The organism is Streptomyces sp. NPDC015532 (genome assembly GCF_043078065.1).
Lineage (GTDB): Bacteria > Actinomycetota > Actinomycetes > Streptomycetales > Streptomycetaceae > Streptomyces.
This window is the reverse complement of sequence record NZ_JBIBSY010000002.1, coordinates 57,672-115,342: the sequence shown is the minus strand read 5'-3', so window position 1 is coordinate 115,342 and position 57,671 is coordinate 57,672. Positions and strand designations below refer to the sequence as shown.

The 57,671-nt window shown below is 67.0% G+C and carries 46 protein-coding genes, 1 tRNA gene and 6 pseudogenes (2 of these 53 cut by a window edge); 29 read left to right on the top strand and 24 right to left on the bottom strand.

Going from position 1 to position 57,671, the window contains the following annotated elements; translation table 11 throughout:
* The 7 genes from ACF07B_RS07010 to ACF07B_RS06980 form a co-directional block, all read left to right on the top strand.
* Window positions 1–596: the 3' portion of a HAMP domain-containing sensor histidine kinase gene (locus tag ACF07B_RS07010; protein WP_392178053.1), read on the top strand. It extends 376 nt beyond the left edge of the window; the window shows 596 of its 972 coding nt (coding positions 377–972); its start codon lies beyond the left edge, outside the window; the stop codon is at window positions 594–596.
* Window positions 593–1,246, top strand: coding sequence for a response regulator (locus tag ACF07B_RS07005; protein WP_392178052.1), 654 nt, complete (start codon window positions 593–595; stop codon window positions 1,244–1,246). The genes ACF07B_RS07010 and ACF07B_RS07005 overlap by 4 nt, the downstream gene beginning before the upstream one ends.
* A gap of 49 nt (window positions 1,247–1,295) precedes the next feature.
* Window positions 1,296–1,604, top strand: a complete 309-nt coding sequence (locus ACF07B_RS07000) for a hypothetical protein (protein WP_392178051.1) — start codon at window positions 1,296–1,298, stop codon at window positions 1,602–1,604.
* A 627-nt stretch (window positions 1,605–2,231) separates the two neighbouring features.
* Window positions 2,232–2,657: a hypothetical protein gene (locus tag ACF07B_RS06995; RefSeq protein WP_392178050.1), complete on the top strand. Its 426-nt coding sequence runs from the start codon at window positions 2,232–2,234 to the stop codon at window positions 2,655–2,657.
* Window positions 2,658–3,327: 670 nt separating this feature from the next.
* On the top strand, window positions 3,328–3,630 hold the full coding sequence (locus ACF07B_RS06990) for a hypothetical protein (protein ID WP_392178049.1): 303 nt from the start codon (window positions 3,328–3,330) through the stop codon (window positions 3,628–3,630).
* 222 nt (window positions 3,631–3,852) lie between these two features.
* Window positions 3,853–4,521, top strand: a complete 669-nt coding sequence (locus ACF07B_RS06985; protein WP_392178725.1) for an ABC transporter ATP-binding protein — start codon at window positions 3,853–3,855, stop codon at window positions 4,519–4,521.
* Window positions 4,518–6,725 (top strand): hypothetical protein, encoded by a 2,208-nt coding sequence (locus ACF07B_RS06980; protein WP_392178048.1) that lies wholly within the window; start codon window positions 4,518–4,520, stop codon window positions 6,723–6,725. Before ACF07B_RS06985 ends, ACF07B_RS06980 begins: the two co-directional genes overlap by 4 nt.
* 24 nt (window positions 6,726–6,749) lie before the next feature.
* On the opposite strand, the gene ACF07B_RS06975 is transcribed toward ACF07B_RS06980, so the two are convergent.
* Entirely contained in the window at window positions 6,750–6,968 is a 219-nt protein-coding gene (locus ACF07B_RS06975) for a hypothetical protein (protein WP_392178047.1), read from the bottom strand.
* 475 nt (window positions 6,969–7,443) lie between these two features.
* Between ACF07B_RS06975 and ACF07B_RS06970 the strand changes: the two genes are divergently transcribed.
* From ACF07B_RS06970 to ACF07B_RS06960, 3 genes are read left to right on the top strand one after another with little or no spacing between them, the layout of a single operon-like run.
* The gene (locus ACF07B_RS06970) at window positions 7,444–8,040 is read left to right on the top strand and encodes a helix-turn-helix domain-containing protein (protein ID WP_392178046.1); all 597 of its coding nucleotides are present in this window, start codon (window positions 7,444–7,446) and stop codon (window positions 8,038–8,040) included.
* A gap of 25 nt (window positions 8,041–8,065) precedes the next feature.
* Window positions 8,066–10,156, top strand: coding sequence for a hypothetical protein (locus tag ACF07B_RS06965; protein WP_392178045.1), 2,091 nt, complete (start codon window positions 8,066–8,068; stop codon window positions 10,154–10,156).
* Window positions 10,156–10,881: a helix-turn-helix domain containing protein gene (locus ACF07B_RS06960; RefSeq protein WP_392178044.1), complete on the top strand. Its 726-nt coding sequence runs from the start codon at window positions 10,156–10,158 to the stop codon at window positions 10,879–10,881. Before ACF07B_RS06965 ends, ACF07B_RS06960 begins: the two co-directional genes overlap by 1 nt.
* Window positions 10,882–11,160: 279 nt before the next feature.
* Here ACF07B_RS06960 and ACF07B_RS06955 read toward each other — a convergent pair whose 3' ends face one another.
* From ACF07B_RS06955 to ACF07B_RS06940, 4 genes are all read right to left on the bottom strand, one after another.
* The gene (locus tag ACF07B_RS06955) at window positions 11,161–12,882 is read right to left on the bottom strand and encodes a UvrD-helicase domain-containing protein (protein ID WP_392178043.1); all 1,722 of its coding nucleotides are present in this window, start codon (window positions 12,880–12,882) and stop codon (window positions 11,161–11,163) included.
* Window positions 12,872–14,713: an ATP-dependent endonuclease gene (locus tag ACF07B_RS06950; RefSeq protein ID WP_392178042.1), complete on the bottom strand. Its 1,842-nt coding sequence runs from the start codon at window positions 14,711–14,713 to the stop codon at window positions 12,872–12,874. Before ACF07B_RS06950 ends, ACF07B_RS06955 begins: the two co-directional genes overlap by 11 nt.
* A 416-nt stretch (window positions 14,714–15,129) precedes the next feature.
* Window positions 15,130–15,699 (bottom strand): hypothetical protein, encoded by a 570-nt coding sequence (locus ACF07B_RS06945; protein WP_392178041.1) that lies wholly within the window; start codon window positions 15,697–15,699, stop codon window positions 15,130–15,132.
* Between the two features lie 85 nt (window positions 15,700–15,784).
* Window positions 15,785–16,681 carry a hypothetical protein gene (locus ACF07B_RS06940; protein ID WP_392178040.1) on the bottom strand — a complete coding sequence of 299 codons (897 nt, stop codon included), beginning with the start codon at window positions 16,679–16,681 and terminating at the stop codon, window positions 15,785–15,787.
* 433 nt (window positions 16,682–17,114) lie between these two features.
* On the opposite strand from ACF07B_RS06940, the gene ACF07B_RS06935 reads away from it, so the two are divergent.
* From ACF07B_RS06935 to ACF07B_RS06885, 11 genes are all read left to right on the top strand, one after another.
* Window positions 17,115–17,378, top strand: coding sequence for a helix-turn-helix transcriptional regulator (locus ACF07B_RS06935; protein ID WP_392178039.1), 264 nt, complete (start codon window positions 17,115–17,117; stop codon window positions 17,376–17,378).
* Window positions 17,379–17,546: 168 nt separating this feature from the next.
* Window positions 17,547–18,416: a DUF6083 domain-containing protein gene (locus tag ACF07B_RS06930; RefSeq protein WP_392178038.1), complete on the top strand. Its 870-nt coding sequence runs from the start codon at window positions 17,547–17,549 to the stop codon at window positions 18,414–18,416.
* A complete protein-coding gene (locus tag ACF07B_RS06925; RefSeq protein ID WP_392178037.1) occupies window positions 18,413–18,895 on the top strand; it encodes a hypothetical protein in 483 nt (160 codons plus the stop codon). Before ACF07B_RS06930 ends, ACF07B_RS06925 begins: the two co-directional genes overlap by 4 nt.
* Window positions 18,892–20,385 (top strand): UvrD-helicase domain-containing protein, encoded by a 1,494-nt coding sequence (locus tag ACF07B_RS06920; RefSeq protein WP_392178724.1) that lies wholly within the window; start codon window positions 18,892–18,894, stop codon window positions 20,383–20,385. Before ACF07B_RS06925 ends, ACF07B_RS06920 begins: the two co-directional genes overlap by 4 nt.
* A 1,023-nt stretch (window positions 20,386–21,408) precedes the next feature.
* The gene (locus ACF07B_RS06915; protein WP_392178036.1) at window positions 21,409–21,879 is read left to right on the top strand and encodes a lamin tail domain-containing protein; all 471 of its coding nucleotides are present in this window, start codon (window positions 21,409–21,411) and stop codon (window positions 21,877–21,879) included.
* Between the two features lie 1,321 nt (window positions 21,880–23,200).
* Window positions 23,201–23,575, top strand: coding sequence for a hypothetical protein (locus tag ACF07B_RS06910; RefSeq protein ID WP_386602554.1), 375 nt, complete (start codon window positions 23,201–23,203; stop codon window positions 23,573–23,575).
* 650 nt (window positions 23,576–24,225) lie between these two features.
* A tRNA-Met gene (locus ACF07B_RS06905) sits at window positions 24,226–24,299 on the top strand.
* Between the two features lie 684 nt (window positions 24,300–24,983).
* Entirely contained in the window at window positions 24,984–25,163 is a 180-nt protein-coding gene (locus tag ACF07B_RS06900) for a hypothetical protein (protein WP_392178035.1), read from the top strand.
* A complete protein-coding gene (locus tag ACF07B_RS06895; protein WP_392178034.1) occupies window positions 25,160–25,507 on the top strand; it encodes an ArsR/SmtB family transcription factor in 348 nt (115 codons plus the stop codon). Before ACF07B_RS06900 ends, ACF07B_RS06895 begins: the two co-directional genes overlap by 4 nt.
* Before the next feature lie 95 nt (window positions 25,508–25,602).
* Complete coding sequence (locus tag ACF07B_RS06890) at window positions 25,603–25,977, top strand: ATP-binding protein (RefSeq protein WP_392178033.1); 375 nt, start codon at window positions 25,603–25,605, stop codon at window positions 25,975–25,977.
* The gene (locus ACF07B_RS06885; protein WP_392178032.1) at window positions 25,974–26,210 is read left to right on the top strand and encodes a DUF6126 family protein; all 237 of its coding nucleotides are present in this window, start codon (window positions 25,974–25,976) and stop codon (window positions 26,208–26,210) included. The genes ACF07B_RS06890 and ACF07B_RS06885 overlap by 4 nt, the downstream gene beginning before the upstream one ends.
* An 812-nt stretch (window positions 26,211–27,022) precedes the next feature.
* Here ACF07B_RS06885 and ACF07B_RS06880 read toward each other — a convergent pair.
* Window positions 27,023–27,782 (bottom strand): annotated as a pseudogene (locus ACF07B_RS06880) (IS5 family transposase); the annotation flags it as partial.
* Window positions 27,783–27,968: 186 nt separating this feature from the next.
* On the opposite strand from ACF07B_RS06880, the gene ACF07B_RS06875 reads away from it, so the two are divergent.
* Window positions 27,969–28,577 (top strand): SMI1/KNR4 family protein, encoded by a 609-nt coding sequence (locus tag ACF07B_RS06875; protein ID WP_392178031.1) that lies wholly within the window; start codon window positions 27,969–27,971, stop codon window positions 28,575–28,577.
* Between the two features lie 351 nt (window positions 28,578–28,928).
* Here ACF07B_RS06875 and ACF07B_RS06870 read toward each other — a convergent pair whose 3' ends face one another.
* Both ACF07B_RS06870 and ACF07B_RS06865 read right to left on the bottom strand, forming a co-directional pair.
* A complete protein-coding gene (locus ACF07B_RS06870) occupies window positions 28,929–29,603 on the bottom strand; it encodes a hypothetical protein (RefSeq protein WP_392178030.1) in 675 nt (224 codons plus the stop codon).
* 966 nt (window positions 29,604–30,569) lie between these two features.
* Window positions 30,570–30,920, bottom strand: coding sequence for an ArsR/SmtB family transcription factor (locus ACF07B_RS06865; protein ID WP_392178029.1), 351 nt, complete (start codon window positions 30,918–30,920; stop codon window positions 30,570–30,572).
* Window positions 30,921–31,353: 433 nt separating this feature from the next.
* On the opposite strand from ACF07B_RS06865, the gene ACF07B_RS06860 reads away from it, so the two are divergent.
* Window positions 31,354–32,154 (top strand): 2-phosphosulfolactate phosphatase, encoded by an 801-nt coding sequence (locus ACF07B_RS06860; RefSeq protein ID WP_392178028.1) that lies wholly within the window; start codon window positions 31,354–31,356, stop codon window positions 32,152–32,154.
* 528 nt (window positions 32,155–32,682) lie between these two features.
* Here ACF07B_RS06860 and ACF07B_RS06855 read toward each other — a convergent pair.
* The 8 genes and pseudogenes from ACF07B_RS06855 to ACF07B_RS06820 form a co-directional block, all read right to left on the bottom strand.
* Entirely contained in the window at window positions 32,683–33,075 is a 393-nt protein-coding gene (locus tag ACF07B_RS06855) for an STAS domain-containing protein (protein ID WP_392178027.1), read from the bottom strand.
* A 59-nt stretch (window positions 33,076–33,134) separates the two neighbouring features.
* A complete protein-coding gene (locus ACF07B_RS06850; RefSeq protein WP_392178026.1) occupies window positions 33,135–33,560 on the bottom strand; it encodes an ATP-binding protein in 426 nt (141 codons plus the stop codon).
* Window positions 33,560–33,970: a pyridoxamine 5'-phosphate oxidase family protein gene (locus ACF07B_RS06845; protein ID WP_392178025.1), complete on the bottom strand. Its 411-nt coding sequence runs from the start codon at window positions 33,968–33,970 to the stop codon at window positions 33,560–33,562. Before ACF07B_RS06845 ends, ACF07B_RS06850 begins: the two co-directional genes overlap by 1 nt.
* Window positions 33,967–35,697 (bottom strand): SulP family inorganic anion transporter, encoded by a 1,731-nt coding sequence (locus ACF07B_RS06840; protein ID WP_392178024.1) that lies wholly within the window; start codon window positions 35,695–35,697, stop codon window positions 33,967–33,969. The genes ACF07B_RS06845 and ACF07B_RS06840 overlap by 4 nt, the downstream gene beginning before the upstream one ends.
* The gene (locus tag ACF07B_RS06835; RefSeq protein WP_392178023.1) at window positions 35,694–36,035 is read right to left on the bottom strand and encodes an ArsR/SmtB family transcription factor; all 342 of its coding nucleotides are present in this window, start codon (window positions 36,033–36,035) and stop codon (window positions 35,694–35,696) included. The genes ACF07B_RS06840 and ACF07B_RS06835 overlap by 4 nt, the downstream gene beginning before the upstream one ends.
* A gap of 157 nt (window positions 36,036–36,192) precedes the next feature.
* Complete coding sequence (locus ACF07B_RS06830) at window positions 36,193–36,552, bottom strand: zinc ribbon domain-containing protein YjdM (protein WP_392178022.1); 360 nt, start codon at window positions 36,550–36,552, stop codon at window positions 36,193–36,195.
* A 308-nt stretch (window positions 36,553–36,860) separates the two neighbouring features.
* Complete coding sequence (locus tag ACF07B_RS06825) at window positions 36,861–37,478, bottom strand: hypothetical protein (RefSeq protein ID WP_392178021.1); 618 nt, start codon at window positions 37,476–37,478, stop codon at window positions 36,861–36,863.
* 534 nt (window positions 37,479–38,012) lie between these two features.
* A pseudogene (locus tag ACF07B_RS06820) lies at window positions 38,013–38,209 on the bottom strand (response regulator transcription factor); the annotation flags it as partial.
* Window positions 38,210–39,583: 1,374 nt separating this feature from the next.
* On the opposite strand from ACF07B_RS06820, the gene ACF07B_RS06815 reads away from it, so the two are divergent.
* Window positions 39,584–41,341, top strand: coding sequence for an oxidoreductase (locus ACF07B_RS06815; RefSeq protein WP_392178020.1), 1,758 nt, complete (start codon window positions 39,584–39,586; stop codon window positions 41,339–41,341).
* Window positions 41,342–41,471: 130 nt separating this feature from the next.
* Here ACF07B_RS06815 and ACF07B_RS06810 read toward each other — a convergent pair whose 3' ends face one another.
* Window positions 41,472–42,560 (bottom strand): pentapeptide repeat-containing protein, encoded by a 1,089-nt coding sequence (locus ACF07B_RS06810; RefSeq protein ID WP_392178723.1) that lies wholly within the window; start codon window positions 42,558–42,560, stop codon window positions 41,472–41,474.
* A gap of 99 nt (window positions 42,561–42,659) precedes the next feature.
* Window positions 42,660–42,899 (bottom strand): annotated as a pseudogene (locus ACF07B_RS06805) (transposase); the annotation flags it as partial.
* Between the two features lie 347 nt (window positions 42,900–43,246).
* Between ACF07B_RS06805 and ACF07B_RS06800 the strand changes: the two are divergent.
* Both ACF07B_RS06800 and ACF07B_RS06795 read left to right on the top strand, forming a co-directional pair.
* A pseudogene (locus ACF07B_RS06800) lies at window positions 43,247–44,212 on the top strand (IS110 family transposase); the annotation flags it as partial.
* Between the two features lie 255 nt (window positions 44,213–44,467).
* Window positions 44,468–45,106, top strand: coding sequence for an HAD family phosphatase (locus ACF07B_RS06795; RefSeq protein ID WP_222812190.1), 639 nt, complete (start codon window positions 44,468–44,470; stop codon window positions 45,104–45,106).
* Window positions 45,107–45,158: 52 nt separating this feature from the next.
* Here the strand turns inward: ACF07B_RS06795 and istB are convergent, their stop codons facing one another.
* Entirely contained in the window at window positions 45,159–45,953 is a 795-nt protein-coding gene (gene istB, locus ACF07B_RS06790) for an IS21-like element helper ATPase IstB (RefSeq protein ID WP_392178019.1), read from the bottom strand.
* Complete coding sequence (istA, locus tag ACF07B_RS06785; RefSeq protein WP_392178722.1) at window positions 45,950–47,587, bottom strand: IS21 family transposase; 1,638 nt, start codon at window positions 47,585–47,587, stop codon at window positions 45,950–45,952. The genes istB and istA overlap by 4 nt, the downstream gene beginning before the upstream one ends.
* A 153-nt stretch (window positions 47,588–47,740) precedes the next feature.
* Here istA and ACF07B_RS06780 point away from each other — a divergent pair.
* Window positions 47,741–48,028 (top strand): annotated as a pseudogene (locus ACF07B_RS06780) (IS110 family transposase); the annotation flags it as partial.
* A gap of 21 nt (window positions 48,029–48,049) precedes the next feature.
* Here ACF07B_RS06780 and ACF07B_RS06775 read toward each other — a convergent pair.
* Window positions 48,050–48,609: pseudogene (locus ACF07B_RS06775) on the bottom strand (IS5 family transposase); the annotation flags it as partial.
* 91 nt (window positions 48,610–48,700) lie between these two features.
* On the opposite strand from ACF07B_RS06775, the gene ACF07B_RS06770 reads away from it, so the two are divergent.
* A complete protein-coding gene (locus ACF07B_RS06770) occupies window positions 48,701–49,309 on the top strand; it encodes a hypothetical protein (RefSeq protein WP_392178018.1) in 609 nt (202 codons plus the stop codon).
* Window positions 49,310–50,127: 818 nt separating this feature from the next.
* Here ACF07B_RS06770 and ACF07B_RS06765 read toward each other — a convergent pair.
* The 3 genes from ACF07B_RS06765 to ACF07B_RS06755 all read right to left on the bottom strand — a co-directional run bounded on the left by ACF07B_RS06765 (window position 50,128) and on the right by ACF07B_RS06755 (window position 53,112).
* Window positions 50,128–50,715 (bottom strand): hypothetical protein, encoded by a 588-nt coding sequence (locus tag ACF07B_RS06765; RefSeq protein WP_392178017.1) that lies wholly within the window; start codon window positions 50,713–50,715, stop codon window positions 50,128–50,130.
* A gap of 144 nt (window positions 50,716–50,859) precedes the next feature.
* A complete protein-coding gene (locus ACF07B_RS06760) occupies window positions 50,860–51,150 on the bottom strand; it encodes a hypothetical protein (protein ID WP_392178016.1) in 291 nt (96 codons plus the stop codon).
* A gap of 249 nt (window positions 51,151–51,399) precedes the next feature.
* Window positions 51,400–53,112: a lytic transglycosylase domain-containing protein gene (locus ACF07B_RS06755; protein WP_392178015.1), complete on the bottom strand. Its 1,713-nt coding sequence runs from the start codon at window positions 53,110–53,112 to the stop codon at window positions 51,400–51,402.
* A 978-nt stretch (window positions 53,113–54,090) separates the two neighbouring features.
* Here ACF07B_RS06755 and ACF07B_RS06750 point away from each other — a divergent pair.
* Window positions 54,091–57,671, top strand: partial view of a DNRLRE domain-containing protein gene (locus ACF07B_RS06750; RefSeq protein ID WP_392178014.1) — the 5' portion only. 2,695 nt of this gene lie beyond the right edge of the window; 3,581 of the gene's 6,276 nt are visible here — the first part of the coding sequence; the start codon lies at window positions 54,091–54,093; its stop codon lies beyond the right edge, outside the window.

The following is a 57,671-nucleotide window of genomic DNA, read 5'->3' as shown; positions in this document are numbered from 1 at the left end:
CCCAGGAACTCCACGACGAGGTCGGACAGACCCTCACCGCCGTCCTGCTCCAGCTCAAGCACGCCGCCGACCACGCCCCGCAGAGCGTTCGCGCCGACCTCCAGCAGGCGCAGGAGACCACCCGCGCCGGACTGGACGAGATCCGCCGCATCGCCCGCCGCCTGCGCCCTGGTGTCCTGGAGGAACTCGGCCTCCACTCCGCCCTGCGGGCGCTGACGACCGAGTTCACGAGCTCCCGTCTGAGCGCGACCGCGTACATCACCCCTGGTCTGCCACCGCTCGACCCGGGAACCGAACTTGTCCTCTACCGCATCACCCAGGAAGGGCTCACGAACACCGCCCGCCACGCCCACGCCACCCGCGTCGAAGTCCACCTGCGCCTTCTGCCGGACGCCACGGTGGGACTCCTGGTCCGTGACAACGGCCAAGGCATCGGGGCAGCGCCCGAAGGCGCCGGCATCAGCGGCATGCGGGAACGCGCCCTGCTCATCGGCGCCCACCTCGATATAGGCCAAGGCCCTCACGGCGGAACCGAAGTACGCCTGCACGTAACCGGCAGCGCGTCTGACGACCGCCCCCAGGAGAAAGCGCGATGACTGCACCGGCCCGCATCCTGCTCGCCGACGACCACGCCCTGGTCCGCCGCGGAGTCCGCCTCATTCTCGATGCCGAGCACGATCTGACCGTCGTGGCCGAGGCTGCCGACGGCGCCGAAGCCATCGCCCAGGCCCAGGGTATGGACATCGACCTGGCCATCCTCGACATTGCCATGCCCCGTCAGACCGGCCTGCAGGCCGCCCGTGAACTCTCCCGGGTCCTCCCCGACCTGCGCATTCTTATGCTGACGATGTACGACAACGAGCAGTACTTCTTCGAAGCGCTCAAGGCGGGAGCCTCTGGCTACGTCCCGAAGTCTGTCGCCGACCGCGACCTGATCGAAGCCTGTCGTGCGGCTCTGCGGGACGAACCCTTCATCTACCCCGGTGCCGAGTCCACTCTCATCCGCACCTATCTCGACCGCGCCAGAACCGGCGAACGGCTACCCGTGCGCCCCATCACCGAACGCGAAGAGGAGATCCTCAAACTCGTTGCCGAGGGACATTCGTCCAAGGAGATCGCCCTCCTCCTCGTGATCAGCGTGAAGACGGTCGAACGCCACCGCGCCAATCTCCTTCAGAAACTCGGCCTGCGCGACCGCCTGGAACTCACCCGCTACGCGATTCGCGTCGGCCTCATCGAGCCCTAGACCCAACAGCGGCCACCCCAGGCCACGTCGTCCACCGGAGGGGACCCACGTGCTGACACCGTTCGCCCTGCTCGTCGTGCTCTTCGCCCTCGCCGTGCGACACACGCTCAAGGCCGCCCGCCTGCCGGACATCCCGCACTGGCGCCGGTTCTTGCCCGCGGCGCTTCTGCTGGTTGCAGCCGGAGCAAGCCTGCTGCGAGCCGTTGACGTCCCCGAACCCGCTCAACTGATCGCTTTCCCCTGCAACATCGCCGCCATCGCTCTGGCCGGGAGAGAGATCCGAGAGCACCATGCCGACAGGCTGAGAAGCTGTCACAACTCCATTCGTCAAGCCATGCTGCGTAAAGCGCCGCGGTGATCCTGCCTGCGGTCCGTTCAACGTCGGTGAAAGCAACCTGTAAGCCAGCGCATCGTCTATACGAAGGGATGACCTGACCTGATGCATAACCCTTGGGACGGCGCCTCGTGACATCCGCTCGCGGTTGCTTCGCGGATCGCTTTCTTCTGCCTCACGCCGTGGTGCTTGGTCACGGTGGCCGGAGGCGGGACGTACCCAGACCTCTTTCTGTTGCGGATTTCCCCTTCTGGCTGCTGCCGGAGAGATCCTGCTGCGCGTCTTTGGCATTCCTCGGGTGGCGAATTTGGTCGGTTTCCCGTTGACCCTTGCCGCTGTCCTACCGTGCTTCCGGGTGGTTCGGGCTCACCGCCACAGGCGTGAATCCGACCTGTCCCCGAAGGATCTGCCTGTATGGCCGTCTGGTCACTCAGTGGGCTTGAGATGCAGAACAGCACTGACAACTGTCCTGTCTGCCCCAGGCGTTATCGGCGAACAGATATTGATCACCCTGACTAGTGCGCGATTCGGCCAATGCGCGCGCGGTTGGCGGTCGAGTGGGACAATCCGTTTCCAGGGGGCCTGCCCGGACCGCGGGACGCCAGCGTGCTTCTCCATCGGGACCCGGAAGGACCGGAAGGAGCCGTCGACATGATCGAGTGGGAGTCTCTGAGTACCGGGGCGAGGCCCGTCCCTCGCGCGGTCGCCACCCCCTTGGTGTGGGCCGCGGCCTTCGGCGGAGCCTTGGTGCTTGTGGCGCTCCTCAACACCCTCGTGGGCACCGACCGGCCCGAACTCGCCCTGATCGCACTGTCGTTGCTTTCTGGCCTGTTGGGTCTGGCGGCCCGCTTCACTGCGGCCCCCGGTACGGCAGTGCTGTGCTGGCTGATGCTCAACGGCTTCGCGGTCCCGCCTGCGGGCGTCCTCACTTGGGCAGGAGGCCGTGACACATTCTGGCTCACCTGCCTGTGCTCGGCGGCTCTTGGCGGCACGGTGCTGGCGCGGCTCGTCCATGCCCGCGCCGCCTACCGCCGCATCACGATGGCAGAGCCGGGCAACACACCCCGCGGCTCCTGACCGCTATCGGAAGGCACGTCCGAGCAGCAGGCTCGACAGGTCAGACGCCGGCCTGATTCCCGCACCGGATGCCGTCTGACTTACATGCAACCTCGGACCTTTCAGGCCCGGATAGAGTCCGTCCATTTTCAGCCACCGCTTCGTGCTCCAGTAGCCCCATCCTCTCTGCTGCTGCCCCGAGAGAGAATCGGCTGGATACGTCGAACGCCTCCATGAGCACCTCGATTCTTCGCTGTACGGTTCGATGCCCCATGTGGATTCTTCGCGCAATGGCTTCATCGGTGAGCCCTGCGTCCATCAAGCGGAGTATGTGCTGGTCGATGGAATCCATTCTGAAAGGTCCTCTTCCCCCGGTAGCCGGTCTCAGGGGGTCAGGTCTTGCGTCACCCCCGTGACAGACATCCCCCGTGCCTACTTTACCTCTTCATGATCAAGGCATTTCGTCATCTTCCGTCATGAACGAGGTTGTGGAAGTGGGAACTCGGCGGGAATGCGCAGCCAACGCCCGTGGATCTAGCGCTCGTTGACTCTCGAATGATCGACTCCATGGTGAGTCGGTCCGCCGAGGGCCGATCGTCTTTCAGGAGGGGAAAACTTGAACGGCAGAACTATGCGTCGTATAGCGGCGTTCACACTGGTCACCGGTTGCGTTGTCGGAGCCTCGCCAGCGATGGCACTGTCGACGTCGAACTCCTTCGTCGGCGTGTGGACCGAGAACGACGGCGGCGTCATGAACGTCAAGGACAAGAGCGCGTCGGAGATCGAACCGGTCAAAGGTGAGTACTACCGGGTAGCCCACCCCAACGACAGGCTCACCCTGTGGAACAAAAAGAACGGGCTGGGCTACTACGAAGACAACGACGGTGACCCCTGGACCGTCGAGAGCGGCAACCACAGCAGGATCTTCAAGCTGCAGGGGTGCCAGTACCTGCCGATCTACCCGGACAAGTGCACCGGATGGAAGTCCGAGTGAGCTCTCGCTCGTGAAGGGCACCGGCTAGCTGCTGCTTGCGGGGCGGCCGAGACACTCTCGGCCGCCCCTTCTGAAGCCGCGTCGCAGACCGTAAGCCCCTTGACAGGTATGTGATGCGGCCACCGTGTCGCACAAGAATGAGGACCATTGATGACAAGCCCCCACCACGTTGCCGCCACAGACCAGGCGGCCGCTTCACGTCAGGAACCTCCAGTGCTCCAGATGGAGGGCATCCGGTGTGAGGTGGCCGGTCGAACCCTGCTCGATGAGGTCACACTGTCCGTGACTCCCGGGGCATCGGTGGCCGTCATGGGCCCTAGCGGCAGCGGTAAGACCACTCTGCTGATGTGCGCGTTGGGTTTGGTCCGCCCACAGGCGGGGTCCGTTCTTGTTGCCGGCGATGACATCACTCGGCTGCGGCGACGCGCACTCGCCGAACACCGGCGACGGCACATCGGCATGGTCTTCCAGTTCGGCGAGTTGCTGCCAGAACTGACGCCGGTGGAGAACGTGGCCGTAGCAGCACAACTGGCTGGCGTTTCCCGTACTGCCTCCTACCAGAAGGCCGTGGAACTGCTGGAGGCCGTGAACCTGCACACCCGGGACACCCCCACCAGTACGCTCTCCGGCGGCGAACGCCAGCGCGTCGCCGTGGCCCGCGCTCTGATCAACGAGCCAGCCGTTCTTCTCGCCGATGAACCCACCGGATCGCTGGACACGGCGAGCCGGGACGCGGTGGCCTCGCTGCTCTTCGACGTTCCGCAGCGGTGGGGCTGTGCCCTGGTCGTCGTGACACACGACCCAGACGTGGCCAGGAAGGCGGACAGACAGCTGTCGCTCTCCGATGGCCACCTCACCCCTATTGCCACGTCTGTTGGGGAGAGGGCGTGACCGGCCGCAGCGTGTATCGGCAGATGTTGCGTGCGGGACGCGGCGCCGCGGCCTCGGCGGAGGCGGGCCGCATCCGATTCTGGGCCCTGTTGCTGGCATGCTTCCTGGCTGTTCTCAGCATCGGCGGCCTGATGCTGGCAGCCGCCGGCTTCGAGGCCCGCACCGAGCGAGGAGCAGCCAGGTCACCCCGGTTGGTGGAGGCCTTCCCCCAGGAACAAGCGGTCGCGCTGTGGAGGAATTCCGACGACCTCATCGGGAACATCCCGCATGACGTCGTCTACATCGTGCCGCTGAGCGCCGACGCCCCGCCGCCCCCAGGCCTGTCGCGCTGGCCGGAGCCGGGGGAGGTGTTCCTCTCTCCAGCGCTTCGAGAGATCTCACCCTCCGAGCAGCTGACAACGCGGTACGGCCGCTTCGCCGGAGTCATCGGGCTGGAAGGCCTGGAAGCTCCCGGTGAACGGCTCGCCTACGCGGCGCCGACCGCCGAACTGCTCGACCGCAAAGAGATGTTCGAGATCTCCGGGTTCGGCGGGCCAGGAGTGGAATCGCTGCTCGGCGAGCACGTCCACAACTACGATCCAGCATACTTCTACGCGGGATACATCTTCCTCGTCATGCTCCCTGCCGGGCTTCTGGTCGTCGTCGCCGTCCGAGCCGGAGCGGCAGCCCGCGATCGGCGCCTCACACTCCTGGACGCGCTGGGAGCCTCATGGAGAGCACGGGCCTGCTTCGCGTTGGGCGAGGCCGCTGTTCCCGTAGCTGCAGGAACAACACTGGCCGCGGTCACGCTGACCCCCGCATGCCTGTGGAACATCCCCGTTCCCGGTACCGACTTCATCCTCTCCCTCGACGACACAAGGCGAGCCCTGCCTTTGCTGGGCCTGGTCGTGACGGCCGTTCCGACGGCCGTCCTGAGTCTTGCCGCCGTGCTGCAGCCGACGAGATCGCGCCGGAAGGCCCAGGGCACGACCAGGACGAGGTCTCGCTGGCTGTCGCAGCAGCGGCTCGCCTGGCTGTTTCCCTTCGCGCTGCTCTTCACCGTCCGCGGCGCCGAACTGGTCCCTCGGATCCTGTTCCTTCCCGTCTACGCTGTCGGCTGCGTGATCGTGTTCGCCACGCTGCCATCCGTCGTCGGGCTGGCAACTCGGGAACTGGGGACACTGCTCGCACGCGTCGGGCGGAAGGCCGCAGGCCCGGGACTGCTTGTCTCCGGCCGCCGCATGGCGGCCAAGCCAGCAAGCACCGTGCGCCTTGGCGCCACCCTGATCATCGCCCTGGGGCTCGCCGCCCAGACACAGCTGTGGGCCGGACTGTTCGGAGACGCGGCAGAGGCAGCCTTCGCCACACGCGATCGCATCGGCACCACGATGCTGCAGATCACCCCCTACACATCCGAAACCAGGATTCGGAACCTCGAACAAGCCATGCCTGCCGGCGCGGCGCTCGTGGCCCTGGAAGAGGACCCGGGCCAGGGACACATGGAGATCACCGGCTCCTGCCAAGCCCTGCAAACGGTCAAGGTCCCTTGCCCGCCAAAGGGATCCTTTGGCCGGGTCGCTTACACAAGTGCGGACCCCAGGCTTCAAGAACTGATCAAACGCGCCGGTGCAGGACCACACTCCGGACTGAGCGTCCGGCAAGGGGATCCGTCCAAGCTGTCGTTGCAAGAGGAGAACGTCTACTCCCTCCTGGCGGTCGGCCGGCAGGGACAGAACCTGTCCATACCCGAGCTCAGCCAGGTGGCCAACCAGACCCTGGCCATGCGAACTGATGTCGGCGTTCTGGATTCCAGCTGGATTGCCGGAACCGGGCAGATGACCACCGCCATACGCTGGGTGAGACTGATGTCCCTCGTCGGGCTCGGCACGGTGGCCCTCGCAGTGGGCTTCACCGCCATGGCAGAATTCCTGCGCTTTGGCCGAGACCTCGCACCGCTGTCGGTCCTCAACGGCCGCCGCGCCCTGTTCCGCGCGACCGCGGGCTGGTCCCTCCTCCTGCCTTCGATCCTGGCAGCCGCAGCAGGAGCACTAGTCTCCTACTGGCTCGCAGCACCAGTAACCCACGGCGTCGGGCCCGACCGCCTGACCCTGATGTCACTGTTCCCCGTCACCGGCGGCGTCATCGTCTGCGCAACGGCACTGGCCCTGTGGGGCGCTCGTGCCGCAGCCCAGGCCGCCGACGACTGGAAGCCTTCCGGCCCCTGACGTCCAGGAGCCCCCAATTCACCCCTACAACTCGTCCCTGCGCCTCTGATCGCGGCGCACAGCGAAGTCACGGAGCAGTTGATACAGACTCACCACGACCATGAGAGCGCCCAGCACGAGCACTGACCAGTCGCCGTCGCGGTTCATGTCGATACCAACGATCAACAACATCACGGACAGCGCAAGGCCAAACCATGCGAGGACTGTATCCGCGGCCTCATTCGATTTGGGCGGGTGCTCCATGCCTCGATCTTCGATCCTGGCACCTGCTGGTGTCAAAGCTCCCAGCGCAAGCTATGAGCGGACGCGGTCAGGTCCGTCCCCGGCGCTGGCCATTGCCGACGAACGAGACGGGCGGCCAGACACCGGGATAGCAGGCGTGCTCCTGCGGCCGGACGGGGCGATTGACTGCCGGGAGCCTCTCCACCGGTCGACACCTCCGTGCCAGTGGAGTGCCGCTCCACGACTCCCGCGTGTACGGCAGGCTGTTGCGGCCTTCCGCGGATGGCAGCAGGCGCTCAGAAACGCGTGACGTGCGAGCCCTGAGTGCGCTCCTGGTGCTCGATTCCGGCAGGAGCAGTCGATGAGACAACTGCTACACAGCCGGGCTCGGCCAACGCGCCGTGCCCGGTACGGGCCGTCTTTGACGGCCTTTCAGCAGACGGCCTAGAATGCATCCCGACTCGGATATCAGATCACGCATGTAGAGGTGGTGGAGATGCTGCTGACGACCGGACAGGCGGCCGAAGAGCTCGGCTGTGCCATCACCACTTTCCGGCGCCTCGTGCACGCCGGGCTGCTGCCCGGACTCTCCCACCGCGGAGTACGCGTCATGATTCCCCTCAGCGCCGTCCAGGCCCTGAGCACACGCAACCACGCCCCCCTGCGCCAGCTGGCCGCCCAGGAGATCGCCGTCCTGCGCGTCGACACCGCCCAGGCCACCGTCGAACCTGGCCGTGACTGGATCGGCTTTTCCGCCGCCCTCACCCCGGGCGCTCTGGTGAAGGCGCTGCGCGGCTGGTGGCGAATGGACGCGGCAAGCGTCGCAGCCGGGGGAGTGCTGCCGGTTACCCTCTCCGGCTACGTAGTGGCCGTGCTGACCGGGCTCGAGCGATGGGAGAAGAACACCGAAGGCCGTCATGCCTTTCCCGACGCGCGCCTGGCCGGATACGTCACCGATTTGATCGATCCGCACACGGTGATCACCTCCGCCCTCGACCGAGACCGCCAACTCGCCGAACTGCTACTGGGCACACGGCTCCCCTCCCACTCAGGCGGAGCCATCGCCTACGTCAACACCCGCACCGCTGACTGAATCCGGCCGGACAAGGAAACCCCCGATGGACGCACAGAGCTACAACACCGCGCTCGCCGATCTGCGTACCGTACGGGATGCGATCAAGAAGACCCGGGCGGAACTGGCAAAGCTGGAGGCCGACCGGGACAAGCGGATCGCCCAGATGTCCTCCTACGGGAAGGCCAAGGCGGAGCGGATCGCCCCGGCATCAGGACTGAGCGTGGCCGACGTTGTCGCCCTCGCCCCCACCCTGACCCCCGACAGCCTCACCGGAAACGAGACCGCCCCGGCGCAGACCCCAGTTCCTGAGGCGACCACGCCCCCGCACCCCCCCGAGCCCGAGCCCGCTCCGCAGCCGGGAGCCGTGGCGCCTACGGTGAACACAGTCCATGCGCAGCCCGCCCCCCAAGCCGCTGCTCCGGCCGTGCCTGCGGCAGCGGACGCACCGCTGGCCCTGCCCTCCATCCCTGAAGGTGCCGCGGGCGACGCCTGGTTCGCCCACACCACGGGCCTGGCCTCCACCCGCCCGAACTTCACCCAGCAGGCCCGCTCCACCGTCTTCCTCGACACCGGCACCGGCGTGCTGGTCCACCGCCAGCAGACCCACCACCTCGATCTCGGCAGCCGCTCAGCCGCCGACATCCTCACCGCGGTCTTCCACACCGTCCCCGAAGGCGTGGAACGCATCTACATCACCGCCGGTGATCCCTGGCACCGCGACATCGATCGCCACCCCTACCTCCGCGACGCCGTCGCCGCCTGGCTCAACGCCCCCACCCCCGGCTGGCGCACGGACACGGGCCGCGGCCGGGACCGGATGGCTGGACACTTTGTCCACGCCCGTAACCCCGTGGGCCGCTACCAGCGGGAGAATGCCGACCAGCATGTGGAGATCCGCTCGGTGGGGGAGTGGTTCGACCTCGATGGCGACGACCCGCACACCGTCCGCGACGCCTTCGTGCTGCTGTGGCAGGCCCTGCGCCGCCACTGGAGCGACGCCGTCCTCATGGGCTCTCCGTCCCAGACCGGTCGTGACCTGTGGACCCGCACCATCCCCACCCGCGGCCAGCACGCCGACGGCTTCCCCGTCCTCTCCGAGGAACTGCGCGGCCTGCTCCACGCCACCGCAGGCCAGGGCCGCAACGAACTCCTCACCCCGCCACGCGTCCCCGCACAGCTGCCCCAACTCGTCGAGTACGACCGCACCTTCGCCTACGCCAAGCACACCTGGAAATCCCCGGTCGGTACCCCCCGCCGCGTCACCGCCTACACCTTTGCCGCCTGGACGGAGAAGGAACAGATGAGCGCCCTCTACGGCTGTGGGCACTGGCAGGTCCGGGTAACGGTTCCCGACACTTGGAGCCACGTCGGCATCCTGCCCGCCCCCGCTCCCGGCGACCGCGCCTGGCACTACCCGAGCCAGCCCGGTTCCACGTTCACCACCTGGGCCGGCGGCCCCGAAATCCACACCGCCCTCGCCAACCCCATCCAGCCCTGGAAGATCGAAGTCCTCGACGGCATCGTCTGGGACGACGGTAAACCCCTCGACGACTGGGGCAAGAAGCTCAAAGAGACCTGGAGCAACCTCTCCGCCCAAGCCCACTTCCAAGGCGACGCACAACAGGCCCGCGCCGCTCACCTCGCCTCCCGCGCGGTGCGCTCTATCCTGCTGTACGGCATCGGTTCCTTCGCCCAGCGCCCCCGCATGGTCACCGGCACCACCCCCCGCGCCATGGAACGCGACGTCCCACCGGACGCCGAAATCATCAGCTTCGACAAGGAACTGATCACCTGGCAGAAGCCCACGGGCTTCGCCCGTGACCCCAACGCGCACCCCGAGTGGGCCGCCGCAATCTGGTCCGGCGCCCGCGCCGCCCTCCTCACTCAGCGCCACCGCGACGACAACACCTACGCAGGCGCCCTGCACACCGAGCCCGGCACTGTCGTTGCCTTCCGCACCGACGCCCTCTACCTCACCGCACCCCAACACTGGCCGCACCACCACCAGCCCGGCGACTACCTCCTCAAAGGCCACCTCACCCACCCGGTCACAGCGCCCACCACCGAGGAGGAACTCCTCACCCTGCGCGACGCCGGACGTGTCGCACTCACCCAGACCGGGGGGCAAGCCTGATGCCGCCACGTTCCCGCCGCACCAACCCCTCTACGGGGCAGGGCCAGTTGAACGAGGCCGCCCAACTTGCCCACCAGCTCCAAGCCGCCGGCTACACCAAACGTGACATCGCCCGCATCATCAACCGCGACCCCTCCCTGGTCTCCCAGTTCTACACAAAGAACAAGGGCGCAGCCTTCGTCTCCGCTCTCCAGCAGGTCCTGGCCGCCGTCCAGACCGGAGGCATCTCCGACCTGCCCGAACTTGCTGCCATTGCTGCCCGCCACACCCACCGCCGCACCACATCCTCCGGCGCCCGCGCCCGCGTCCGCAGCAAAGCCGTCCTGATCACTCCCACCGGCTCCGGAACCGGCCGCGTCGGCGCCCAAGCCATCGCCTCCGGCTCCTCCCGTCTACGCCCCCTCATCGCCGAGGCGGCCCGCCAAGGCCTACGCCTGGCCTTCACCGTCCGCCTCGCCAAAACCGGCTACCTGCACCCCTCCGGCAGTCGCACCGACTCACCCGGCATTCGCCGTGACGTCATCCAACGCGCCGACCACACCGAAGAACGCGTCTACGGCTCCGCGCAGACCGGCGGCCACGACGCAGCCGACTTCGCCCGCCGCGTCGACGCGGCGGGCGGAGACGTCACCGCCGCCGTCCACCAGTGGCTCGTGGAGACCGGACGCATCCGCCCCGACGCCAACATCCTCCACCTGGAAGTACGAACCTGGCGCCCACGCTGAGCCCGCCACCCATGCGCACAGCCGCGAAGGGCGTCCCCGAGACCAGGGCGGGGAAGTCCTTTCAACAGCGTGGCCTTGGCACACCCGGATCGGGGCTCATTGCAGACTGTGCAGCAGACGCGCAGGTGCCCCCAGACACGCGGACCAACCTGCTTCACCGACGATGTCCGCCCGGCGCTTCGAAGCCTGCTCCAGATGGGGAGGGCTGAAGAACCAGGGCGCGCAGGCATGCACGCCTAGACTGGACGGCCCCCCAAAGAGAGGCCTTGAGCTCTCGTTCTACCGGTTGGGTGTCAACGGCAGACCGTCCTCAGGCCGTACGAAGACGACCAGGTGCCGCGCGCGAGTGATGGCGACGCGAAGCAGACGGCGATTGGCCCGGATCCTTTCGGCGTCCCATTCCGGGTCCAGCAGCCGGCTGTGGTAAGCACCCTCGACGATGACCACACCGTCGAACTCCTTGCCCTTGGAGCGGTGCATGCTCATCAGGCTGATTGTGGCTGTGTTCTGGTCGGGCGCGGCCAGTTGATCGTGGGCCAGGGCGCGGCGTACAGCGGCGGCCGCATCCGTGTAGGCGGCCGCTCCGTCCCAGATTTCGGTCAGGGTGAGGGCCAGCGTGTCGGTGGCGTTCAGCAGCCGCAGCATCCGCACCTGCTTGAACATTTCATCGAGCTCGGCGGCGCCTTGCAGACGGGCACGGGCTTCCTGCCAATCAGCGACTGGCTGGCCGACCAGGTCCAGGCCGCGGTCGTAGGCGCTCAGGAGGACCTGGGCCGCCTTCGCCCGTACCGGTTTGCCGTCCGTGAGGGCGGTTATGGCCCGCTCGATGGTCTGGATCTTGTCGCGGGCCCCGGTGGTGCCGCGGGTGAACTTGGTGCGGTAGTAGTCGGCCGCGGCGCGCAGAGTCTTGGTGGCCGCCTCATGGCGGGGCAGGGCGGGCCACTCCAGCATGGAAGCCACGACGAATCCGGCGGCGGCCGCCAACTCCGGGTCCCAGTGCAGGTCATGGTCGACTGCTGGCAGCACGCCACGGGCGGTTACGTTCTCAACGCTGATCTTCTCGGAGACCCGCCCGACAAGACTGTTGGTGGCGGCCAGCACCGCGAGAGTGGGATCGCGGCCGAGCAGGGCTTGCAGATGGCTTCGTGCGGCGATCACGGCCTGGTGGGTGCGGATTTCGACGGGAACGGCTCCCCACCGTTGTGCGTAGGTGAGGGTTTTGACGCTGTCGGGTACAGCGGAGGGAGTGTTGCGCAGAACGGCGTTGGCGTAGTTGAGCAGGCCGCCTTCGGGACTACGGTGATTGTCCTTGGACAGGTCGAAACGGGCTGGTTCGAGATGGGCGATGGCGTGTGCGATGCGTTCCTCGTCGACACCAGGCAGGTGTCCGAAGATGCGCTGGTCGGGGTCGGCCAAGCAGATCACAGTGGAGGCGCGGCTGAGCGCTTTGACAGCCCGCCACTGGTCGATGTTGGTGTCCTGGAACTCGTCCACGATGACCAGCGGGTAGATGCCGCTGTACAGGTGGCGTACCGCGGTGCTGCGTTCCAGCAGGGTCGCGGAGGTATCGGCCAGCAGATCGAACACATACCGGCCCTCCTCGGAGGCCATGCGTCGGACTTCGGCCTGCCAGGCGTCCTTGTCGCCGCCGAAGTCGGCGCGTAGCTCCCGTTCCCGGTCCGGGGTGATGAACGACGACGGCCGCCCGGTCAGCAGCCGGCCGTGGCTGCGTACAAGCTCGAGGAAGAAAGCATGGAAGGTCCGGACCTCCAGCCTCCGGCGTGCCGACCTGCTGAACAATCCGCTCATCCGGTCGGTGATCTGCCGCACCGCGGCACGGGAGAAACTCAGGAACAGCACCCGCTGCTCGCTTTCCAGGCCGTCCAACGACTCCAGAGCCTTGAGTAGGGCGATGGTGGTCTTGCCGCAGCCGGGACCGCCCTCGATCAGCACATGGCTGACGCTGGCAAGGATTGCCCGGCGGTTGTCATCAAGCTCCATCGGCCGCATCGCTGGCGCCGTCCTGTTCAGGGAAAGCGGTGCCACGCTCCGAGGGCGGGCGCAGGTCGCGGTCGATCTGAAGCAGGAAGCTGACGATCGAAGCGGGAAGGTCGGTCAGGCCGCTGCACTCGGCGATGAGGGCGGCGCCGTAGCCGTCACCCTTGCGCGCCTTGAGGACTTGCCAGGCCAGCGTACGCACCTGTGCGTCATCCATGTCCTCGCGCAGATACCCGCACTTCTCCGGGTAGTCCGTACGGCTTTCGGTCGAGGCGAGGAAGCGGCGCTGCACCGCTGGCGGGATCTCTTCAGTGAGCAGGTCCTCGATTCCTTTGTGGGGGATGACGGTGTACCGGGTGAAGTCGGACGCCTTGGCAGCGACTTCGACGGCCAGAGGTCTTACAGGGGTGTCGTGGATGCCGTAGACCGGTTTGCCCAGGCTCTTGAAGACCGGGGCGAACAACGGCACCGAACCGTCACCCTGCGCGTCGAAGACCGTGACACCGGCCAGATCGGGATGGAGATAGTCCACCGAGGGATCCCGCTCCAGAACATCGGCGACTGCGGGAATCAGGTCGGCTTCCGTAGCCCCCTCCACCACCAGCACCGCGCGGGCCAGCACCGCTTCGGCGAACTGGCGGCGGTTGTCCCGGTACCGCTTGGCCCTGAAGTCCGCTGGCAGTATGACGGGCGAACTGCTCAGCTCACCCGTCTCGTTCCGTCCCAGCACCACGATGTTGCCCGGCTCGAACTTCTCGATGACATACGGCGAGTGCGAAGTGACGATCACCTGCCCCATGCGATGGGTAACGAAGTCGACCAGGCGACGTTGCGCGTGCGGCGGCAGGGCAATCTCCGGTTCCTCCATTGCGAAGATCACCGAGTCGTCGCCTTTGAGTTCGGCGATGTAGGTCAGCAGTGCGAACACGAGCAGGTTCAGGGTGCCGGTGCTCAGCCGGTTGAAGGGCACGCCATGCGTGCCGGGCTGGGTGGCAATGAACAGCCGCAGCACCTCACGCAGGTGCTCACGTGTGCGCTCGGAGACGTGCAGATCCACCGGGTCGGGCTGCGCGGACAGGCTCACGAAGCGATCCACCCGCTCGGTCACCTCGCTGCGGATCTTGGCGAAGCCGGAGTCCTCACCCGCGATCTCGACCGCAGAAAGATCAGTGAGGGCCTTTTCCCACAGCGGTCCGGCCCGTTCGGCTTCCAGCCGCACGATCGTGTCCAGCAGCGACCCGCGTTGGAAGGTCAGTGCCCTACTCCCGGTCCGGTTGGGCCGCAGATACAAAAACCCGCAGTGACGCTTGTCCTCGCGGGTGAAAGGGCTGAGGCCGGCGCCGAGTTCGGTACTCTCCTCAGTGAGGTCATCCGGCACGTTCGCCGGATGGGAGAAGTACGTGCCGCCGAAGAAGTCGTCTTCCTGCGGGTCGAACCGGCCTAGGAATTCCACCGGCAGGCACCACTCGCCGGCGTCGGCCTTCTCTGCCGCGCCCGGTTCCAGATCGGCGAAGTCCTCCCGCTGGGCCGACCAGCGTCGCAGGTGAGGACCGAAGCGACGCTCGGCCTCCGGCGACAGGTCGGTCAGTACAGCCTTCAGCCGGATTTCCGGCAGTTCACCATCCACCGGCTGGTAGCGGACGCCGTAGAAGTCGTACTCGTCGACCACCGGACGACGAAACATGCGTTCCGGTCCCAGGATCAGCTCCAGTGCCTCACAAACGGTGGACTTGCCGATGCTGTTGGAGCCCACGAGTAGTGAGTGCCCGTTCAGGAGAACGGTGCCGTGGCTGATGCCGCGGAAGTGCTGCAGTGTCAGCCGTCGTACCTTCACCGATGCCCGCCCTTTCAGTCACCTGGCTCCAGGCCGTAGGAGCAACCAGGTAGATCACCGGGATTGAGATTACTGATCTGTGCAGCGCCTGTCGGCATATATTGCAAGCTGTCGTACTGGTACGGCCCTTGCTGGGTGCCTGGGGCGGGGTTCGATGTGTGTGGGGGGGCGGGGCTCACTGGTTGGCTGCCCCCAGTCGGTACCCCTCATCGAGCACGCCGACATACGGAGCATGCTCCTCGCGCAGAAGTACCAAGACGAAGAGCTATCCCTCCTACTAGTGCGTGCTCGCGTCAAACGATCTGGCGATTCAGGTTCGCGGCGGCTACGGGGCGGGGCACGTGGTCGTGAGCCCCTGCAGCAACGCCCAGCCAATAGCGCTCGGGCGTCAGGGGGACTGCACGGATGCTTGGTTGTCAGCCGCGGGACGCGGCCGTCTCAGGGGCGGTGTAGAACACGGACGTGCCCTGCTTGGTGCGCAGAGCCTGGGCCTTGGCCACGAGCCCTTCCAGCGTCGTACGTACCACAGTGGTCTTGACCGTACGCTCGGGATACTGCTGTCCCAGCGCGGTGGTGACTTCGGCAGCCGAGCGGGGCTCGCGCTGGTCGGCCAGATGCTTGCGTACGAGATCGACCAACGTGGGCGATCCCGGCTGCGGGGCTGATGCCGCAGCGGCGGCCTTCTTGCCGGTTCGCTGCTTCGCCGGAGCGGGCTCCTTGACCGTACCGGGGGTTGCCGCAGCCTTCCTGCGGGGGACCGGCACTGCCGTGACAGGCTCGGCCGCAGGCGCCGCCGGGTCACCGAGAGCCTGCTGGAGATTCACCAGGATGGTGTGATCGTGCCGCAGGGTGCTCAGTTTCTCCTGCAGGGCCTCGATCTCACTGCTGAGGTGCTCCTGCTCCTTGAGGTTGCGTTCCAGGTCGCCTGTCACCTGGGCGCTGTACTGGGAGGCCAACTCTGTGGTCTGGACAGTGGTTTCGGACATGATGCTCATCCCTTTCCTGGGTGCCGCAGCCGATGAGCGGCGAGCCCATGGCGTACGCGAAGTCGAAGAGTCATTGCTTTCCCACCTACTGCCCTGAGGGCGGCGGCAGTTGCTGGCGCACATGCTTTGCTGTAGCGATAGTACGGAAGTCGGTTGCGTCGTTCTCTGCCGTACGGCTGGGATTGAGGGGTGGACTCTGCCCCTGTGCCGGGTCTGGGCGCTGGACGGCTTGTGGGACGCAGGGGAGTCGGTGACGAGGTCCAGGCTTCCAGTGCACCTCGTCGGTATCTGGTTGATGGCGCCAGGCTGCCAGGGTGCGTCTTGCCACCAGCCGGTCTAGCAGTTCTTTCGTCTGTCGACGGGAATGCCCACACAGGCGGGCGACGACAGCCAGGTCGGCAGCGGTTCCTGACGCGTCAGTATGGGATGCCAGGACCAGCGCCGTTAGGCGTTCTGCTGATGCCACGTCCGGCGGCATCAGCAGGGGAGACGGTTGCAGGGCCCAATGGGCGGCACGTCGGCGAGCGCTGCGACCGGGAGTCTGATCCAGGATCGCGTCGTCCAGCAGTCGGACGTGCATGAACGCCGCCCGGGTGGCGGGCAGGTCGAGCCAGCCGTCCACGGCCAGCTCCTGCCACACCTCGGCGCGCCGATGCATGCGCATGCTGCGCAGCAGGCCGGCCGGCAGCCGGGCGCAGCCGTCGGTGTCGGCGCGCAGGGCGCACTGCAGGGCGAGCAGCCGGGCGGCAGGGGACGTGATGCAGCCAAGAGCCGATGCGAGGTAGGTGAGCATCTCCCGCACACGCCGGGACTCGTCGTAGAAGTGCTGCGGCACCGCAGGAGCGGAAGCTGCAGGACGGCGAGAAGCGAGCAGAGTGTCGGGCACGGCCGCTGTGCGGCTGGTCGCGGCGGCGCAGGCCCCGCAGGCATCGGCCAGCCGCCAGATGCGACCGCTGCGGTCACGCGTGAGGGCGAGCAGCACTGGTCCGGCGCATCCACGGTGCCGGGGGTGCCACGCACAGCCCCGCTCACTGCACTGACAGATCCGCAGATGCCGGGGGAGGGCGTCAGTACGGGCGTGGCAGGCCAGATGCGCCAGCGCAGCGGACCGCGCGGAAGCGGCCGCAGAGAGAGGAGGACGAGCGGTGCAGTGAGGGCAGACCAGGCGGGGACCGTCCGCCTGTACACGCAGCTCCACCGTCCAGATACGTCGCACCGCCGGATCCGCCCCACCGAGCCTCATGGACTGCCTGTCCTCCCGTCTGCCTATGCCGCGATGCTGCTGCCCGGCCATGAGGGGCCAGAGACCCCGGCACGCTAGTGCAGACCTCGCACCGCAAAGATCACTCTCATCCGAGCAGATAGTGCAGAAGTCTGCACTGACAGGGCAGGGGTCTGCACCGTCGGATGGTGGAGTGACGATCTTGCCGCCCGACCCCGACTTCAACGCGCTGCGCACCGAACTCGCGCGCCTGCGGGGCGAGCGCGGCTGGACCTTCGACGAACTCGCGGACCGCAGCGGCCTGGCTCGCCGCACCCTCATCGACCTGGAGCACGGCCGCACCACCGGCACTCTCACCACCTGGCACACTCTCGCCCACACCTTCGACGTCTCACTCGAGCATCTTCTGGGCAGCCTCTGCGCCGGCCACACGCCACCCGGCACGCAAAGCCCCTGACCCCTCGAGCGACCCGACGAATTTGGCGCCACACATCACCCGAACCGGCGAGCCGAATAGAACGTCCAGTCGATCAATAGGTTGCGCGTTCGTCTTAGTTGGGCCAGCCGGGCGACACATCCCCGGACACGTTGTCTGCTGCCGCGCCCAGCCTGGCACGGTCCCCGCATGCGCTCCCACCCCACCCCCGCACACCGTCATTGGGACGGCAGCCCCCGCATCACATACCCCCGGCGCCCACTGCGTGTCGCCGTCACCAGCCCCACCCGCCTGCTACGCACCGGCCAGAGCGGCCGCTGCCGCCAGTGCGGCCACCGCATCGACCGGTACCAGCGCCCCGACCAGCGACCCATCGCCCTGCACCCGACGGAACTGGACACCGCCCAGACCCCCGCCTCCTACCGCTGGCACCTGAGCGGCGGCATCGCCCACCCCCACAGCGACGGGAGCGCCTGGTGCCGCATCCCCCACCACATGCTCTGCCCGCAACACGCCCCCACCGCGCCGCCCGGCCCCTACCTAGAATCCCTACGCCGCCAACTCGCCGTCCGCACCCGCCGCCTGATCGACACAGGCCAGTTCACCCCAGCCCCACCCACCGTCTGCGAGACAGCCTCCCGCTCCAGCCACGACCGCCCTGCCCGGCCCGTCGTGCAACTGCTCCTTGGCCGCTACCTCGCCGACGCCCCCCTCGAAGCCATCCAGTGCGTGGCCCAGACCCGCCAGCGCCACCGCTGCCCCCAGCCCGTGCTCGACCCCAGCCGCCCCCGCGGCGCGTGGACTCTGCTGCCCGCCACCCCGCAGCGCGGCCAACTCGCCCTGCCCGCCGCCACGCTCATGGCCGTCTACGACCTCAGCCGCCTGCCCTACACCGAGCAGCTGCGCTGGCGTACCCAGCGCTGCCCCGTCCACGCCGCAACCCCCGACGCCGCAGATCTCACGCCGGCCGGATGGCAGGTCTTCGACCCCCTCCTGCACATGGCGCTCGTCCGCACCCGGCTGCCCCACACCAGTCCCACCCACCGTGAAGAGGCATGACCATGCGGCTCCACGCCCTGGACATCACCCTGACCAGAGCTCTCACACCGGCCGAACTGCACCGGGCCGCCCGCACGATTCCGCTCGCAGCCAACTACGACGCCACCCGCCTCCTGGCCCTCGTCCGCGCCAAAACCCCGGACAAAGCCCTGAACCGGCTCCGCCATCAGATGGGCGGACGGCTCCCCATCGACGTGATCACCACGCACTACCCCGACCCGCGCGGACAGATCTTGCTCAACGTCACCTTCTCGCCCGCCGTGTACGCCGCTCTCGAGGCTGCCGCAGAGCACACGAGGAGACCGCCGCACCTGTTTGTGCAGGAAGCTGTCCACCGGGCCCTGGCCCGGCACGCCGACCAGGAGACCGATCGCCTCGACCGCGCACTCCAGCACCTGCTCACCAGCACTACCCCTCCCTATCTCCTGGCAGCCGTCGGGCGCGTACTTACCCACACCACCGGAGCAGCACCGTGCTGAAGCCCACCGACGAACAGCAAGCCGCAGCCGACGCCTTCCACGCCGGCCAGCACCTGGCTCTGCAGGCCGGGGCGGGCACCGGCAAGACCACCACACTCGCCGAACTCGCCCGCGCCACCCGGCGCCGAGGCCGCTACCTCGCCTACAACCGCGCCATCGCCCAGGACGCCCACGCCCGCTTCCCACCCACCGTCAGCTGCAAAACCGCCCACGCCCTGGCCTACGCAGCCATCGGCCACCGCTACACCCTGCGCCTCAACTCACCCCGCCGCCCCGCCTGGCAGACGGGCCACGCCCTCGGCATCACCAAAGCCATCCACATCGGCGAACGCGACCTGTCACAAAAGACCCTCTCCAACGCCACGCTGCGCACCGTGGCCCGCTTCTGCCACACCGCCGATGCGGACGTCACCCGCCATCACGTCCCGCGCCTGCGCGGCCTTGAAGACACGAAACTGCACGCCGAACTCGCCGACCACATCGTGCCGTTCGCCCGCAAAGCCTGGACCGACCTGCAAAACCCCGACGACGGCGCAGTCCGTTTCGAACACGACCACTACCTGAAGATCTGGGCCCTCACCCAGCCAAGGATCGACGCCGACTTCCTGCTCCTGGACGAAGCCCAGGACACCAACCCCGTCGTCGAACAGATCTTCCTCGCTCAACGTGACCATGCCCAGCTCGTCATGGTCGGCGACTCCGCCCAGGCCATCTACGACTGGCGCGGCGCCAAAGACGTCATGACCGGATTCGACGGCACCCAGCTCGCCCTCTCACAGTCCTTCCGCTTCGGCCCCCACCTTGCCGCGGAGGCCAACCGGTGGCTCGCCATCGCGGGCGCCCCGATCCGCCTCACCGGCACCGACACCGTGCCCACCGACCTCGGCCCTGTCACCCACCCCGACGCCGTGCTGTGCCGCACCAACGTCGGCGCCATGGCTCAGGCGATGAACTTCCTCGCCGCCGGGCAACGGGTAGGGGTGGCCGGGGGAGGCGACAGCCTGCGCGCCCTGGCACTGGCCGCCCGAGACCTCAAGGACGGCCGTCGTACCACCCACCCGGAACTCGTCCTCTTCGCCACCTGGGGAGAACTACAGGACTACGCCTCCCAGGATCCAGCGGGGCGCGACCTGCAACCGTTGGTCGACCTCGTCGACACCCACGGCACCGAAACCATCCTCGCCGCCCTCGCCCAGTTCGTCCCCGAACAATCGGCCGAAGTCACGGTCTCGACCGCTCACAAAGCTAAGGGACGCGAATGGGGTTGCGTGAGGATTGCGGACGACTTCACCCCGCCGAAGGACAGCGACCAAAAGGACGGCAGCGGGCGGCTCATTCCAGGACCGATCGAAAACAGCGAGGCCCGCCTCGCCTACGTGGCAGTCACCCGCACCCGCCAGCGGCTAGACATGGGCGGCCTCTCCTGGATCGACGATCATCCAGAGGGCAGGCCCGCCAGGTGTCACCCCAGCTCGACAGCGACTCGATGAGCCGGTACCCAGGCGACGCCCCGGACCGCGGTTGCGGTTGGCGGCGTCGCCTGCTTGCTTACCGGTGTCAGTACTTGACGCCCCGGTGGTGGGAGCATGTGCCCCGGAAGCTGGCACTGTAGGAGTAGGCACAGTCCTTCCACTTGGCCGTCGTCCCACGCGGATGAAGCGAGTTTGCTCTGAAGACACCTGTCGTGTGCCGGGCACACGACGCGGCGGTATTGTTGGCAACGGCGACCGGCGCCAACAGTGCGCCTGCTGACGGCCGAAGCCGCAACGCCCCAGAACCTGGTCAGCATGAGGTCCCCCTTCAATGAAGGAAGGCATGCGGCCGTTCATCGACGAGGGAGGCCGCATCGTCGGCTCCGGCCAGATCATGAAGGTCACCAAACTAGGAGCCCCCGGAGCGAAGGTCTCGCGGCCCGGTCACGGGACGCACGGGTCCGCGCCAGGCTCTGTAGCCCCCTGTGCAGCGGCGCCCGGATACCGCCGCAGAGCCGACGAAGGCGAGAAACGTCGGCCACCGGCGTTCTAGGACCGAGACGCGCACGCCGCCGCCTCGGGCCGTCAGGAACCGCAGATGCCCGACGTTCTTGACCGACCTCAGGTCAGACGGCCTGCCCGGCGCTTTGTGAAGACTCTGCCCCGTTCCGTGGGGCAGGGTCCTTTTCGTCGTTCGAAGCCCTCGGTCGAGGAAAAGGCGCTGTTACTCACTTTCGGGTGACAGCTGGACATTCGGTGGGGTGGCGCTACCTGGCGAGCGGTGCCTGACGGCTAAGTGCTGCAGGGGTGTTGGGACCGGGGCCGCGTCAACTTCACGCATCAACGAAATGGATGGCTACTGCAGCCAAGTGTCACGGCGGTGCGGTTGATCGGTAACGCACCCTGGATGGCGTTCACATCCTGACGATCTGGAGGGCAAGGTGTGAATGCGCGGCCAGCCGGCCGCCACCCGCACACCGCACAACCCGGCACCCACCAGGGCGTTTTGAGGTTGTGCCCGCACCATGCAGGGGGATTCCTGTGACCGTATCCACGACCGCTGCCCGTCGTCTGGCCGCCGCCGCGCTGAGTGCCGCTGCCATCACCGCGGCGATCGCGGTCCCCGCATCCGCCGCCGACCCGCGCCCGCACCGCCAGGCGGTGGAGATCAGCGACGTGCAGTACGACTCCCCGGGCCGGGACGACCGCTCCAACCGCTCCCTGAACCAGGAATGGGTGGAGATCACCAACAACACCCGCCGCAGCGTGAACCTGGACGGCTGGACCCTCTCGGACGCAGACGGCCACACCTACACCTTCGACCACTACCGCCTGGGCGGCCGCTCAACGGTCCGCGTCCACACCGGCATCGGCCGCGACACCCGCACCGACCTGTTCCAAGACCGCCGCGCCTACGTGTGGAACAACGACCGTGACAGGGCCACTCTGCGCAACGACCACCACCGCTTCATCGACGACGCCTCCTGGGGCCGCCGCCACTTCCACCACTGACCGGACCTGAACCACCACCGCTCGCCTGGGACTGCTCCTCGCCGGGCGAGCGGTGGTGAATGCAGGGTGGGCCGGGCCGATCACCTGCGGCCCGGCCCACCGCCCTGTCTCCTCCCGTGGCGGTGCCTGTGGCTGAAGTGGAGGTGGTGCGCTTACCTGATCCTGCGGACCGAGGCGGAGATCCACACCGACCCTGCTGCGGGCCCGGCTGATCGGGCCCGAGTCCTGCGCGACAAGGTGTTCGGCACGGATGAGAGCTGTCCGGCCAGCCGCCCCGGGTGATCGTGCCCAGGCGGGTGACCAGCCCTGCTGGGTGGGCGGCCGAGCTGAGTATCGGCGCGGCACTCCCGGCGCGGCCCCCGACCGCCGAGTCCTTGTCGGCCGCGCTCGGCACGCTCCTGGACCCCGGTACCCGGTTGGGGCGAGGGCGGGCGGGTACTGACGAACGTCGGTTCGGTGAACCGCCAGTTGGGCCCGCTGTGGGTGAAGGATGGGTCCATAGCGGACTGCTCTGAAGACGGTTGGCTGATCATTGATGATCAGTAGATTGCCGTGGAGGTCGACCTCGGTTGTTCCTCCCTGCTACGGGGTTGTGGGGCGGCGTGCTGGACGTGCTGGATAATCTTCCATGCGGGCTGGCAGGCACTCTGAGAGGCGCTGAGGTTCACTTGTGTCTGGACACCGGCCAGGTGCGCCAGATCCGTCTTCTGGCCGCCCTCATGATGAAACGTCTGTGGCCTTCCTCGGTGAAGGAACGGCACCGCTCTGAGCCTAATGAGCGCTGGCGGCGGGCCAGGAACTCCTCCGCTTTGGACGGGCGTTCCATGGCTCGATCTTCGATCCTGGCACTGCTGCGTCAAAGCTCCAGGCCGCAAGCCGCGAGCGCAATTCGGGGTCGGCCCGTGCCCTTGCCGGGGTGGGCGGAGCCACTGCCGATAGATGAGCGGATGGCCGAACACCGGGGTGCACCGGTGTGGCTTCGGCCGGACGGGGCGAATGGGCCGGTGAAGGCCCCGACGCCGGTCGACACCTTGCCGGCGCCGACCACACCCGGCTTCAGTGCCTTCTCTGGAGTACCCCCACGGCTCCCGCTGGCTGGAGGAGTTCAGGAGCGCGTGCCGGGCGAGCTCTGAGTGTGCCCCTGGTGCTCGATTTCGGCAGGAGCAGTCGGTAAGCGGTTCTCTTGCGATCATGTCCGATCACTGGATGTCAGCCTCGGAGATACTCCGTTGGTGACTCGGGCGTGCGCATACGGTGCGGTCACGCGGGAGGACCGGCACTGCCGGTCCTCCCGCGTGACCGACAACCAAGGGGAGACGCTATGGCGAGTGTGGAAGTGTCGCTGAAGGAAATGATGACCGAGGCCGAGGGCGCACTGGGGGCGGCCGTCGTCGACTACACCAGCGGCATGGCGCTGGGAACACTGGGAGGGGGCAAGGATCTGGACATGACGATTGCCGCTGCCGGCAATACGGACGTCGTCCGCGCGAAAGTGCGCGCCATGGAGCAGTTGGGTCTCAAGAGCCAGATCGAGGACATCCTGATCACTCTCGGAAAGCAGTACCACCTCATCAGGCCGGTCGCCGGGCGCAGCGGCAACGGCCTGTTCCTCTACCTCGTGCTCGACAGGGCGCGTTCGAACCTGGCGATGGCCCGCCACCACCTCAAGCGCGTCGAGGGGCAACTGGAAATCTAGGCCCGACCGGAGTCCCGGCTTACGCGCGCCCACAATATGAAGACTTCTTCAAGTCGCCATATATGCATGATCTCAAACAGTGAATGCGTGTGGCCGTGAGCGAGAAGGACCGGGGCGGACCCCTTCCGCGGCGGCGCCCTCCCGGGCGTCGCCGCACCGTGGGGAGTAACTGGACACCGGCCAGACGCGTCTTCCAGAACTCCACCCGCGCGGACCTCGACGCCCGGCTCTATGAGGCGCTCGACGTGCTCCGGGAACACGGCGCCGTCGCCGCATACCGCGCCTTCAGCAACGACCAGCACATTCATTACCTGGGCCGGCGTTCTTCACCAAGGTGCTCTACTTCGCCGGGCACGACAGCGTCGTGGGGCCCTCAGGGCCGCGGGCGCGGTGGAGGCCAGTTGGCCGGACAACGGATGGACCACAGCCCAGTACGGCCACTGCGTGCCCATGGTGCACGACTGCGCGCGGGCTCGGGACGTCCTGCCTGACCAGGTTGAGGCAACCTGTTCTCCTACGGCAAGCGGCTGCGGGGACTTGCTACGGGTCCTTCCAGTTTGGAGGAAGCGGCAGCCGCGACCGCTGGCCTCGCGGGCAGGCTGTCGATGGTCTCGGGGCGGGGGCAGTTGGCGTAGGGTGGGGTCATCCGCCGCGGGGTGGAGCAGCTCGGTAGCTCGCTGGGCTCATAACCCAGAGGTCGCAGGTTCAAATCCTGTCCCCGCTACTGATGTGTGAGGGGCCAGCACAATGTGCTGGCCCCTCACACGTGTTCAGTCCCTCGGGGCGTGCGGCGTGGCAGCTGGGCTTACCGTGAACGGTTCATGGACGGACACGGTGGTGGGGCGGCCCGCAGCTATTGACTGCTCCCCGCGCATGCGGGGATGGCCCCCTGGGGTCTGCTCGGTATCAAAGCCGCCTAACTCGCCCGCAAGTGGCGGATCCCGCAGGTAGCCGACCTGGATCAACCATTGGTGGGGGAGTGGCAGGATTCCGCGCTGCAGCGAGGCACATGCCGAGCTGCGCCTCGCTGTCCGGGTCGAGGACTCTCTCCGAATTCGGCCGCGACTGCCGCGAACAGCGGCCGGACGGCAGCCTGGCGCCCGGTTCTGAAAGACCTCCTGGATGCCAGCGGCGCTCATGTCTGACCTGTATCCCCAAGGGGCGGTCCCGTTCTGAACTGGCTGCGGCGGACTCCGCTGAGGACGTGGCGATCACCATCGAGGAAGACGCCTGCACTTGCCGGTGATGGACGGCGACGGTGCTTTCGCCGGCGTGCCGTGACATCCGCCGGCCGGACAGCACGTGCTCCTGCAGCCTGCTGGGAACGGATCGGTAGCGTCGACTAGACTTGAAGAGTTCTTCAATTCACTAGTTGCCTTGATAGGCAGGTCGGGTGAGGTGGTCCGGGGTGGGCGGGTTCGTCGAGGCCGTGCTGGAGCGGGTGGGCAAGGCGCGGGCCAGCCTCACGGCCGCTCTCGATGCCGAGAGCCCCTACGAGGTGGCCATGGCACAGGGCGAGCTGGAGGATGCACTGCGCCTGGCCCGGATGCATGACATTGATCTCGGCGAAGAGGCCCTGGAAGGGTGATCGTGGTACCGGTTCCGCTGTATGAAGCGAAGGCCGAGTTCTTCCGGATGCTCGGACATCCAGTACGTATACGAGTCCTGGAGCTGCTGCAGGACGGCCCGAAGCCAGTGCGCGAACTGCTGGCTGCGATGGAGGTCGAGCCCTCGAACCTGTCCCAGCAACTGGCAGTGCTGCGCCGCTCCGGGATTGTCACCGCCACCCGTACCGGATCGACGGTGGTCTACGAGCTGGCAGGCGGCGATGTCGCGGAGCTGCTCGCAGCGGCGCGACGGGTCCTGACCGTCCTGCTGACCGGACAGCAGGACCTGCTGAACGAGCTGCACGGCCCGGGGGCAGCGCGATGAGGGGAACCGGGCCGTTCCGGCCCCCCTGGCACCGGGGCAAGCCCGCGGCGGCCGTCGAGCAAGTGCCGCTACCGGCGCGGCGCCACATTGTCGCAGTGTCCGTGGGACCCGGGGCGGTGACCCGGGCACGCAAGGCGATGGCCGGACACCTCGCTGACGCCGGGGTCCCTCCCTGCTCGGCGTTCGCGGACGCGGTACTGCTCGTGGTCAGCGAGCTGGTCACCAACGTGCTGCGGCACGCGGCCCGCTCACCGGTCACAGATGTCGGGATCACGGTCGGGGCCGGGCACCTGGTCGTCAGCGTGGCCGATACCGAGCCACGCCTGCCCGACCTCACCCCCGCTGGAATGGGGGTTGGGCTGCTGATGGTGACCGAGCTGGCCGCTACGTTCGACGGCACCGTCAGCGTGGAAACGGCCGCAGGTCACGACGGCAAGACCGTCCTCGTCCGGTTCCTCATGCCCTCATGAGCACCGGCCTTCGTCAGCACATAGAGATCGCCGGAATACAGGGAGACGACACGGTGGATGACCAGACGACCGGCCGGCCCGCGAGCAAGCGGCGCCAAAGCGAGCCCAAGGACCGGGAAAGCTGGATCGAGCGCGGTGTCGCGATCCGGGCGGGCTTCTACATTTTCGGCACCCATCTGTTCGCCGGGTTTGTGTGGCTGCTGTTCTACCTGGGCGAACACGCGCACAAATAGCCGACGGCGCTTCGGCCTTTGGTCGGCCAGCATGGCGCCGGACCACCATCGCCAGATATATCTGCCGACACCTTCCTGGGTCCCTGGAGACGCTCACGCTCAGCGGTCAAACGTCGGGAGGACCCGGCCCGCGGGCGATGACTGCGAGGCGGACGACCCTGGGGTGGAGCGGCAATATGGAGGACTCGCGATGATCAACCTCATGACACGACGCCTGGCCGCGGAATCCAGCCCGAGCTGGCACGCAACCTGAACCGCCCCAACCAGGCAGTCCGGGATCAAACGACGAGAGAAAATGCCCTCTCAGCCAGCCTCGTTCAGCGTACGCAAGACTTCTGCCGCGGCCCGGCCTCTTTCCGTATGGCTCGTGGCAGCTCGCAGCGCCCGGACAGCGGCATCGTGATCAGCCCCGGGCTCTATGGCGATACGAGCGAGCGTGCCAGGTACCCGCAGGGGATATCGGGGCAGGACGGCCAGTAGTTCGGGGATTGCTGCTCGGGCCGCTGTCCCCCAGTGTCCAAGCAGTCCCAAGAGCTGGCTTGCTTCCTGCTCGGTCATGTCCTCGGCCACAAGACGTGTCCGAACTGCGTTGAGGAGTGTCTCCTGGCAGGCGATGGGGTGGACGTAGCGGATCCGTCCGCCGGCCTCTGACACTTCTGTGGCCACCTGGGCGCGGGGGCGTCGCGGAAGGTCTTGGGCAAGCAGGGCCGGCGCTTCGGGAGCATCCATGCTGATCATGACCAACAGGGCACGGTCAGCGACTGCTGCGTCTTCTTGAGACGCAAGGTCCAGCAATGTCTGACCGATGGCGCTGAGCTCGCCAGATGCAGACAGAGAACAGCCTGAACGAGTCCGGTGACGCGAGTGGTCGAGCATCGGAGCTTCCGGAGAATCCTCCAGGCTTTGAGCGTCGCAACAGCCTGTTCGACGAGGGCACGGATCTTGGCATGGGACCGGTTGACTGCCTGCTGTCCGCTGGAGAGGCTCGCCCATCGGCCGCGATAGGGAACCCGGACTGTCCCGTTGGCACCCTGGTAGCCCTTGTCAGCCCAGCAGGCGACATCCGCTGCGGCAAGGGCATCGATGATGCCGTGCTCGCGGGCCGCACGGACGTCATGAAGGGCACCGGGCAGGGCTGGCGAGGCCCACAGCAGACGCCCTCTCGGGTCGGCGATGACCTGCACATTCATCCCGTGCTGTTTTGTGTTTGCCCGAGTAGAAGGGCCGGTCGGCGGCGATTCGGTCGATGGGCAGCAACGTTCCGTCGAGCAGCACGAACGCCTTCCTCGACGCGGTGCGGACAGGCTCGGCGAGGGTGGGTGAGAGGGCGGAGAGGATCCGCCCAGCCTCGGTGATGTAGCGGTAGGCGGTTGTGGTGCCGATGCCGAATCCCGCAGCGAGCTGGGCGTACGGGTGACCGTTGCGTAGATGCGCCAGGACGAGCAGTGCCTGTCGGCCGGGACTCATGCGCCGCCATCGGGTGCCGAGATCCCGGCGGTGCTCGCGCAGCCGGTCGGCAAGGAAACGCAGGGCAGAGCTGGACAGGTCCAGGCCGGACGGGTAGACAAGCACACGAAGCCTCCGGTGGGGACGGATTTCTTGGTCGAAAGCCCATCTACCAGGGGCTTCACCTGTCTGTCAGCCCAACCTCCCCGCCTGGCCCGTAAGTTCCGAAGAGCGGCTCAATGAGCTTCCTGTCTAAGCGGTCCGGGAGGTGGGATCCTACAGTTCGCCCCTTGGAGTTCGTGGAGTGACAAGGTGACATCGCCGCTTGACCTTCTCGGAGATCTGATGCCGGCCCACCCCGGTGCCGGGGACACTGTCGACTGGGAGCAGATGGAGCGCAGCTGGGGCACGCATTTCCCCAGCGACTACAAGGAATTCATCGCCGTCTACGGAGCGGGCGGGATCAGCGCGTATCTGGGTCTTGTGCCACCTGAGCCTCGAGCGGTGGGCGGCGAGGAACCGTCGTTCCAGGGCATGGAGGTGGAGACGCTCAACGCGCTCGATATCTGGCGGGACAAGGGACCAGGAGGAGCGGTCCAGGACCGGGTGATCGTCTGGGGGATTGATTCCAGTGCCGACATCCTGTGCTGGCGGGTTAAAGGCGACGACCCTGACGCCTGGCCGGTGACGGTCTGGAATCAGGACGACGCGACATGGCAGGAATACGCGTGCGGCATGGTCGAGTTCCTCTGTGGCGTCTTCCTGGGTTCGTTCGATGAGTGCCCACTTGGAGATCTCAGCCTTTGGCAGAACGGGGCGCCGCACTTTTTGCATCGAGAAGAGGAGCAGCGCCTCAGGGCTTCGGGCCTTGACCCGTGGACTGGCGAACCCAACCCCTTCGCAGGAATGTTCGGAGACTGAGCTCGGATCCACAGACATCGAGCTGGCAGACCCTCCGCAAGATCCGGTGCTCGACCACTCCCATCGCCGGACTCGTTCAGGACGTTTCCACTGCGTACGTCTGGGCCAACTCGGCTTGAAGTTGGAAAAGGCTCATTGTTGTCCGGGTCATCCAGAAGAGGGAGCATCATGGGCAACAACCTGATTCGAAGCTCAGGATGCTTCCCCCACCCTTCTTGCACCCCACAGACCCTCGTTGCGCGCCTTTGCTCCATTTTTACTTCGCAGGGCGGATTCGACCAATTCGACGGCCGTATTAGTTTCCGTGCGGGCGAGGAGGCGCTCGACGATTTCGGGAAACGGGTCGTAGAGTCAAGGGGTTTCGCCGATCAGCTCACTCGCCGGAAGCAGGGAAACTGCCGTGTCCGTTGTCTGTGACGTCCAGGCTAGGCCCACGTCCAGACTAACCACAAGAGCCGCAATCCGGACTTGGTCAGGCTGGCCCGCAGTGAGAGCGTCGAGCACGATAGTCCGAGCTGCCAGCGGATCAATGAGCGCGGCTCCGAACAACAAGTCAGAACGTACAGCGGGTTCAGACTCCACCGCCCAGCGAGCGGAAACTTCCGCCCACGATCTTCCCGGTGCCCGGCAATGAGCGACAGCCCAGATGGCCAGTCGCCGAACCTCTGGATCTTCATGGCCCAGCAGGGGAAGAAGGAGGGGCAATTGTGCGGTCACGGCATCGCGTGTGCGCCTTGATGATGTGTCGGCCTTATCGCCGGTGTCGGCGATAAGGCCCAACAGGTAAAGCAACGCGGAGGTGCGGACATCTGCTGCGGCGAGTCGCGCCATGAAGGGAACAGTGTGCACTGTGGCCGGATGGCCATCCTCTTGGTCCAGCAGGCTGCCACCAAGCTCGTCGACGGCCTCGTCCGCGCGTTCGGCATCTTTAGACGTCATTGCCCGCAGCGCTGTGGGGATGTTTTCCCCGTCATATCGAGCCCACGGTACGAGATCAAGTCCCTCGAATTCCTGTCTATCACTCATATCGCGATTCTAGACAGCCGGTGCAACAGGTCGCCGACCTTCGAGCGCGAGATCTGTAAGCAGCGCAACCGTTAGCACCTCTCACAAACAGCTTTTACGAAGTACGGCCAAACGATCGCAGCCATCGCCAGATGCGCCCCGGCCTGCGGCATAGGGTCCGGGAATCCGGCTGCCCACCCTCGTCGGCCCAGTGCAGCCACACCCGTCGCACAGCCTGCCACCCTCAATCTCGCCACCGCCAGGCAGGAACGCCCGCGCCAGCCTACCCACCATGGCCAACCGGGCGGCCGCGTCAAGAGTGGCCGACAGCATGTTCACCGACCGGGTACCCGTCGCAGCGCAGCCACAACAACAGCCTGGGCGGACCGCTAGGAACCCCCGAAATGACGGGCACGACATCCCGCCGACCGCGCCCTCAACGCCGTCCCCCGGTGAAATCCCCGCAGTTGAGTCGACGCTCATCCCATTGCGACCACCAGTCGCGGCTCGCCATCGCGGCGGCCATACGCCGCAGCGACTCCGCCATGTTCCGCATCACCGACCCGGTCACCAGTGCCACGTCCGCGTGCCGGGCTGAGGCCACCAGCCCGGCCCCGTACCGTTCGGCGTTATCACCGGGCTGAATGCGGCGATCTCGATCTCGCAGCCGTTGCAGGACCCGGCGTTCGTACAGTCCACCTGCACCGAACCGGCGAACTCCCGAGCGGACGAAAGGACGTCACCCGCGCGCGCCGGGGGTGACTGCTCGGCCGCCCTTCCGGTCTCTCAGATCTTGCGCAGCAGGCCCATGAACACTCCCAGTCGCGGTGAGCAGTTGTCCGCAGGGGACCAACAGACCTTCCCACGAATGGAGTTACGGCATCCTTCCAGCGCTCAGCCGCCTTGTCGGCTGAGGAGAGCGGCCGCCTCCCGGTACCCAGAGTGCTGTCCATTTTCCGGGAGGCGGCCGCCGATCGGGAGCCGTCGCTACGACGGCGGTTTTGCCTCCTGCTGAGCGGCCTGCAGGTCGGCGAGCAGTTCGGCCTGCCCGGTCAGTACCCCGGACAGGATGATCCGTGCGACCTTGAGGAGTTCCGCCACGTACGGGCTGGTCAGGGAGTAGTACACCGTCGAGCCCTCCTTGCGCGTCACCACCAGGTTCGCCCGGCGCAGCACGGCCAGCTGCTGGGACAGGTGCGCGGGTTCGATGCCCACCTCGGGCAGCATTTCGGCGACGGCGTGTTCACGCTGGCTGAGCAGTTCCAGGACGCGGATGCGGGCGGGGTGCCCGAGTGTTTTGAAGAACTCGGCCTTCAGCTGGTACAGCGGCGTGCTCATCGTGCCGTCGCCTCCCCGGAACAGCGGTCCGGCCAGGCCGGCCGGCCCTTGGTGCATCGCATCCACCCACTCGTCAACAACATGGCGCCATCTTCGCCCGCGAAGGCGGCCGGGCCGAATCCGGGGGCGAGGACTCGTCCACCCAAATCAAGCAGTGGAGACCTATGGACTTGCTAATATTAGCAAGTCCATAGGTCGCGTGAGGAGGCTTGAGTGAGAATCACCCCGCTGCACGGTCTGGGCGTCGTCTGGCTGACGTGCCCCGCATGCCGCCTCAAATGCCGCCCCGACGCCGTCGGCCCGGACGGACAGTGCCCCCGCTGTGGCGAGACTCGCATGCTGAAGCTGTCCTTCGGCGGCCGGGCCAAAGCCCCTGCCGCGAACGTGAACCGAGGTTGACGATTTTCGAAATGGCAGGGGAGAAGGGGCGGGGATGATCGACTGGGCGACGCAGTCAGGCAGCGGGATCCGTTTCGAGTGGGGGCAGACCGGGGCGAGATGCCTTGCTGCCGAGGCTGCCTGTCTGGTGGTTGTGGACGTGCTGTCCTTTACGACGGCGGTGAGCGTCGCCGTCCAGGCGGGCAGCAAAGTCCTGCCGTTCTGGCTGCCGCCCGCCACTGCCACCGCTGCCGAGCGAGCCGGCGCCGAAATGGCCGCCGCGATCTACGCCCGGCAGTCGGGGGCACGGCTGGCCGTCGCCCGCAGTGCTGTCCCACTCGACGCCCCGTGGTTCCTGTCCCCGGCTCAGCTGCGCAAGGCTCCCTTCACCGCGCGCCTGGTGCTGCCCTCCCCGGTCTGCAGCATCGTCACCGCTGCCGCGCGACCCGGTGTACCGGTCGTCGCTGCCTGTCTGCGCAACATCACCGCGGTCGGCAGCTGGATCACCTCGCACGGATACGGCACGCCTGAGCGGCCCGTCGCCGTGATCGCCGCAGGTGAACAGTGGCCGGACGGCAGCCTGCGCCCGGCCCTGGAAGACCTCCTGGGCGCCGGCGCGCTCATCTCCGACCTGCACGCCCAAGGGGCAGGCCCGCTCTCCGCGGAGGCCGCGGCCGCCCGCACGTGCAGCGAATGCACCGCCGACATCCCCCACGCGATCACCATCAGTGTCTCCGGCCGTGAGCTGGCCCTGGCGGGTTCCACCGAGGACGTGGCGATCGCCGTCGAAGAAGACACCTGCCCGGTCGTACCGGTCCTGGGCGGCGACCGCGTTTTCACTGCTGCAGCACCATGACACCGACCAGCCGGGATTCAACCGTGTTCCGGGCCGGGCCCAAGGATTGCGGCATATGCTCGACGGGGGAATCGTCCAACAGGGAGCACGCCCCCTCGGCGTTGCGACCGCGGGGAGGTCCGGCATGGAGAGCATCCTCACGCCCGCTGCGCTCAAAAGCTACCGAGCGTATGAGGACCATCTGAAGAACTGCACACAGTGCCTGCCGGGTCGGTGCGCCGCAGGCCAGGAACTGGTCCGGATCTACCTTGTGGACGTTGCTCAAGAAGCCAACGGCCCCAGGCCGTCACGGGGATGAGACGACCGGGGACCGGCGTGCAGAGCACGCCCGCACAGTCTCCCAGGAACGCTGCCGTCCACACCAGACCGTCCCTGCTCAAGTCCGTTATCCGCCGGGCGCGTTGAAGCGCCACCGGCGCTCAGTCTCCGGGCCGGGAGAGCAAATCCGTGACGGTCCCGCCGAACTGCCTCCACGGCTCGCCATCGGCGGCCGGAGGAAAGGCGTCACATGCCGGTCCTGGCTGGCAATCAGGCGGACCAGCCGCTGGTACGCCACTGCCGCTGACCATCACCGCGCTGGCCGTGGGCGTCATGTTCCGCGACGGCCGCCGCGAGGTCGGTGTGGATGGTGATGGGCGGGAAGTCGCCATCCGGGACGAGGGAGCCGTCGGCGGGGATCGCGGCCAGTTCCAGGCTGCGTCCGCGTGCGCCGAGTCGGCGCGCCGCCTCGATTACGGCGAGCTGGCCGTTGATGGACCAGCTGCGCAGCCCGCTCATGTCGACGATGACCGGACCGGTGCCGCGGGCCAGGACCCAGCCGATGGCACCGGTGAAGCGATGCGCGCCCTCGGGTCCGAGGTGACCGGAGAGGGAGAGGACACTGAAATCCTCTCCGGCGGTGTAGTGCCATTCGATCGTCATGGTGGTGAACCTTCTTGTGGGTGGTGCCTGTTCGGCTCGGCCTCCTGGATCGGCGCTGATCACAGGGGCAGGGTGATCCAGATGCTTTTGCCGTTCCCGTCGGCGTCGCCGCGGACGACGGCGGTGCCGCCCAGGCCGAGGGTGAGTTCCATGACGGTGCTCAGACCACCGGCTCCCGTGCCGATCGCGGCCCCGTACAGCGCTGGCTGGTGGGGGTGGCGGTCGTGGACGGCAAAGGCCAGGCAGTCGGAGCCGGCCGCATAGATGACGGTGAGCTCGGGGGAGTGCGTCACAGCGTGCCGGACGCTGTTGGTGACCAGTTCGCTGAGGATCAGCAGCGCCGGGTCGATGGTGGGGTGGCGCAGGCTGATCCCCCATTCGGTCAGGGCCTGTTCAGCGGTCTGGCGGCACAGCCGCACAGCGGACGGCTCGGTGGGCAGGGTGAGAACGTGGCGGTAGGGCAGGGCTTCGAACAGCTTGGACATCAGTCTTCCGTCCCTGGGGCCAGCCGGAAGCCGGATACCGTCTGGGGGTGGATGCGGATGACCGCATCGTGCGGGCCGTGGCTCCAGCCGGCGAGGGTTCGGCGGTAGTGGGCGGCCTCGTTCGGGTCGGTGATCACCTCGGCGGGCCCGGTGACGGTCACCGTCCACCCGGTTCCGGTCGCGGCCCGGACCTCGTCCACGTGGTACGTCGCAGCCAGCCGGCCAGCAGCAGCCTGCACCGGGGTGCGCACCACCAGTCGCCCGAACTCCCATACGTGGCGGGCCGGGCGGACAACGGTCAGATCCCGCTGCACGAAGATCAGACGGCCCAACACGGCCCCCTCCAGCAGCCACAGTGCCTCCGCGACGGAAACCTCGACCATGCGCAGGGTGGCGGGAGCGGTGCTCATCGGGGTCCTTCCTCTCTCATCTCTGTGACGTTGCGGGCGGACTTCCGGGCAGCGTGAAGGACCCCGGTCCTCTCCAGGTGGCCGCGGGCCCCGCGGATCGCTTCAGGCGTAGTGGCGTACTCGGCGCCCTCCAGCCGCAGGAGGTCCAACACACCGACAGAGTCCAGGACTCGGCGCTGCCCCGGCCTGATCCCGGAGATCAGGACGGCGATTCCGCGCCGGTTCAGCTTGTGGATCGCGTCCTTGAGTACCAGGGCCCCGGTCGCGTCCATCGTCGACACCCGCGACATACGAAGGATCACCACGCGAACGTCGGCCACCTCTGCCATCTCCAGCAGGAAGCGGTGCGCGGCGGCGAAGAACAAGGGCCCGTCGATGCGGTAGGCGATGATGTGCTCGGCGAGCAGGGCATGTTCTTCGACGCTGTGGTCGCCGTGGTCGAGAGGCACCTGGTCGAAACGGGCCTGCTGGGCAACGGCGCGCAACGCGAGAGCACCGGCGACGACCAGCCCGATGATGACGGCGTACACGAGATCCAGGGCCAGCGTCGCGACCGCGGTCAGGACGAGGATCAGCGCGTCCGAGCGGGTGGCCTTCGCCATCGCCCGCAGCGAACCGACCTCGACCATACGGATCGCGGTGGCCAGCAGAACACCGGCCAGGGCCGCCAGCGGGATCTTCGAGACGAGAGGCGCGGCCGCGAAGACGATCACCGCGAGTACCGCGGCGTGAGTCAGGGCGGCGAGCCGGGAGCTCGCACCGGTGCGCACATTGACCGCGGTGCGCGCGATCGCCCCGGTCGCCGGCACGCCGCCGAACAACGGGGCGGCGATGTTGGCCAGGCCTTGGCCGAACAACTCCCGATCCGGGTCGTGCTGCTCGCCAACGGTCATGCCGTCGGCGACCGAAGCCGACAACAGGGACTCCAGCGCGGCCAGCGCCGCAACCGCCACCGCCGGGGCCAGCAAAGAGCCCAGTGAGCCCAGATCGAGGAAGGACAGTGAGGGCGCGGGCAGCCCGGACGGCAGTTCACCGATCGGTTTCGCCCCACTCAGCCCCGCAGCCTGCGCCACGACCGTGGCGGCGATCACCGCGACGATGGAGAACGGCACGGTCGGGCGCCACCGGGCCCCGACGAGCATGACCGCCATCACCGCGGCGGCGATGGTGGCGGCCGTCCAGTTCGGGTTCCTCACGAACTCCTCGACGGCCCGCCAGGTCACCACCAGTACCCGGTCGCCCTCCGGTTCGGGCACACCGAGCGCCCCGGGAACCTGCTGCAGCCCGATCACGCACGCGATGCCCAGCGTGAAGCCCTCGACGACCGGCGCGGGCACGTACCGCATGTATCGCCCGGCCTTCAGCACAGCGAGGCCGACGAGCATCACTCCAGCCATTACGCCGACCGTGAGAACGCCTGTCGGACCGAACTGGCCCACGATCGGCACCAGCACCACCGTCATGGCACCCGTCGGCCCCGACACCTGCAGATTCGATCCGCCGAACAACGCGGCGACGGCACCCGCAATGACAGCGGTGGCCAGGCCCGCCTCGGCGCCCAGCCCAGAAGAGACGCCGAAACCGAGAGCAAGCGGCAGCGCGACGATCGCCACCGTCAGCCCGGCGAGCAGATCCCGACGGGGACTGCGTCCCATCTCCGCCAGGTCACCGCGGGCGGGCAGCAGCGAGACGATCCGGGCCCGGGCCCGACTGATCTCCAAGGTCATCGCGCGGCAACCTCGGTCTCCAGCAGCTCAGCCAGCAGTTCGTTGCGCCCGGACAGCATCTGGGTCAGGATCCGGCGCGCGGCCTTCATCAGATCCGCCACGTCCCCGCCGGCCAGCGCATAGACGACCGTCGAGCCGTCCCGCGTGGCGGCGACAATCCCGGACCGGCGCAGCACCGCCAGCTGCTGCGACAGGCTGGACGGCTCCACCTCGATCTCTCCGAGCAGCTCTCGCACCGGCCGCGGACCGTCCTGAAGCAACTCCAGCACCCGTATCCGCACGGGATGCCCGAGCATCCGGAAGAACTCGGCCTTGGCCTGGTACAGCGGAACCGACACGACCCCTCGACTTCCCCGGACAGCGCCCCACACAGGGCAGACACAAAGGGCTGCGCCCACCAGCTACCTGCGGGTACAGCGAATACAGCATCTAACCAATTGCTAAATTTGGCAATTCAGCAAGATGCTGAGGCCCTGATCACCCACGAGTCACGGGTCAGGCCTTCTTGACCACGCTGGACTTGAGCTGCATCGCCCCGAAACCATCGACCTTGCAGTCGATGTCATGGCCGTCGACGCCGTCGACCAACCGGATGCCGCGCACCTTGGTGCCGGCCTTGATCCCCGAGGGGCTCCCCTTGACCTTGAGCGCCTTGACGACCACCACGCTGTCCCCATCCTGCAGCACATTGCCGACAGCGTCCTTGACGACACGCTCCCCCGCGGTGGCCCCGCCATCGGCGCTGCTTTCGCCGGGAACCCATTCGTGGCCGCACTCCGGGCACACCACCAAGGCGTTCATCTCGTAGGTGTACTCACACGAGCACGTCGGACAGGGAGGAAGATTTTCGATCATTCCGTCAGGGTATCCGGCCCCCGGTCGCCGCCAGGCCCGTGGCTCCAGCCCGCCGGTTTCCGGGCGCATCGACGGAAACCGAGTGGCCCCGCCACACTCAGCGCAGTGCCCGGCCGGCCGTTCGCCCCCTCTTCCCCTGACGGCCCCGTCGAGGGACTGGATGACGTCGTTGAAGTTCGCCGCAGCCATGATGTCCTGGTGACAGACACGGTCCGCCCGTGGATCCGAAGGGTCCTGCGGTGCAAGGGGTGGCCATCCAGCCAGGTGTCGCACGGTGTAGCCAGGTGCTCGGCGGTCCGGGGCGGAGGTCAGGTCTGTGGTTGATCCGGATCCACCTCTCGGAGGTCACCGAACTCATCGCGGCGCCACCGCACGCCATTGTTGTCGGTGAAGAAGCAAACAGGCCGCAGTGCATCAGATTGCTCTTCCGGCCAGATTTCAGAGGCAAACAAGTACGAGGCGCCCGCGCTTACCAGCGGCACAGGTACGGAGCGTTGGAAGCGGCTCGTGGCACGCTGCGACCAGGTCGTACCCGTGCCCACTGGCGATCCAACGAACGCGCGAGGAAGATCCGCATCGGCCACGCGCACGGCAACTTCGTGAATTGGCTCGGCGCTCGGGTTCTGGACTTGAGTCCGCCATTGGAAAGGGCCGACAGGGATCATTCCCCCGTCCAGGGGGCGATAGGTAGTTCCCTGCAATGTGACCGTGAACAGGACTTGGCGGGCTTGCAGACTTCGACGCTCGTGAAGCGATGCCTGCAACTCGGCTCTCTCCAAGGCCAAGGTGGCGGCCTGCACCGCAATGAACTCGCGCTGCTCGGTCAGTTGTCTTCGCTGGCTCGCCAGTGTCCAGAATCCGGCCCCAGCCGCACTGGCCGCGAACATTGCACCCACCCAAGTGGGGACGTCACCCCAGTTCAACATGGTGATGCGCTAACGGGGGTGTCGGGTCGGCGCGGCACCTTTGGCACCGTCGTGGACGGAGCAAACCATGCATCGGTTGCCGGTCTGCGGTTGTGGCAACATCTCAATCTGAACCTGACATCCTTGACGCCGACCAGGTCTTTCATGTATTTGTCCTGGCCGTGCGTCAGCGCAGTCGTCCGGATCGCCATGACGACAGTCTGACGGTCGGTGGGGGAGAATGGGATGGGAATGCAGGAGCCAGATGTAAACCATTGACGCCCAGGGTCTGGGCTTTAGTGAGCCACTTCCAACCTGGCTGTGAGGTGGAGCGGTTGCGGTGACGGGAGTTGGCAGCTCAGCGACCACAGATCGGCACCGGCGGCGGCTGCCTGCAGTCGCCAGGCGCCGGCGACCCTGGCCCTCCTGGGCTGTAACCACACTTTCGCCGACAGCACGGGATGCCAGCGATGTCGAGGGCGTGCGCTCTTCTTGCCCGAGAGTGGGGACGGGCCTGGCATCGAGAGGCCCCGGCGAGTCCCGGAGCTTTCCGAACTAGGGCTCGATGGGGCCGACGCGAATCGCGTAGCGGGTGAGTTCCAGCCGGTCGCACAGGCCGAGTTTCTGGAGGAGGTTGGCGCGGTGGCGTTCGACCGTCTTCAAGCTGATTACGAGGAGGAGGGCGATCTCCTTGGACGAATGTCCCTCGGCAACGAGTTGAGGATCTCCTCTTCGCGTTTCGTGGCGGGTCTGCTCGACCTGCTCGCGAAGTGCGCTCCTCTTGATCTCGGCCATGTCGGCCGGGCGGCAGGCTGAACCAGTGCGGGGTCTGCAGCGGGACGACACAGCACGGCATCGACGTCTTGGCGATTGACCAGGACGAGGTCCGTCTGGCGTACGTCGCGGTCACCCTGGCCCGCGCACGACTGGACCTGGGAGGCCTGGCATGGAGCAATGACTATGCAGCGCTCTGTGGTACCAGCTCGACGGCGGCCACCCCGTCTCCTCCTCCAGGGCAAGCCTCACCATGGGACCGTCTTGGCCCGCCATCCAGGTGAAGGCCTGCCGAGGCTCGACAACCGCGTCACCCTCAGCTGCACGACGGTGCAGGCCGCGAGGAGATCCGCCGGTGGTGTCGCGGGCGAGGGCGACCGGTCGAGGGTCTATGTCCGACGGGCTGGAGGGGGAGGGGGTACGGAGGAACGCCCGCTCGTCTTCGATCACCGCGACACGGCACACGGCCCTTTGGGCATACTCCTGGCCATGAGGTTTCCGCACCGAGCCCGCCTGTGGACGGCGATGTCGCTCGTGTGTGCGACAGGGAGGAGGCGCCTGGGCTGGCTTCCTGCTCGGAGCTGGTGGGGTTCGCAAGCGGGGGCCGCAGCGGCTGCGGGCACATTCCTGTTGAGCGTGCGGATCGTGATCCGGCTGTTCAACATAGAGTCGGCGAAAGCCTGGAAAGGCGCCGTGGTGGGCGACGGGCGAGCTGAAGCGGCTGCCGAGATGACCCTGCGGGGAGCCCTCCTGTACTCGGCTGCGGTCTTCCCATTGGCTCCTGGTGGCGTGGGTGCCCAGGAGCGGCACTCCCGGCGCATGATCGCCTACCGGATCGCCGCCCACGACAGCCTGCCGCACACCGTGCGCATGGCGGCAGCCGAAGCGCTGGAGACCATCGCCCAAGGGACAGGATGCGAAGCGGGCGCAGGAGGCGGTCCGAGGACTGAGTCGGGCGGTCCTCGAATGCCGCGCGGGCTACATCCGCATCCGCGACGACCGGGCGTCCTGACGCCAGTTCCCTCGGACAGGGCCAGCAGCCGGCAGTAACGGTGCCGTCGAGGAGCCGGGTCCTTGAGTACGTGGGCTCGGCGGACAGGCAGTGCAGCGGGATAGCGTCGGAAGTGAGCCAAGAGCCTCGGCCATCCAGGATGGCGCAGATGTAAACGGGTCCTGGATCGCGATGCGCAGCTGACGCATCCAGAGGTCCGGGTCGATTTCAAGTGCGGCCGCGATCGCGTCGGCGTCGATGTTCTCCCGGAGTTGGACGAGGAACGTCAGGAAGCCGGCATGAAGGTCCTTCCGAGATGGATAGGCTTCCGGAGGCTCGGAGTCGATTCCACGGGGGGACGATGCTGGTCGCCGACGAACTCACGGCAGCAGAGCAGCGGTTGGTGCATGCAACGTCCCATGGACTGACCGCCGACCTACGGGGCAGCGAGGCACTGTGCGACCCGGGACGCGGCGCCTCATGGGGGCCGGAGCGGACGATCCGAGCCGAGTTGGTGGCCCGGCTGTTGACTGACTCCGAGGCACGCACCCCGCTTCGCCTGGCCGGTGCCCGCATCACAGGCCTGTTGGACTTGGAAGGGGCCACGCTCAGCCGGTGGCTGCTGCTGACCAACTGCTGGATGGACGATCCGGTCATCCTCGCCCACGCCGCCGCCCCCCTGATCCGCATGGCTGGCTGCCACCTGCCCGGCCTGCTCGCCGAGAACCTGCAGATAGACGCTGACCTCTCACTGGACCAGGGGTTCACTGTTCGCGGTCAGGTCAACGTGGCCCGGGCCCGGATCGGCGGCGTGCTGTGCCTGGACGGCGCGATGCTCGACAATCCCGGTGCGATCGCCTTGGACGCTGCGCGGCTCACCGCTGGTCATCACGTGCGCCTCGGTGACGGCTTCCATGCCCGGGGCGCGGTCCACTTCCCCGGCGCACAGATCCACGGAGACCTTGTTCTCGCCGGCGCGAGCATCGTCAATCCGGGCGACACCGCCTTGACCACCGACCAGTCGCAGATTGCGCAGAGTGTGCTCGCCGAAGGGCTGGTCACCGAAGGCGCCATACGGGTGTGCGGCGCGCGTATCGGCGGTTCCCTCACTCTTGCCGGAGCCCGCCTCACCCATACCGGGGACTGGGCGGTGACCGCTTCCGGCCTGCAGGTGACACAGGAGATGCACCTCGGCGGCGGCTTCACCGCACGCGGCGGCATCGACCTGCAGGGCGCGCACCTCGGTGCACTCATTTTTGACGGAGCCGAGCTCGACAATCCGAACGGATTCGCGCTGGAAGGCGGCTGGCTTACCGTCGACCGCCAGATCTCCTGCCGTCGCGGCTTCACCGCCCGGGGCGAGTTCAGCTTGTACGGTGCCCGAGTCGGAGCTCGCGTCGATCTACGAGAGGCCAGTTTCACCAATCCTGGGGGCCTCGCTCTGGACCTCGAGCGGCTCAACGCTTCGGCTCTGTACCTGCTGCCCCACCGTGCCCCGGACGGACTCGTCGATCTCAGTCACGCACAGATCGGCACGCTTCACGACGACCCCTCTGCATGGTCCGCGCATCTTGACCTGCGCGGACTCGTCTACCAGACGTTGATCAACGACGATGTCCCGGTCCGCGCCCGGCTGAACTGGCTGGAGCGACAGCAGCATGGCTACGCCCCGCAGCCCTATGACCAGCTCGCCGCCGCTTACCGCCAAGCCGGCCAAGAGGATGCTGCCCGGCTCGTGGCCATCCACAAGCAGCGGCGCCGTCGGCGTACTCTCAACCCAGCCGGGCGGCTGCTCGACTGGCTGCTGTACTTGACCGTCGGCTACGGCTACCGGACCTGGCTGGCGGCCCTTTGGCTGCTCGCTCTGCTCGCCCTTGGCACCGCCGTCTTCACCCATTCCTACCCGACACACATGACTGCCGCCGGCACCCCGACCCCGGCATTCCACGCGATCGCCTACACCCTCGACGTCCTGGTGCCAATCGTTGACCTCGGACAACAGAAGGCGTGGCTGCCCACCGGCAGCGCCTTGTACTGCTCGTGGCTACTCTCCGCCGCAGGCTGGGTGCTGACCACCGCCGTAGCGGCCGGACTGAGCGGCGTACTCAAGCGGAACTAACGACCTTGGGAGCGATGCAGCTCCGGATCTGCCTGGCGGTCTGGAGCCCTGTGCGATCAGCACGCCGCTGAGGAGGAGTGGTGCCGTCAGGCGGATCGCGGTCGCCGCTGTCTTGACCGGCGTGTCTTGGTCAGGGAGTGGACCGCAGCGGCGGCGCCTGCCACGTCATCCCCGGGGGCTGGAGTAGGGGCGAGGGCTCGGGGCCGGGGTCATCGGTGTCGACGACTCCGGCGGCCGTGTGGTTGAAGTCGGCGGGCCAGCGGGTGTGCTCGCTGGCCACGGCGCCGGTCAGGCGTGCTTCGACAAGGTTGGCGGTGCTCAAGTCGGTGCCGCGCAAGTCGGCCATGCGCAGATCGGCGCGTTGGAAGACCGCGCCGTGGGCGACCGCCTTGCGCAGGTTCGCCTCGCGCAGGTCGGTCTCAGTGAAGTCGGCGTCACGCAAGTCGGTTTCGACCAGCTTCGCGCCCCGTAGGTCGGCCAGAATGCAGCGAGCCCGGCGGAGAATCGCAGTCGTGAGGTCGGCGTGCCGCAGGTTGACCGAGACCAGGGACGCCTGGGTCAGATTGGCGTGGTAGAGGCCCACGGCCTCCAGGCATGCGCGGTCGAAGTTGACCTCGGGGAACCAGAGTCCATCGCAGTCGGCCCGGCGCAAGTCGGTGACGCTGAGATTGACCCAGGACTGCTCCCGGTGCTGGCACAGCACGCCGAGCGCGGTCAGCGCCACCTGGGCGTCGGCGGCGCGGGTCTCCAGGGGTGCGATGTCGTTGATGGGCACGTCTGCCGCCGGTGATTCCGGCCCGGCGGGTGGCCAGGGCAGGTGCGTACGCAGATACGCAGCCTGGATGGAGATGATGGCCTCCCGGTCGCGGGCGGACTGCTCCGCGATCCGCCACAGCGCGTGCAACCCGCCGATGCGCACATCCAGCTTGTCGCTGCCGAGCTGGTCGACGGCCCGGCTGAACCGGTCGGTGACGTAGCCCTCCTGGGTAGCGCGCAAACCGTCCTGACTTACCCGCAGTTGCCGCCAGGTGGCATACGCGCCGAAAAGCACAACCAGGCCGCCGACCACCTGCAGAAGCGTCGTACGGACATCGTTCACCGCCTTCAGTCGATCCTGTGCGGCAACGCTTGCCCCGGCAAGATCGTGGTCGACCACCACACCCGGCAGTAGGACGAACACTGCACCTAGAACGACCAGCCCCGCCGCCCCGGCCAGCAGAGCCACGGCTGTACGACGACTGACCAGCCCGTCGCGCCATGCCCGCCGCCTGCGGTCCGGTTCCCCCATCTCCATGGGCACAGGAGCTTAGGCGCTGTCTCATTTGGAGATTCGTCTGTAGCAAATCAGGGCTGCGGCGATGCCGACGAACCCAAGGAAGTGGTGCGCCTGGCGCTCGTAGCGACGATGCAACCGACGAAAGGCGTTCAGCCAAGCCACGGTTCGTTCGACTACCCAGCGGTGCCGGCCGAGTCGCTCCGATGACTCGATGCCTTTGCGTGCGATGCGAGGCGTGATGTTCCGTTTTCGTAGCCATCGCCGCAGGTGGGGATAGTCGTATGCCTAATAGGCGCTGTGGGTTGGTCGTTGAGCCAGTCCTGGCAGGGGCTGGGTGCGACGTCTGGTCTGTATGCAGCGCCTGGAGCGCTTCGACAAGAGGGACGCAGACCCAGCCCCTGCCGATTCGAATTCGGTCGGCGTACCGTGCCGTGGTTCGAGCCGTTCCCAGGGCCACCTCCCGATCAGCCGGAGCCGTGGAGCTCTCCACAAGAGCGAGGCCCCTGGGCTCAGCTGGGGCCACGGACGGCTGATGGGGTGGTGCGCCGGCGAGCGCTTCTACTAGGTGGCCGGGTGGTCCCGTCTCGGCTCGAAGCCGAGGGGCAGCGAAGGCTCGAGAGGAGCGCACGTTGCACGTGACCTGCGGAATCGACTGGGCGGAGGACCACCACGACGTGGCGGTGGTCGACTTCGACGCCCGACTGCTCGGCAAGCTCAGGATCAGTGACGACACAGCCGGCTTCCAGGACCTGCTGCAGTTGCTCGCCGAGCACGGCGACAGCCCGGACGATCCGATCCCGATCGCGATCGAGACCTCCCGCGGACTCCTGGTGGCCTGCCTGCGGGCTTCCGGCCGCCGGGTCTACGCCATCAATCCGATGGCTGTGGCCGGCTATCGCGACCGCCATGTCGTCTCCCGCAAAAAGTCCGACCACCACGACGCCCTGGTCCTGGCGAACATCCTGCGGACCGACGCCGAGCAGCATCGGGCGCTGCCGAACGACTCCGATCTGGCCAGGGCGATTGCCGTTCTGGCTCGAGCTCAGCAGGACGCGGTCTGGGACCGCACGCGAGCTCACAATCGGCTCCGATCTCATCTCCGTGAGTACTACCCGGCGATCCTTGAGGCGTTTGCGGACAAACGCGAGCGCCTGCTTGCCCGAGAGGCCCGCGCGATCCTGGCGGTTGCGCCGACTCCGGCGGAGGCTGCCCGCCTCACCCGCAGCCGACTGAGAGCCGCCGTCACAAGGGCCGGCCGCCAGCGTCGGATCGATACCGAGACCGACCGACTCCTCGGAGTGCTCCGCGAGACACGGCTTCGCCAACCGGCTCTGGTGGAAACGGCGATGGGGCGTCAGACACTCGCACTGCTCGCCCAGCTCGACGCGGCATGCCGGGCCTGCGAGGACCTCGCTCGTGACACCGAGGAACTCTTTCTTCAGCATCCCGACGCGGAGATCATCACAAGTTTCCCCGGCCTTTCCGTGCTCACTGGCGCCCGGATGCTCGCTGAGATAGGTGACGACCGCACCAGGTTCGCGACGGGCCGGGACCTCAAGGCTTATGCCGGAAGCGCTCCGGTGACCCGTGTGGCTTCGATCACTTCTTGCGGCAGCGTTTGTTGACGAGTTCTGACGTCATCGTCCGGTCGAGGACTCTGCGGTTCGTCACGAGTTTTGAAGGCACCTGCCGATGCAGCCGAGTCGTGTCGGCGGCTCGCAACAGGGTTGCCACAAGGTTTCAAGATCGCTTGACCTTGCCCCAGAGGGAAGGGCGACAGTGTCTCCGTAGATCACACGAGCGAGCGGTGTTCGCTCGCCAGCAGGGCAGGACGAAGAGGGGGAGTTCGAGTGACGGCGACCTGCGTCATTCTCGATATCGGTGGCGTGCTGGAGATCACGCCGGAAACAGGGTGCGTGCAGCGGTGGGAAGAGCGGCTGGAGTTGCCGCTCGGCACCGTGCATGAGCGGCTGCGCGACGTGTGGCAAGCCGGGAGCGTCGGGAGCATCAGTGAACGAGAGGTTCACGAGCAGGTGGCAGCACGCTTGGGGCTCGACGCGCCCCAGGTTGAAGGCTTCATGGCTGATCTCTGGGCGGAATACCTGGGAAAGCCGAACGAGGAACTCATCGCTTATGTGCAAGGGCTGCGAGGAAGCTGCAGGCTGGGCATCCTGAGCAACAGCTTCGTTGGCGCCCGGGAGCGGGAGACGGCGCTGTACCACTTCGACGAACTGGTCGAGCAGATCGTGTACTCGCACGAGATCGGCATCGAGAAGCCGGACCCGCGTGCCTTCGAGGCCGTATGTGCCAGCCTGGAGGTGCGGCCGGAGAGCTGTCTGTTCATCGACGATTTCCCAGTCAATGTTGAGGCTGCCCAGGCGGCCGGCATGCAGGCGCATCTGTTCGAGGACAACGCCCGGACGATTACGCGCATCGCAGCTCATCTGAACGCTGGTCCCCGGGTTGCAGGGCCTGTCCCGCTCGGATGACGTCGGCCTGGCCGGCCTTCAGCGGTTGCCGGCCAGGCGGTGGAGCGGTTGATCAGCCCACTTCTGCGTGTTCGGCACGGGCTCGGGTGCTGGCGAGGCGGTAGGAGTCGATTCCGGTCTCGATGATGGTGCCGTTGAAGGTCAGCCGGTCGACGATGGCCGCGCAGAGGCGAGGATCCGTGAACGTCTTGGTCCAGCCGCCGAAGGACTCGTTTGACGCGATGGCCACGCTGTTCTTCTCCTCGCGCTCGGTCAAAACCTGGAAGAGGAGCTCGGCGCCGTGGCGGTCCAGTTCCATGTATCCGAGTTCGTCGATGCAGAGGAGGTCGACGCGGCCGTATCGGGCGATCGTCTTGTTCAGCTGTTTCTCGTCGGCGGCCTCGACCAGCTCGTTCACCAGCTTCGTGGCGAGCGTGTAGCGAACGCGGTAACCCTTCATCGCTGCTTCGGTGCCCAAGGCGATGAGCATGTGGGACTTGCCGGTACCGGAGTCGCCGATCAGGCAGAGTGGCTGGCTCTTCTTGATCCATTCGCAGCTGGCAAGGGTGTGGATGGTGGCCGCGTCGATGTTGGGGTTGGCATCGAAGTCGAAGGCCCGCAAAGACTTCTCCCGTGGGAATCCCGCCGCCTTGATCCGCCTTTCTGACCGGCGGCGGGCCCGGTCGTCGCACTCGGTCATCAGCAGTTCGGCGAGGAAGCCGCGGTAGGTCATCTGGTCCTTGACCGCCCGGTCGGCGATCTCGTTGAACTCGTTGCGGATCGAGGGCAGCCGCAGCAGGCGGCAGGCGGTGTCGATCGCGGTGTCGGCGGCCTGCTCGGTCAAGCCTCGCTGGCGGGGCAGGGTCACTGTGCTTCTCCCTCACGGTGGTCGCTGCCGCTGGTGCGGCGGCGTCGGAGCAGTTGGTCATAGGCGGTCACCGACGGCAGCGGCCTGGTGTCCGGTGGAAGGTGCGCGAGCCGCCACTCGTGCAGCGACGTGACCGTGGCCGGCGTCTGCCCGGGAAGCGCCGGGATGGATGCGCCGATGGTTGGCTCGCCCTCCGTCTGAGCGGCCTTGCGGGCCTCCAGGGCGACCGCGTCGGCGGTCAGGGCGCCGGCCCGCAGCGCGGTGGCCAGGCCAGCGACCACGTACTCGTGGGAGAGGTGCCGGTTCAGCAGCAGGACCTCGATCAACGCCCGGGTGCCGTCCCGCTCGCCGTGAACCTTGCGGGCCTGGGCCCACCAGGCATCGTGGACCGGGGTGAACTTGCCTGCTGACCGGGCCTGTTCCAGAGCCGTGGCACCGGGGAAGGCTCCCGGCTTGCGGATGAGGGCTTCGAGATAGTGGTCCAGGTCCAGACGGCAGCTGCCCTTCGCGATCAGCCTCTCATGCCGGGCCACCTCGACGTTCCTGTCATAAACCACCAGGTGAGAGGCGTGCAGGACGACGCGCACCCGCTTGCCGATCAGGCGGGTCGGGACCGAGTAGCGGTTGGTCCGGACGGCGATCTGGCTGTAGCGGTCGACCCGCGGCGTGAAGAGCCGACCGGTCTCGAACGGCTCTTCCGGCAGCGGCATCAGCAGTGGCTGCTCGACGGCGAAGTGCTCGTCGACGGTCCGCGGCCGTGAGCCGATCCTGCGGTGCCCGTCATGCAGGTCCCACTGGTCGACCATCTCGTTCAGCTCGGCGAGGGAGTCGACTTCCGGGACCGGAGTGAAGTGGTTGCGGCGGAAGTAGCCGATCATCCCTTCGACTCCGCCCTTCTCGTGGGCGCCTTCGATGCCCGGGCGGCAGTAGAAGCTCTCGATGTTGAAGTGCGAGCGGAAGGCGATCCACCGGTCGGTCTCCACCCGGGCCCGGTTCAGCCCCAGCACCTGGGCAACCGCTGACTTCAGGTTGTCGTAGCGGATCTTGGTCCGGGGAACACCGCCCAGCGTGCGAAGGGCGTGCAGGTGCCCTTCGAAGAAGGCTTCCTGGCCGCAGGAGGCGAAGACCCGGTGGACGGCTTTGCCCGAGTAGGACAAGCGGAGCGAGAACAGATAGCAGGTCACCAGCTCGCCGGCCAGGCGCACGGTCACGTCGCCGAAGTCGACCTCCGCTTCGTGGCCGGGCAGGTGGGTCTGCGGCACGAACGCTTCCACCGGGGCCTTGCCCGAGGCCGCGAGGATCTCCGGCTTCCGGTCGGAGACGTAGCGCCGGACCATCTGGTAGGACACATCGGCGTCGTGCTCCTCGATGAGCCGGTGGAAGATCCGCGTGATCGTATGGCGCTGCTTGCGCGGCGCATCGAGGTCCGTCCGCAGCATCTCGTCGATCACCGGCTTGTACGGATCCAGCGCAGTCGGCCGCGGTGGCAGCTTCTTCCGCGGCTCTGGCCAGACCGAGTCCACAGCCTTCCTGACCGTCCGCCACGACACGTTGTACTTGCGCTCAAGCTCGCGCATCTTCATGCCGGCACGGTGATCACGCCGGATCGCCGCGTACAGCTCGACCTTGGACATCTGCGGCATGACCAGGACCTTTCACCAGGTGCACCCCGATGCTGTCCTGGCAAGTACCCCAGTGCTGTCAAAACTCGTGAACATCACCCGACCGTGGATCTGGGTGCCTCCCAAACCCGTGAACAACTGACGGCACTACTCGTGAATAAAGCCACCCGTGAATCCGGCAAAAGCAGACGCGTCAGCCATCGGCGGATCAAGAACAGCCGCCTGGCAGCGACCGGACGGCACTGGGCGTTCGCCGCCCTCACCGCCTCACCCGGGGCCCATGCCCACTACAACCGCCGAAGAGACACCGGTGATCGCTACCACGCAGCCCTCCGACGCCTGTTCAACCGCATGCTCGGCCAACTGCATCACTGCTTGACGACCCGCCAGAAGTTCGACGAAACGATCGCCTTCACCGTCATCTCACGGACACCGCCAGCAGCTGCTGCTTGACCCGATAGCTGCATGGGGTGTCTTGTCCGCGTGGAGCTTTACAGGGCGGCGCCGACGGGGTCCGCGACGCGAGCGGATAGGTGGGATGCCCCGGACGAGCGGCTCAAGTCCTTGGCTGTCATGAGTGTTCGCGCCAGAGATGCCCACCGAGATGGGCAGACCGTTGCGGTCGGTGAGCAGGTGAATCTTGGACCCCTTCCTGCCTCGATCGGTCGGATTCGGTCCGGTCAGGGCCCCCCTTTGAGGGCACGGACACTGACCGAGTCGACGGCGCATCGAGACCAGTCGAGGATGCCCTCGGATCCAAGTTCATCCAGGACTACGCGGTGGAGCTTGGCCCAGACGCGGGCTTTGGACCAGTGAGTGAAGCGGCGGTGGACGGTCTGCCAGGATGCCCCGAACAGCGGTGGCAGCTGTCGCCATGTCCAGCCGGAGGTGGCGACGAACACGATCGCAGCCAGAACACCACGGTCGTCAGCTCTCCGGCGGCCGCCGCCTTGTGGACGCACCGGCGCCTCGGGCGCCACGCGTAGAAAGAGCTCCCACAACTTGTTGGGCACCAGTTGCTGCACCATCTCCATGCCGTGAACAACGAGAACCCCAACGGAAGGCTGACAGCCGACGTAGTCAATGCTGTCCCGGACGTCTTCCCGACCAGGATCCTGAGAGACCATGACCGACTACCTGCAAGCCGTCTTCGCCATGCTGGGCCCCAAAGAAGAGCGGCTCTCCGACCCCGCAGCCTGGCTCAGGCTGGAGAAGGAAGTCGGCAGAGCCCTGTCGGCGGACTACAAGCAGATCGTCGACGCTTACGCGCCGGTGCAGATCAACGGACACCTCTACCTCCACCATCCGGCATCTGAATGGTTCAACCTGGCCGAGCACATACGTTCGACATCGGCCACCTGGGCAGAAAGCGCATGGGAGTCCTACGTTACTGAGCCGGAGGACGACCCTCGCGTCTTCTGCAACCTCCCGCAGCTCAGCTTTGGAACCGCTGAGGGTCTGATCCCCCTCGCCTCCACCGACCAGGGGGGACAGGTCTTCGCGGCTACCCAAGTCCACGGGACCTCCGCCGGCGTGGTTGTCCAGGGCTCGGAAGGTGACTGGGCAGGACACGCGATGACCTTCGCCGAGTGGCTGTACCGGTACCTGGTCGGCGAAGAGATGATCGGCTGGGACAGCGCGGTCTTCTACCCCGGCTCTGTTCTGTTGGAATACCTGCCCACAGGGCCGAACCAACGCACCTGGGAGACGTACGGACCGGAACGCGGCATGTAAGCCCTCACACCAACCGAGACACCTTCTTAGAGTAGCTAGACCGTGCCGGAAGTCAGATGCCCAAGGCGACCGCCGCCAGACCGGTTACGCCAACGGCACGGCACCGCCACCATCGAGGCGGTCCGCACAAGCGCCCACGAGGCTCGGCCATCCGGATGGTGGGCCTCACACACGCATTACGCAGATTCCTGCCACCTGCGTCAAACATGTGTGAAGCCCGGCCGCCGAACGGGCGCCCGGGCTTCCTGGGCGTACCGGGTCAGCTGACGCGGACCGCCTTGGTCGTGGTAGTGCCGCTGGTATAGCCGGTCTTCTTGGCGGTGACCTTGACAGTCATCCTCTTGTCCTGTCGGACGCCCTCAGCGGGTACGTACTCTTCATCGCGCCGCTGATGGCGGTGCCCGGAGCAGTACCACGTAGCTCGTCGGGGCGGGTGACCAGGCGCCGTGGCCTGCGGTGAGCGTCTTGCCGACCTGGACGGTGCCACTGATGTTCGGCGCGGTCGGAGGCTTCGGCGGCGCCGACGGCCGGGAACCCCATCGGTGGGGCGGGCTCGTCGGTGCGTAGCCGGTACAGCCACCAGCCGTCCGAAAGCGACGCGTTTTCCCGCTTGAACCGCGTGCTCGTGCTGGCGTGCCGGCTCTGGACCGGCAGCGGCACGTACGCGAGCGGACAGGCCAGCCAACCGCCCTTCTCCCTCACCAGTCACCCCGCTGTTGACGGCCCCGACGGTGCGGGACCGTACACGGCAGGTGCTGGGGTCAACGAGGGGCGGCCGCCGATGAAGCCCGGGTTTCTGGCCGCCTTATCTGGTTGTTCTATTTCTTGGCGAGGCGGAGTTGGTTGACGCACCGCAGATCCTGCCGGTACTTCACCGCACCCTGCTGGTACCAGAACCGGCATAGCGAGGTGTCGTCCGTCACCGGTCCGGTCACCTTGAACCGGACCATGTGATACCAGTCGGCCGGCTTGTGGGATTTCACGGTGAAGGTGTCCGTCCGTTCCGGCAGGCCGGTGACGTCGTCACCCGGTGACTTCACCTCCAGCCCGCCGATTCCGTACCCGTCGGTGTCCTTGGTGCTCACCACCTTGTAGGCGATCAGCTTCAGTCCAGGGGGAAGGCCGCCGAGGAACCGCGCCTTGAGTACCGTCACCGGTTCACCGCTGAGGTTGGTCACTTGTGGCAGGTTGACCCAATACTCCTTGCCGATCCGCAGACCGCCGGATCCCACCTCGGCCTGTGAGGCCATGCCGCCGTCAAGGGCATGGCCGTTCCGCGAGGTGGCCTTCCCATCTTGTCCCTGTGGGACCAGCCAGGCCGTCAGAGCTGCCATGACGACCAGCACCGCGGTTACGGCAATCAGCAGGCCGCGCCTACTTCGAATAAAAAACGCCAGCCTTGCCACTGCTGATCTTCCCGTTCTTGCCCCCGCCCCCGTGCTTGCCGGGTTGGTCCCCGGACTGGAGCTTCGGCTTGTGGTTGGTGTCGTAGCCGGTCTTCGAGGCGAGCGACATACGCAATGCACTCACCGCGCCGCCGAACTTGGAGGTCAGCGGCGCCGCGGTTCGCGGTCAGCCAGGTCGATTAACGTGAGGCCGGAGCCCCAGGCAGCAACTCCGCACGCCTTCACCGCTAGGTCGAGGTGTGACGTGTTGGTCAAGGAGTTGCTAACCAGATAGATGATGAGTCCGGCAGCCATGGTCAGTTGGGCCCAACCGAACATGACCGGTCGGCGGACGCTGCTGCGATACCGCGCCGGCAGCCAGCCCCCGCCGAGAGTGGCGACCCCCCCGACGATCAGCACCGATGCGCCGACCACCTCAATACATTGCCAGAACATGATCGGCCTCCACTTTGGAGCGGGATTTTTGGCCCATTTCCTACTGATTGACCGGCTGGCCGCACAAGGACCACACCACGGCGGATGTGCCTCTCGCGTGCCCGTTCGGTCGGGATGGCTGGGGAGATGTCGATCTCGCGCTGGCCCGGCTGCCCGGCCGATAGCCGGGAGACGGCCATACGAGAGCGAATTTCGCAGACTCGGGACGAGAACACGTCGCGCAAACGGATCAGGGCGCCCTGCAGACTTCTAGGAAGGGGCGGCGGCGACCGTCAGTTCGATGGTCAGGGTGGCTCCGCCGGTGGTGGTGATGCGGAGCAGGAAGGTGCCTGTGGTGTCGTCGGCGTACAGCTTCGGCAGCTTGAGCAGGCCGTCCGCGCCGGTGGTCAGGGCGCCGAGGGTGCGTACGGTCTTGCCGTCCGCGTCCTTGAAGAAGGGGCCCTTGTCGTTCTCGCCCGTGTCGTCGGCGGACTTGATCAGGGTCGCGGTCGCGGCGACCTTGCCCGCCGCGGCGCCCTTGTAGGTGGCCTTCACCTCGACCTGGTCGGCGAACTCGCCGCCCGGGACGCAGGTCAGCGCGGTGTCGCCGGTGCGGGCCAGGGTGTCGGCCTGGCGCGCGGTGACGCTCGCCGTGTAGTCGAGGCCGGCCATGACGCGGCCCACCACGGTGACGCGGACCGTGAAGTCGCCCGTCTTCTCGCCCGCCACGAGCGCGGGCGCGCCGGCGATGCCGAGTCCGTTGGTGACCAGCGTGGCGACGCTCTCGCCGCCGGTGAAGGTGGCGTCGGTGTCACCGACGATGGTGAACCGCACCCGGACCTTCGCCACGGGCTTGCCGGTCTTGTCGTCGGTCCGCACGGCGATCTTCTGCGCGAACGTGTCCCCGGCGGTCGCCGTGAGCTTCCCGGCGCCCATGTTCGTCAGGTGGTCCACCGTCTCGGTGGGCGTCGGCGTGGGAGTGGGCGTGTTCGTCGGGGGCTGCGTGGCCGGCGGGGTCGGGGTGGCGGGAGGGGTCGGCTTCGGGGCGGGGCTCGACGGGCCGCCGCCGGGCCGCGGGCCGACCGGCGGGGACGGCTGCGCGGGCGGCGTGGGCGTCGGGCTCGGCGAGGTCGGCTCGTCGCTGTGGTGCGAGGGCAGCGTGCCGGTGCCGTCCGGCACCTCGTGCGTGCCCTTGCGGTAGTACTCCAGCCACGACATGACGGTGTTGAGGTACGCCGTCGAGTTGTTGTAGCTGAGGATCGCCGCGTTCATCTGCGCCTGGACCGACATGTCGTGGTCGAAGCGGCACAGGTAGTGCCCGGCGGCCAGCGCCGCGTCGTAGATGTTGTTGGGGTCCTTCTTGCCGTCGCCGTTGCCGTCGCGGCCCGCCCACTCCCAGGTGGAGGGGATGAACTGCATCGGCCCCACCGCGCGGTCGAAGGTGCTGTCGCCGTCGAACGCGCCGTTGTCGGTGTCCTTGATGTTGGCGAATCCGTAGCCGTTCAGGACCGGGCCGAGAATGGGCGACAAGGTCGTGCCGTTGGCGTCGACACGGCCGCCGCGGGCCTGGCCCGACTCGACCTTGCCGATCGCGGCGAGAAGCTGCCAGGGCAGGTTGCAGGTCGGCTTGGACTCGCGCAGCGACGCCTCGGCCTGCTTGTAGGCGGCCAGGACGGTCGCCGGGATGCCCGCCTCGGCCACGCCCGTGGCGGCGGGCGTGTCGCTTCCCGTGGTCGGCGCGGGGTTCGGGCTCTGCAGCGGCGGAAGGTCCGTGAAGTAACGCCCGTTACCGGTCGCGAGTCCGCTGCCCGCACTGGTCGCGTCATTCGTGTGCTGCCCGGCATGGATGGCGGTCGCCTGCCGGCCGTGGTCGTCGGTGATCACTCCCGGGGCCTGGGAGGCGGACAGAGCCGCGACCGCGGCCATGGTCACAGCGGTGGTTGCCGCGCCCTTGCGCAGCCTCCTGCCGAATTGCGCCGCCATCGAGTGAACCCCTCCCACCGACGACCGGCGTGACCGGTCGCCTCCTGAATCTGTGCTGCCGCTAACTCCGGCCGCACGACCAAACGCGGACCCGGCTGGTGACCTTATGACACTCGCCATGAAGCTTCTGCCGGGTGGTGTCTGCAGGCGGTGCGGATGAGCAGTGGTAGTTCGTTCCCAGTCTGCTGCGAAACGGCGTGAGTACCAGGATCTGGAGTTGCGCAACTCGGCTTGAAGGCCCATTGCGCAGTCCGCTTTGCACTCATCAAGGCGTTTGCATTCACGTATGTGGCGTTCCAGCATGGTGAACGAGAGCCGTCCCCAAACAGCCCTGAAGAGCCTTCGGGTGGCAATGGGCGGGCGCGGCGGCGCCTGTTCGCGGTGAGTGAGCTGCACATGGCGCACGCCAACTGCCGTGCGTGGCGAATTGGATGCTCGCCGGGTGCGGACCTATGGCTCGGACCACCGCAGTGTTCGGCAGCGAGATCGGTCTAGCGCTGGACGGCTTGTCTCGGGTGAAGACGTCACTGCTGCGGGTGCGGCGGATCGAGGCTTTCGGTGGATCGCATGTGCAGCATGTCCCGTCCATCAGCTCAACCGGCATCCGGCATGCTTTGGGGTAATTTCGCGGGGTTACACAACATATTCGGTCATGACTTTGGAAAGTCTTGACCGGCATCCTGGAACCTTTTCGATACCTGACGTATTGACAGGTTGGTCAAGAAATGGTTCGAACCAGGCCAATCTGAATATATCGCTCGCCCGTGAACGCGCAGCAGAATGGAGAATATTTTGCTGGCAATGGCTGATTCTTGACTTGCAGGCTGACGGCGTGACGCTGCGTGTGCTCCATTTCAGAAGATCAGCATCCTGGCCGGGGGCACCCGGCTCGATACTGACCTGGAGGGACACCCGACTATGCGTCAAAGACGCGCGATCCTCAGCGGGTCGCGGCCGGCGCCTGCACACCGGCGAAGATTGCGGCAGATAGCCATCGGCCTGGTGATGGCCATGGTTGCCGAGGGGGCCCTGGTTGCGGAAAGCGGCATGGCTTTCGCCACAACCCCCGATAGCGGCGCATCTACGGCATCGGCGGCCCCGGCCTCCGAAGCCCCTTCCGGACCCGCTGAGGCGCAGGATGAGGCTTCGGCAGTGCTGATGGCTCGCCTGCAGGACCGCAAGATTGAGGTGCTGTCGGAGCGGACGACGAAGTCGACCACCTACGTCCTGCCCAGTGGGGCCATGCAGACCGTGTCCTACGGCGGACCGATCCGCGTGAAGCAGGACGGTCAGTGGAAGGACATCGACACGTCCCTGTCCGATACGGGCGACAGTCTGGAGCCGAAGGCAGCCGCTGCGGACGTGGCGGTGTCCGACGGCGGGGACACGCAGCTCGCGTCGGTGAGCAAGGACAAGGCGTCGTTCGGCTTGGGCTGGGAGGACAAGCTGCCCACACCGTCGGTGAAGGACGGCACCGCCTCCTACAACCTGGGCGACGGGCAGAAGCTTTCGGTGACCGCGCTGGCCCAGGGCTTCTCGGAGAACATCCAGCTGTCCCAGCAGCCGGCCGATGACGCGGGCACCTACCGGATTCCACTCAACCTGGACGGGCTGAAGCTGTCCCAGGCCGACTCCGGGCACCTGCTGCTGAAGAACCCGGACGGGGACCTGGTCGCCGAGGCACCGGCCCCGATGATGTGGGACGACTCCAAGGATCCCGCTTCGGGTGAGTCCGCCCATCAGCGGCGGGTCGACACGAAGATCGACACCGACAAGGACGGATCGCAGACGCTCGTCCTTAGCGCGGACAAGGATTTCCTGGCCACGGCGACCTACCCCGTGACCATCGACCCGACCTCCACGCTCGCAGTCACCACCGACACCTGGGTGCAGACCCCCGACTACACCGACTCGCAGGTCTCCTCGCCCGAGCTGAAGTCCGGCACCTACGACGGCGGCACCGACGTGGCGCGCTCATACCTCAAGTTCGACGTCTCGCCCTACAAGGGCAAGCACATCATCGACACAAACCTGGCGCTGTACTCGTACTACTCCGCCACCTGTGCCACCACTGGCGCAGGCACCCAGGTCCGGCGGATCACCTCGGACTGGTCCTCGTCCACGGTGACGTGGGCCGCGCAGCCGACCACCACCACCACGGGCGCGGTCACCAACACAGCCGCCCTGGGCTACTCCTCTGCCTGCCCGGCCGGCACCATGAATTTCGACCTGGACAGCATCGTGCAGGCGTGGGCTGATGGGTCGGCCAACTACGGCCTGCAGGTCCGCGGCGCCAGCGAGACGGACTCCGCCACCTGGCGTCGATTCCGCTCGGCGAACTACATCTCCGGCGACAACTCGGTGGAACCGCATCTGACGGTCACCTACAATTCCTACGCCACCAACTCGGCTTCGGCAGTTTCGCCGAGCATCGCCAACGCCTACAACGGCAAGCGCTACGTCACTTCATTGACGCCGCTGCTGTCGGCAAAGGTCAGCGACGCCGACGGCGGCACGGTCAAGGCTCAGTTCGAAGTGACGCCCGACCCGGCGTACAACGACACTACGTACGCTTACACGGCCACCACGGCAGCTGTGGCATCCGGTGGAACAGCCAAGCTGACCATCCCCTCGGCCAACGCCTTCCCTGCTGGATCGCATCTGCGCTTCCGGGCCCGTGGCTTTGACGACTCGGACTACGGCACCTGGTCGGGCTATTCGGTGTTCGTGCTGAACACCGCGCTGCCCGTCGCGCCGAGCATCTCGTGCCCCGATTACCCGGTGAGTACCTGGTCGGCGAAGGCATCGGGCGCGGTCTCATGCACCCTGGACACAACCTCGACGGACGGTCAGGGTTTCAAGTGGGGCCTGGACGATCCGGCCATGGGCAAGCGCGTCGACGACACGGTGGACGGTACCGGCGGTGACCCGCTGACCATCAGCATCACGCCTGCCGACGGCTGGCACACGCTGTACGCCAAGACCATCGATTCGGGCGGGAATCTGTCCACCGCGACCACCCAGTACGCTTTCGGTGTGGGCGCCGACGGAGCGGCCATACTCTCGCCCGGCCAGGGCGACAGGCCCGCCCGACGTGTTGCTCTGTCTGCCACCGGCAAGTCCACCTACACCGGTGTCACGTACCAGTACCGCCGCGGTGAGACCGACACCTGGCACAACGTGCCGCTCGCAGACGTCGCCAAGAACAGCGATGGTTCGGCCGTCGCCGCATGGCCGCTGGCCGCTCCGAGCGGCGCGCCACCGGCGCTGAACTGGAACATCACCACCTCGCTGGCCGAGGACGGCCCGGTCGACATCCGCGCCGCCTTCACCGACGGGACCAGCACCGGTTACTCCGAAATCGTGACGGTCACTGCAGACCGCAACGCCGGTGACGCCCCCGCGAGTGACGTGGGTCCTGGTTCGGTGAACGAACTGACTGGTGACTACACCCTGTCGGCCACCGATGCCTCGCTCTTCGGCATGTCGGTCAGCCGTACGGCATCGTCCCGTCGTCCGACCGCGGGCACCGACGCCGAGGGGCAGGTGGCTATCTTCGGCCCCCAGTGGACCTCTGGCGCCGCGGTGCAGACCTCGGACTCGGACTGGGACTACCTGCGCAAGACCTCGGCCACCTCGGTCGCCGTGGTGGACTCCGAAGGTATCGAGACCGGCTTCACCGCCACCAGTGCCGGCGCATGGCAGCCGGAACCTGGCGCGGAGGACCTCGCCCTCACCGGTTCCCTGACTGGCTCGTTCACGCTTAAGGACGACCAGGGCACCACGACCACCTTCGCGAAGGTGGACCCTGCGGCAACCACGTGGCAGATGTCCACCACGTTCACCCCTCTGTCGGACTCCACCACCACGGTGGTGTCCGAGAAGGTCGTGGCGGGATCCAGCACGCTGACACGTCCGAAGTACCTGATCGCCCCCACGAGCGCGGTCAGCGCCAGCCAGTGCCAGACTGCCATTGACGCCGCTACTGCCGCTGGCCACGACTGGTTCGCCAACACCAGCAGCAACACCGGATGCCGCGTTCTGCAGTTCGTCTATGCCGCCTCGACCACGGCCACCAGTTCGGTGTTCGGCAACTACACCGGACAGGTCCAGCAAATCAAGCTGTGGGCCGTCACACCTGGCGACAGCACCACCACGGCAACGGTCGTCTCGCAGTATGCCTACGACAACTCCAGCCGTCTGCGTGAGGAGTGGGACCCTCGGATCAGTCCGGCGCTGAAGGCGACCTACGCCTACGACTCGGCCGGCCGCGTCACCACCCTGACACCGGCCGGCGAACTGCCGTGGACTTTCGCCTACGGCACGGCCGGCAATGCGGCTACTGCAGGTCCGGGCATGCTGCTGTCGACGTCGCGGCCCACGCTCTCCCCCGGCTCGAAGAGCCAGCAAGATGGCGGCACGGCTGCTGTCTCGCTGGTCTACGACGTCCCCCTCAGCGGTTCCACGGCCCCCTACAAGATGGGTACGTCCAACGTGTCCGCCTGGGGGCAGACGGACATGCCGACGGACGCCACGGCCGTGTTCCCTGAGGACGTGGC

Bases quoted from the DNA above. Each gene is read 5' to 3' on its own strand.
- ACF07B_RS06760 (WP_392178016.1), bottom strand. From the start codon at position 51,150: ATGTTCTGGCAATGTATTGAGGTGGTCGGCGCATCGGTGCTGATCGTC.
- ACF07B_RS06995 (WP_392178050.1), top strand. From the start codon at position 2,232: ATGATCGAGTGGGAGTCTCTGAGTACCGGGGCGAGGCCCGTCCCTCGC.
- ACF07B_RS06975 (WP_392178047.1), bottom strand. From the start codon at position 6,968: ATGGAGCACCCGCCCAAATCGAATGAGGCCGCGGATACAGTCCTCGCA.
- ACF07B_RS06870 (WP_392178030.1), bottom strand. From the start codon at position 29,603: ATGAGTGATAGACAGGAATTCGAGGGACTTGATCTCGTACCGTGGGCT.
- ACF07B_RS06825 (WP_392178021.1), bottom strand. From the start codon at position 37,478: ATGTTGAACTGGGGTGACGTCCCCACTTGGGTGGGTGCAATGTTCGCG.
- ACF07B_RS06850 (WP_392178026.1), bottom strand. From the start codon at position 33,560: ATGTCCAAGCTGTTCGAAGCCCTGCCCTACCGCCACGTTCTCACCCTG.
- ACF07B_RS06860 (WP_392178028.1), top strand. From the start codon at position 31,354: ATGATCGACTGGGCGACGCAGTCAGGCAGCGGGATCCGTTTCGAGTGG.
- ACF07B_RS06925 (WP_392178037.1), top strand. From the start codon at position 18,413: ATGACCATGCGGCTCCACGCCCTGGACATCACCCTGACCAGAGCTCTC.
- ACF07B_RS06770 (WP_392178018.1), top strand. From the start codon at position 48,701: ATGACCGACTACCTGCAAGCCGTCTTCGCCATGCTGGGCCCCAAAGAA.
- ACF07B_RS06865 (WP_392178029.1), bottom strand. From the start codon at position 30,920: ATGAGCACGCCGCTGTACCAGCTGAAGGCCGAGTTCTTCAAAACACTC.
- ACF07B_RS06845 (WP_392178025.1), bottom strand. From the start codon at position 33,970: ATGAGCACCGCTCCCGCCACCCTGCGCATGGTCGAGGTTTCCGTCGCG.
- ACF07B_RS06945 (WP_392178041.1), bottom strand. From the start codon at position 15,699: ATGTCCGAAACCACTGTCCAGACCACAGAGTTGGCCTCCCAGTACAGC.
- ACF07B_RS07005 (WP_392178052.1), top strand. From the start codon at position 593: ATGACTGCACCGGCCCGCATCCTGCTCGCCGACGACCACGCCCTGGTC.
- ACF07B_RS06965 (WP_392178045.1), top strand. From the start codon at position 8,066: ATGGACGCACAGAGCTACAACACCGCGCTCGCCGATCTGCGTACCGTA.
- ACF07B_RS06840 (WP_392178024.1), bottom strand. From the start codon at position 35,697: ATGACCTTGGAGATCAGTCGGGCCCGGGCCCGGATCGTCTCGCTGCTG.
- ACF07B_RS06910 (WP_386602554.1), top strand. From the start codon at position 23,201: ATGGCGAGTGTGGAAGTGTCGCTGAAGGAAATGATGACCGAGGCCGAG.
- ACF07B_RS06815 (WP_392178020.1), top strand. From the start codon at position 39,584: ATGCTGGTCGCCGACGAACTCACGGCAGCAGAGCAGCGGTTGGTGCAT.
- ACF07B_RS06955 (WP_392178043.1), bottom strand. From the start codon at position 12,882: ATGGAGCTTGATGACAACCGCCGGGCAATCCTTGCCAGCGTCAGCCAT.
- ACF07B_RS06885 (WP_392178032.1), top strand. From the start codon at position 25,974: ATGAGCACCGGCCTTCGTCAGCACATAGAGATCGCCGGAATACAGGGA.
- ACF07B_RS06970 (WP_392178046.1), top strand. From the start codon at position 7,444: ATGCTGCTGACGACCGGACAGGCGGCCGAAGAGCTCGGCTGTGCCATC.
- ACF07B_RS06960 (WP_392178044.1), top strand. From the start codon at position 10,156: ATGCCGCCACGTTCCCGCCGCACCAACCCCTCTACGGGGCAGGGCCAG.
- ACF07B_RS06755 (WP_392178015.1), bottom strand. From the start codon at position 53,112: ATGGCGGCGCAATTCGGCAGGAGGCTGCGCAAGGGCGCGGCAACCACC.
- istA (WP_392178722.1), bottom strand. From the start codon at position 47,587: ATGTCCAAGGTCGAGCTGTACGCGGCGATCCGGCGTGATCACCGTGCC.
- ACF07B_RS06985 (WP_392178725.1), top strand. From the start codon at position 3,853: ATGGAGGGCATCCGGTGTGAGGTGGCCGGTCGAACCCTGCTCGATGAG.
- ACF07B_RS06855 (WP_392178027.1), bottom strand. From the start codon at position 33,075: ATGACGATCGAATGGCACTACACCGCCGGAGAGGATTTCAGTGTCCTC.
- ACF07B_RS06830 (WP_392178022.1), bottom strand. From the start codon at position 36,552: ATGATCGAAAATCTTCCTCCCTGTCCGACGTGCTCGTGTGAGTACACC.
- ACF07B_RS06930 (WP_392178038.1), top strand. From the start codon at position 17,547: ATGCGCTCCCACCCCACCCCCGCACACCGTCATTGGGACGGCAGCCCC.
- ACF07B_RS06990 (WP_392178049.1), top strand. From the start codon at position 3,328: ATGGCACTGTCGACGTCGAACTCCTTCGTCGGCGTGTGGACCGAGAAC.